This window comes from Mycolicibacterium iranicum (assembly GCF_002101705.1).
Lineage (GTDB): Bacteria > Actinomycetota > Actinomycetes > Mycobacteriales > Mycobacteriaceae > Mycobacterium > Mycobacterium iranicum.
The window spans coordinates 1-56,717 of the sequence record NZ_LQPC01000073.1; the positions used below are offsets into that span (position 1 = coordinate 1).

At 66.9% G+C, this 56,717-nt stretch carries 56 protein-coding genes, 1 tRNA gene and 1 pseudogene (1 of these 58 running past the window's edge); 25 read left to right on the forward strand and 33 right to left on the reverse strand.

Annotation, left to right across the window (positions count from 1 at the left end):
- Positions 1-140 precede the first annotated feature (140 nt).
- Positions 141-398, forward strand: a complete 258-nt coding sequence (locus AWC12_RS28610; RefSeq protein WP_024448077.1) for a DUF3297 family protein — start codon at positions 141-143, stop codon at positions 396-398.
- 12 nt (positions 399-410) lie between these two features.
- Here AWC12_RS28610 and AWC12_RS28615 read toward each other — a convergent pair whose 3' ends face one another.
- The 6 genes from AWC12_RS28615 to AWC12_RS28640 form a co-directional block, all read right to left on the reverse strand.
- Positions 411-746 (reverse strand): DUF732 domain-containing protein, encoded by a 336-nt coding sequence (locus AWC12_RS28615; protein WP_051226831.1) that lies wholly within the window; start codon positions 744-746, stop codon positions 411-413.
- A 224-nt stretch (positions 747-970) separates the two neighbouring features.
- Complete coding sequence (locus AWC12_RS28620) at positions 971-2,221, reverse strand: cytochrome P450 (protein ID WP_085178260.1); 1,251 nt, start codon at positions 2,219-2,221, stop codon at positions 971-973.
- A 46-nt stretch (positions 2,222-2,267) separates the two neighbouring features.
- Entirely contained in the window at positions 2,268-2,702 is a 435-nt protein-coding gene (locus AWC12_RS28625) for a DUF5313 domain-containing protein (RefSeq protein ID WP_024448075.1), read from the reverse strand.
- Between the two features lie 19 nt (positions 2,703-2,721).
- Positions 2,722-3,210, reverse strand: a complete 489-nt coding sequence (locus tag AWC12_RS28630; protein ID WP_085178261.1) for a MarR family winged helix-turn-helix transcriptional regulator — start codon at positions 3,208-3,210, stop codon at positions 2,722-2,724.
- Between the two features lie 47 nt (positions 3,211-3,257).
- A complete protein-coding gene (locus AWC12_RS28635) occupies positions 3,258-3,686 on the reverse strand; it encodes a cupin domain-containing protein (RefSeq protein WP_085178262.1) in 429 nt (142 codons plus the stop codon).
- Positions 3,687-3,713: 27 nt separating this feature from the next.
- Complete coding sequence (locus AWC12_RS28640) at positions 3,714-4,799, reverse strand: GGDEF domain-containing protein (protein ID WP_024448072.1); 1,086 nt, start codon at positions 4,797-4,799, stop codon at positions 3,714-3,716.
- 160 nt (positions 4,800-4,959) lie between these two features.
- On the opposite strand from AWC12_RS28640, the gene AWC12_RS28645 reads away from it, so the two are divergent.
- A complete protein-coding gene (locus AWC12_RS28645) occupies positions 4,960-5,958 on the forward strand; it encodes an acetyltransferase Pat (RefSeq protein ID WP_024448071.1) in 999 nt (332 codons plus the stop codon).
- The gene (locus AWC12_RS28650) at positions 5,958-6,776 is read left to right on the forward strand and encodes a shikimate 5-dehydrogenase (RefSeq protein ID WP_207576502.1); all 819 of its coding nucleotides are present in this window, start codon (positions 5,958-5,960) and stop codon (positions 6,774-6,776) included. Before AWC12_RS28645 ends, AWC12_RS28650 begins: the two co-directional genes overlap by 1 nt.
- 3 nt (positions 6,777-6,779) lie before the next feature.
- On the opposite strand, the gene AWC12_RS28655 is transcribed toward AWC12_RS28650, so the two are convergent.
- Positions 6,780-7,493, reverse strand: a complete 714-nt coding sequence (locus AWC12_RS28655) for an LpqN/LpqT family lipoprotein (RefSeq protein ID WP_085178264.1) — start codon at positions 7,491-7,493, stop codon at positions 6,780-6,782.
- Positions 7,494-7,681: 188 nt separating this feature from the next.
- Here AWC12_RS28655 and AWC12_RS28660 point away from each other — a divergent pair, with 188 nt between their 5' ends.
- The 3 genes from AWC12_RS28660 to AWC12_RS28670 are packed head-to-tail and all read left to right on the forward strand — an operon-like array spanning position 7,682 to position 10,487.
- Positions 7,682-9,085: a PE-PPE domain-containing protein gene (locus AWC12_RS28660; protein ID WP_234814200.1), complete on the forward strand. Its 1,404-nt coding sequence runs from the start codon at positions 7,682-7,684 to the stop codon at positions 9,083-9,085.
- Positions 9,086-9,121: 36 nt separating this feature from the next.
- Positions 9,122-9,781, forward strand: coding sequence for a DUF5642 family protein (locus AWC12_RS28665; protein WP_085178266.1), 660 nt, complete (start codon positions 9,122-9,124; stop codon positions 9,779-9,781).
- 28 nt (positions 9,782-9,809) lie between these two features.
- Positions 9,810-10,487 carry a DUF5642 family protein gene (locus tag AWC12_RS28670; protein ID WP_085178267.1) on the forward strand — a complete coding sequence of 226 codons (678 nt, stop codon included), beginning with the start codon at positions 9,810-9,812 and terminating at the stop codon, positions 10,485-10,487.
- A 65-nt stretch (positions 10,488-10,552) separates the two neighbouring features.
- Here AWC12_RS28670 and AWC12_RS28675 read toward each other — a convergent pair whose 3' ends face one another.
- Entirely contained in the window at positions 10,553-11,161 is a 609-nt protein-coding gene (locus tag AWC12_RS28675; RefSeq protein WP_024448065.1) for an alpha-ketoglutarate-dependent dioxygenase AlkB, read from the reverse strand.
- A 34-nt stretch (positions 11,162-11,195) separates the two neighbouring features.
- Complete coding sequence (gene soxR / locus AWC12_RS28680; protein WP_085178268.1) at positions 11,196-11,630, reverse strand: redox-sensitive transcriptional activator SoxR; 435 nt, start codon at positions 11,628-11,630, stop codon at positions 11,196-11,198.
- Between the two features lie 46 nt (positions 11,631-11,676).
- Here soxR and arcA point away from each other — a divergent pair, with 46 nt between their 5' ends.
- Positions 11,677-12,885 (forward strand): arginine deiminase, encoded by a 1,209-nt coding sequence (gene arcA / locus AWC12_RS28685; protein ID WP_085178269.1) that lies wholly within the window; start codon positions 11,677-11,679, stop codon positions 12,883-12,885.
- A 90-nt stretch (positions 12,886-12,975) separates the two neighbouring features.
- Here arcA and AWC12_RS28690 read toward each other — a convergent pair whose 3' ends face one another.
- On the reverse strand, positions 12,976-14,526 hold the full coding sequence (locus AWC12_RS28690; RefSeq protein ID WP_085178270.1) for a dolichyl-phosphate-mannose--protein mannosyltransferase: 1,551 nt from the start codon (positions 14,524-14,526) through the stop codon (positions 12,976-12,978).
- 59 nt (positions 14,527-14,585) lie between these two features.
- On the opposite strand from AWC12_RS28690, the gene rsmI reads away from it, so the two are divergent.
- Positions 14,586-15,425, forward strand: coding sequence for a 16S rRNA (cytidine(1402)-2'-O)-methyltransferase (gene rsmI / locus AWC12_RS28695; RefSeq protein WP_085178271.1), 840 nt, complete (start codon positions 14,586-14,588; stop codon positions 15,423-15,425).
- On the opposite strand, the gene AWC12_RS28700 is transcribed toward rsmI, so the two are convergent.
- From AWC12_RS28700 to metG, 4 genes are all read right to left on the reverse strand, one after another.
- The gene (locus tag AWC12_RS28700) at positions 15,395-16,642 is read right to left on the reverse strand and encodes an aminodeoxychorismate synthase component I (RefSeq protein WP_085178272.1); all 1,248 of its coding nucleotides are present in this window, start codon (positions 16,640-16,642) and stop codon (positions 15,395-15,397) included. The genes rsmI and AWC12_RS28700 overlap by 31 nt on opposite strands.
- Positions 16,643-16,649: 7 nt before the next feature.
- Entirely contained in the window at positions 16,650-17,546 is an 897-nt protein-coding gene (locus tag AWC12_RS28705) for an RNA polymerase sigma-70 factor (protein ID WP_085178273.1), read from the reverse strand.
- Positions 17,543-18,736 carry an NAD(P)/FAD-dependent oxidoreductase gene (locus AWC12_RS28710; protein WP_085178304.1) on the reverse strand — a complete coding sequence of 398 codons (1,194 nt, stop codon included), beginning with the start codon at positions 18,734-18,736 and terminating at the stop codon, positions 17,543-17,545. The genes AWC12_RS28705 and AWC12_RS28710 overlap by 4 nt, the downstream gene beginning before the upstream one ends.
- Positions 18,737-18,842: 106 nt before the next feature.
- A complete protein-coding gene (gene metG, locus AWC12_RS28715; RefSeq protein ID WP_024448057.1) occupies positions 18,843-20,378 on the reverse strand; it encodes a methionine--tRNA ligase in 1,536 nt (511 codons plus the stop codon).
- Positions 20,379-20,416: 38 nt separating this feature from the next.
- On the opposite strand from metG, the gene AWC12_RS28720 reads away from it, so the two are divergent.
- From AWC12_RS28720 to AWC12_RS28750, 7 genes are all read left to right on the forward strand, one after another.
- Entirely contained in the window at positions 20,417-21,265 is an 849-nt protein-coding gene (locus AWC12_RS28720; protein ID WP_024448056.1) for a TatD family hydrolase, read from the forward strand.
- A 91-nt stretch (positions 21,266-21,356) separates the two neighbouring features.
- Entirely contained in the window at positions 21,357-22,484 is a 1,128-nt protein-coding gene (locus AWC12_RS28725) for a resuscitation-promoting factor (RefSeq protein ID WP_085178274.1), read from the forward strand.
- Positions 22,481-23,422 (forward strand): 16S rRNA (adenine(1518)-N(6)/adenine(1519)-N(6))-dimethyltransferase RsmA, encoded by a 942-nt coding sequence (rsmA, locus tag AWC12_RS28730; RefSeq protein ID WP_024448054.1) that lies wholly within the window; start codon positions 22,481-22,483, stop codon positions 23,420-23,422. The genes AWC12_RS28725 and rsmA overlap by 4 nt, the downstream gene beginning before the upstream one ends.
- A gap of 138 nt (positions 23,423-23,560) precedes the next feature.
- On the forward strand, positions 23,561-24,529 hold the full coding sequence (locus tag AWC12_RS28735; protein ID WP_024448053.1) for a 4-(cytidine 5'-diphospho)-2-C-methyl-D-erythritol kinase: 969 nt from the start codon (positions 23,561-23,563) through the stop codon (positions 24,527-24,529).
- 320 nt (positions 24,530-24,849) lie between these two features.
- A complete protein-coding gene (locus AWC12_RS28740) occupies positions 24,850-26,484 on the forward strand; it encodes a fatty acyl-AMP ligase (RefSeq protein ID WP_024448052.1) in 1,635 nt (544 codons plus the stop codon).
- 160 nt (positions 26,485-26,644) lie between these two features.
- Positions 26,645-27,607 (forward strand): efflux ABC transporter ATPase subunit, DrrA-related, encoded by a 963-nt coding sequence (locus AWC12_RS28745; RefSeq protein WP_085178305.1) that lies wholly within the window; start codon positions 26,645-26,647, stop codon positions 27,605-27,607.
- The gene (locus AWC12_RS28750; protein WP_024448050.1) at positions 27,604-28,458 is read left to right on the forward strand and encodes an ABC transporter permease; all 855 of its coding nucleotides are present in this window, start codon (positions 27,604-27,606) and stop codon (positions 28,456-28,458) included. Before AWC12_RS28745 ends, AWC12_RS28750 begins: the two co-directional genes overlap by 4 nt.
- Here AWC12_RS28750 and AWC12_RS28755 read toward each other — a convergent pair.
- Positions 28,455-28,988 carry a DUF6611 family protein gene (locus tag AWC12_RS28755; protein ID WP_081660084.1) on the reverse strand — a complete coding sequence of 178 codons (534 nt, stop codon included), beginning with the start codon at positions 28,986-28,988 and terminating at the stop codon, positions 28,455-28,457. The genes AWC12_RS28750 and AWC12_RS28755 overlap by 4 nt on opposite strands.
- A gap of 91 nt (positions 28,989-29,079) precedes the next feature.
- Between AWC12_RS28755 and AWC12_RS28760 the strand changes: the two genes are divergently transcribed.
- Entirely contained in the window at positions 29,080-30,108 is a 1,029-nt protein-coding gene (locus AWC12_RS28760) for an epoxyqueuosine reductase (protein ID WP_085178275.1), read from the forward strand.
- A gap of 88 nt (positions 30,109-30,196) precedes the next feature.
- The gene (locus AWC12_RS28765) at positions 30,197-30,643 is read left to right on the forward strand and encodes a hypothetical protein (RefSeq protein ID WP_024448047.1); all 447 of its coding nucleotides are present in this window, start codon (positions 30,197-30,199) and stop codon (positions 30,641-30,643) included.
- A gap of 257 nt (positions 30,644-30,900) precedes the next feature.
- On the opposite strand, the gene pth is transcribed toward AWC12_RS28765, so the two are convergent.
- The 11 genes and pseudogenes from pth to AWC12_RS28825 form a co-directional block, all read right to left on the reverse strand.
- Complete coding sequence (pth, locus tag AWC12_RS28775; RefSeq protein ID WP_085178276.1) at positions 30,901-31,479, reverse strand: aminoacyl-tRNA hydrolase; 579 nt, start codon at positions 31,477-31,479, stop codon at positions 30,901-30,903.
- Positions 31,480-31,491: 12 nt separating this feature from the next.
- Complete coding sequence (locus AWC12_RS28780; RefSeq protein WP_085178277.1) at positions 31,492-32,157, reverse strand: 50S ribosomal protein L25/general stress protein Ctc; 666 nt, start codon at positions 32,155-32,157, stop codon at positions 31,492-31,494.
- A 162-nt stretch (positions 32,158-32,319) separates the two neighbouring features.
- On the reverse strand, positions 32,320-33,201 hold the full coding sequence (locus tag AWC12_RS28785) for an oxidoreductase (protein ID WP_085178278.1): 882 nt from the start codon (positions 33,199-33,201) through the stop codon (positions 32,320-32,322).
- A 74-nt stretch (positions 33,202-33,275) separates the two neighbouring features.
- Positions 33,276-33,929 carry an LpqN/LpqT family lipoprotein gene (locus AWC12_RS28790; RefSeq protein ID WP_234814201.1) on the reverse strand — a complete coding sequence of 218 codons (654 nt, stop codon included), beginning with the start codon at positions 33,927-33,929 and terminating at the stop codon, positions 33,276-33,278.
- The gene (gene arsC, locus AWC12_RS28795; RefSeq protein WP_207576503.1) at positions 33,926-34,270 is read right to left on the reverse strand and encodes an arsenate reductase (glutaredoxin); all 345 of its coding nucleotides are present in this window, start codon (positions 34,268-34,270) and stop codon (positions 33,926-33,928) included. Before arsC ends, AWC12_RS28790 begins: the two co-directional genes overlap by 4 nt.
- A gap of 27 nt (positions 34,271-34,297) precedes the next feature.
- Positions 34,298-35,278, reverse strand: a complete 981-nt coding sequence (locus AWC12_RS28800; RefSeq protein WP_024448042.1) for a ribose-phosphate diphosphokinase — start codon at positions 35,276-35,278, stop codon at positions 34,298-34,300.
- 104 nt (positions 35,279-35,382) lie between these two features.
- Positions 35,383-36,849 carry a bifunctional UDP-N-acetylglucosamine diphosphorylase/glucosamine-1-phosphate N-acetyltransferase GlmU gene (gene glmU, locus AWC12_RS28805; RefSeq protein WP_085178279.1) on the reverse strand — a complete coding sequence of 489 codons (1,467 nt, stop codon included), beginning with the start codon at positions 36,847-36,849 and terminating at the stop codon, positions 35,383-35,385.
- A gap of 126 nt (positions 36,850-36,975) precedes the next feature.
- Positions 36,976-37,047: transfer RNA gene (locus AWC12_RS28810), tRNA-Gln, on the reverse strand.
- A 46-nt stretch (positions 37,048-37,093) separates the two neighbouring features.
- Positions 37,094-37,537 (reverse strand): GreA/GreB family elongation factor, encoded by a 444-nt coding sequence (locus tag AWC12_RS28815; protein ID WP_085178280.1) that lies wholly within the window; start codon positions 37,535-37,537, stop codon positions 37,094-37,096.
- A 100-nt stretch (positions 37,538-37,637) separates the two neighbouring features.
- Positions 37,638-37,811 (reverse strand): annotated as a pseudogene (locus AWC12_RS28820) (amino acid dehydrogenase); the annotation flags it as partial.
- A 204-nt stretch (positions 37,812-38,015) separates the two neighbouring features.
- Positions 38,016-39,527, reverse strand: coding sequence for a PucR family transcriptional regulator (locus tag AWC12_RS28825; RefSeq protein ID WP_085178281.1), 1,512 nt, complete (start codon positions 39,525-39,527; stop codon positions 38,016-38,018).
- A gap of 101 nt (positions 39,528-39,628) precedes the next feature.
- Between AWC12_RS28825 and AWC12_RS28830 the strand changes: the two genes are divergently transcribed.
- Positions 39,629-40,222 carry a TetR/AcrR family transcriptional regulator gene (locus AWC12_RS28830; protein ID WP_024448038.1) on the forward strand — a complete coding sequence of 198 codons (594 nt, stop codon included), beginning with the start codon at positions 39,629-39,631 and terminating at the stop codon, positions 40,220-40,222.
- A gap of 3 nt (positions 40,223-40,225) precedes the next feature.
- Here AWC12_RS28830 and AWC12_RS28835 read toward each other — a convergent pair whose 3' ends face one another.
- Both AWC12_RS28835 and AWC12_RS28840 read right to left on the reverse strand, forming a co-directional pair.
- The gene (locus tag AWC12_RS28835; RefSeq protein WP_085178282.1) at positions 40,226-40,744 is read right to left on the reverse strand and encodes a hypothetical protein; all 519 of its coding nucleotides are present in this window, start codon (positions 40,742-40,744) and stop codon (positions 40,226-40,228) included.
- On the reverse strand, positions 40,745-41,983 hold the full coding sequence (locus AWC12_RS28840) for a C2 family cysteine protease (protein WP_085178283.1): 1,239 nt from the start codon (positions 41,981-41,983) through the stop codon (positions 40,745-40,747). It lies immediately after the preceding gene.
- 136 nt (positions 41,984-42,119) lie between these two features.
- Between AWC12_RS28840 and mfd the strand changes: the two genes are divergently transcribed.
- Both mfd and AWC12_RS28850 read left to right on the forward strand, forming a co-directional pair.
- Positions 42,120-45,719, forward strand: a complete 3,600-nt coding sequence (gene mfd, locus AWC12_RS28845; protein ID WP_085178309.1) for a transcription-repair coupling factor — start codon at positions 42,120-42,122, stop codon at positions 45,717-45,719.
- Positions 45,720-45,777: 58 nt separating this feature from the next.
- Positions 45,778-46,866 carry a nucleoside triphosphate pyrophosphohydrolase gene (locus AWC12_RS28850; RefSeq protein WP_085178284.1) on the forward strand — a complete coding sequence of 363 codons (1,089 nt, stop codon included), beginning with the start codon at positions 45,778-45,780 and terminating at the stop codon, positions 46,864-46,866.
- 83 nt (positions 46,867-46,949) lie between these two features.
- On the opposite strand, the gene efeB is transcribed toward AWC12_RS28850, so the two are convergent.
- The 3 genes from efeB to efeU are packed head-to-tail and all read right to left on the reverse strand — an operon-like array spanning position 46,950 to position 50,327.
- Complete coding sequence (gene efeB / locus AWC12_RS28855; RefSeq protein WP_085178285.1) at positions 46,950-48,266, reverse strand: iron uptake transporter deferrochelatase/peroxidase subunit; 1,317 nt, start codon at positions 48,264-48,266, stop codon at positions 46,950-46,952.
- A complete protein-coding gene (gene efeO / locus AWC12_RS28860; RefSeq protein WP_024448032.1) occupies positions 48,247-49,410 on the reverse strand; it encodes an iron uptake system protein EfeO in 1,164 nt (387 codons plus the stop codon). The genes efeB and efeO overlap by 20 nt, the downstream gene beginning before the upstream one ends.
- A complete protein-coding gene (gene efeU, locus AWC12_RS28865) occupies positions 49,407-50,327 on the reverse strand; it encodes an iron uptake transporter permease EfeU (protein ID WP_085178286.1) in 921 nt (306 codons plus the stop codon). The genes efeO and efeU overlap by 4 nt, the downstream gene beginning before the upstream one ends.
- A 177-nt stretch (positions 50,328-50,504) precedes the next feature.
- Here efeU and AWC12_RS28870 point away from each other — a divergent pair, with 177 nt between their 5' ends.
- The 5 genes from AWC12_RS28870 to AWC12_RS28890 all read left to right on the forward strand — a co-directional run bounded on the left by AWC12_RS28870 (position 50,505) and on the right by AWC12_RS28890 (position 54,737).
- A complete protein-coding gene (locus AWC12_RS28870; RefSeq protein ID WP_085178287.1) occupies positions 50,505-51,236 on the forward strand; it encodes a lytic transglycosylase domain-containing protein in 732 nt (243 codons plus the stop codon).
- A gap of 72 nt (positions 51,237-51,308) precedes the next feature.
- Positions 51,309-52,598 carry a phosphopyruvate hydratase gene (gene eno / locus AWC12_RS28875; protein WP_024448029.1) on the forward strand — a complete coding sequence of 430 codons (1,290 nt, stop codon included), beginning with the start codon at positions 51,309-51,311 and terminating at the stop codon, positions 52,596-52,598.
- A gap of 3 nt (positions 52,599-52,601) precedes the next feature.
- Positions 52,602-53,321 carry an FtsB family cell division protein gene (locus AWC12_RS28880; protein ID WP_085178288.1) on the forward strand — a complete coding sequence of 240 codons (720 nt, stop codon included), beginning with the start codon at positions 52,602-52,604 and terminating at the stop codon, positions 53,319-53,321.
- Positions 53,314-53,805 (forward strand): DUF501 domain-containing protein, encoded by a 492-nt coding sequence (locus AWC12_RS28885; RefSeq protein ID WP_024448027.1) that lies wholly within the window; start codon positions 53,314-53,316, stop codon positions 53,803-53,805. Before AWC12_RS28880 ends, AWC12_RS28885 begins: the two co-directional genes overlap by 8 nt.
- A complete protein-coding gene (locus AWC12_RS28890; protein WP_085178310.1) occupies positions 53,802-54,737 on the forward strand; it encodes a Ppx/GppA phosphatase family protein in 936 nt (311 codons plus the stop codon). Before AWC12_RS28885 ends, AWC12_RS28890 begins: the two co-directional genes overlap by 4 nt.
- Positions 54,738-54,805: 68 nt before the next feature.
- On the opposite strand, the gene AWC12_RS28895 is transcribed toward AWC12_RS28890, so the two are convergent.
- Positions 54,806-55,273 (reverse strand): DUF4383 domain-containing protein, encoded by a 468-nt coding sequence (locus AWC12_RS28895; RefSeq protein WP_085178289.1) that lies wholly within the window; start codon positions 55,271-55,273, stop codon positions 54,806-54,808.
- A gap of 80 nt (positions 55,274-55,353) precedes the next feature.
- Positions 55,354-56,717, reverse strand: partial view of a propionyl-CoA synthetase gene (locus AWC12_RS28900; protein WP_085178290.1) — the 3' portion only. It continues 508 nt past the right edge of the window; the window shows 1,364 of its 1,872 coding nt (coding positions 509-1,872); its start codon lies off the right edge, out of view; its stop codon occupies positions 55,354-55,356.

The following is a 56,717-nucleotide window of genomic DNA, read 5'->3' on the forward strand; positions in this document are numbered from 1 at the left end:
GACCAGTGTTCCAGATGTCACGCATGACGCGACTCATCTGTCACCTATGTCATGAACTCAGACACCCTTAGCTCCACTCAGTACGTCGGCAGTTCTGCGAATTGGTTGCGCCGGTCGGGGTCGCGTAGGTTTTAGCCACTATGTCCGAGGACCAGATCGCCGACGTTCCGCCGAATGCCCTTTCGATTGATCCGCGCAGCCCTCTCTATGACGAAGAGGTGCTCAGCCGAGGTGTCGGGATTCGCTTCAACGGCGCCGAGAAAACCAACGTTCTCGAATACAACGTGGACGAGGGCTGGGTGCGGGTGGAAGTGCCCACCGCCAAGGACCGTCGCGGCAACCCGATGGTCATGAAGCTCAACGGCACGGTCGAACCGTACTTCCGCGCGGCGGAGTAGCTGACACCCCGGTCAGATGGGGTCGATTTTCCCGTTGTGCTGAGGGCACAGCTCATACGCGGAGTATTGCGCGAACAGGGTCGCGTAGTACTCCGGATGCGTCTGCCCGGGACCGTTGTAGGACTTCAGCACTTCGGCGATCGCCGCGCTCTCCCCGCCGGAGTCGAACGCCGCACACACCCGGTAACCCACACCGAGGGCATCCTCGGCACACCCCGGGCAGTTGATCGCGTAGTACTCGAGCGAGTCGATTGCTGCGAGGAACGCATCCTCACTGGCGGCGGCAACCGGCGCGCACACCAACGACGCCCCCGCGACGGCCAACGCCATCATCGTCATGTTCTTCATGCCCGTTCCCCCTTACCGCCACGACCAGAGGATGCGACCGCGAATTCGCCCACCGCGTGCTCTTCTTTGATCGCTCGCCAAGGGTTTCAGGTTACGACTTTCGGGCAATCAGCGCGTCTTCCCCGCCGAAACTGCATTCCATGCGGTCGTTTTCGCGGCAATACCGCACGGAATGCAGTTTCGGCGGCATGGGGGTCGTGACCGGCTCGGGGGTCGCGCAGCCGTCACGAACGCCGCTCGGCGCGGGGCTCGACGGTGACCGGCATGTGCCGAACACCGCTGTGCTTGTTGCTGCGGACATACTCGACAGGCCCCGTCGGCGTGATCCTGCCGACCTTGTCAAGCAGCACGTCGAACATCACCGCCATCTCCATCCGGGCCAAGGACGCCCCGAGGCAGAAGTGGATTCCGCGGCCGAACGCCAGGTGTGGGTTCGGGTTCCGGGCCACATCGAACACGTAGGGCGCGGTAAAGACCTCCTCGTCGCGGTTCGCAGACGCCCACCACAGACTCACCTTGTCGCCCGCCTTGATGTGCTGCCCGTGCAGCTCGACATCCCTGGTCGCGGTCCGCCGGTTGTACGGGGTGGAGGAGGCCCACCGAAGCATCTCCTCCACCGCGGCCGGAAGGAGAGTTCTGTTGTCTCGCAGGCGGTCCCACACTTCGTGTCGCTCGCTCAGCGCCGACATCCCGATCGCGATCGAGTTGCGGGTCGTCTCACTGCCCGCGGCGATGATCAGGCTCAGAAACAGGCGCTGCTCGTTCTCGCTCAGCGGTGCACCGTCGATCGTCGAATGGGTGACGATCGACAGCAGGTCCGCTGTCGGTGGTTCACTGCGCTTGCGCTCGAACAGTTTCGTGCCGTAGGTGAACATCTGAGCCTGCGCCTGGGCGACGCGGTCACTGACCTGGCCGATCTCGCGCTCCTCGTAGTCGAGGGTGACGTTGGCCCAATTCATCAACTCGTGCCGATCTTCCTGGGGCACCCCGGCGAGTTCGGCCACAGCCTGAAGCGGCAACTCGGCGGCCACGTCGATGAGGAAGTCGCACTCACCCTTGGTCAGTGCCGCGTCGACGATGCCGACCGCGCGCCGACGCAGGTCGTCGGTGATGGCTTGTAGCGCGCGGGGTGTCGTGCTGGGTGCCAGCAGCCGGCGGAACTGCGCGTGCCGCGGGTCGTCCATCATGTTGAGCAGCGCGCCGACCGCGAAGCCCATCGGCATGTCCTCGAGCGTGGTGCCCCCGCCCTGGCGGTCGCCTCCGGTCTCGGACGAGAACGTCTCGCTGTCGGCGGCCGCCGCGACGATGTCCCCATGTCGACTCAGCACCCAGAAGCCTTCGCCGCCAGGGGAGTGCGGTGTCGGTGGGTGCCACCAGACCGGGGCGTCGCGCCGCAGCACGTCGAAAACTTCGAACGGGAAACCGGTGGTGAACCGGTCCAGGTCGGTCAGGTCGACATCGACCGAGTTCGGCATGCACCGACCTTACGCATGACCATACGTATCGCGTCAAGATGTGTTGTCAGAACGGACTGCTGTTCGACTGCGACTTTGCGTCGTCGGGGCGAGGACCGTACTTGCGGATGTAGTCGTCGTGCATCTTCGCGTCCTTCTTGCGCTTGATGACGTCGACAAGGTTGGGGTCCAGCCCGTGGCGCGCCAGTCGGTGCCTGCGCCACACCTTGTTCAGTGCCAACGCCATGAGCAGCGCCCAGATGTAGATGGGCGCGGTCATCTCGAGCCGCATGTAGATCGGCGCGGGAAGCAACCACAGCGGAGCGAGGATGATCAGCGGCGGAATCGCATACCGGATCATGTGCCGCCGCACCGCGCCCTGGCCCGCGAGATCCTCTGCGACCCAACGGTTCATCGTCGCGGGAAGTCGTTTGCCGTAGCTGTAGAGCAGGTATTGCCAGAGGCTGGGCTTGTCGGTGCCCGCTGGCTCTTGGGGGGTCATCGGCGCTCCTTTGCGCGATTCAGGACTGCAGCGCCCCGGCCGCCAACGCGGCCGAGTTGATGCGGGTCAGGACTGTGTGAAGGTGTTCGAGTTCGGCGAGGTCGACACCGAGGCGCGCGACGACGGCCGGCGGGATGCTCAGCGCCTGTTCGCGCAGGGCTGCTCCTTTGTCCGTGAGCTGGACATCTGTGGACCGCTCGTCGGCGGCGTTGCGGGCTCTGGTGATCAGACCGAGGGTCTCGAGTCGCTTGAGCATCGGCGAGAGCGTGGCCGAATCCAACTGCAGCGCAGTCGCGATCGCCTTCACCGACAACGCGGACCTCGTCGGTGACTTCTTATGGTGGTCCCACAGCGCCAGCATGACGAGGTACTGCGGATGGGTGAGGCCGAGCGGTTCCAGGAGTGGACGGTAGACCGCCAGCACGGCCCTGTTGGTGGTCGCCAGCGCGAAGCAGACCTGACGTTCGAGCGCGAGCGGATCCACTTCGGCGGCGGCGGAGGCAACCATAGTTAGATAGTTCCCTAATAGTTAGGGTGCTAGCAATATCGCGTGCGTCACTCGGTCGGCGGCGGGGTGCCGATCAGCACGGCGCTGAGCCGGCAGCCGTCGGGACCGCCGCGCCAGGCGTGGTCCACGCCCGTCAACACCACGAGGTCACCCTGCTCGAGGTGGTGGGCACCGTCGTCCAGGACGAGGTCGACGCTGCCGGAAAGCACCGTCTGCAGATCGAGGGTGTCGGTGTGGTGCATCGGCGTCTCGAAATGTGGGCCGAGTTCGACGAACATCCACCGCACCAACCCGGGTGCGATTCCCTGGTCGATCAGCGGCGCGCTGCCGGCAGGACGGGCGGGCGGAGGGCTCTGCGACGTCGCGAACGGAATGCCCATGGCAAAGCCCGGCGCCAGCCGGTCCAGTGTCAGCTCGTCCTGACTCACGACGCAGGACCGGCCGTCCGCGTCGACTCCCGTGATCAACGTCCGCACGTTCTTTCACTCCCTTTCGTCACGGCATCATGACGTCGACCCAGGCGAGGGCCAGACTCCGTGATGGTGACATTGATTGCCCCCGTTACGTTTTGCACGGTACATCGCAGTGTCGGCGGCTGCGATCAGGTGGTCGACGGCGGCTTCGAGGGCCTGTGCGGATGTACCGGTCAGTTCGGTGAACGCCGTCCCGACACTGGCCCGCACGCGCACCGGGAGCGCAGCGATCGCGTCGCACACGTCCTCGAAGCGGATGGCAGCCCGGGGTGACGACGAGACGTCGGCGATCAGGAATTCCTCCCCGCCGCTGCGAGTGATGACCGCCGTTGGCGTCGCGGTCGCCCGCAGCGCGTCCGCCACCGCGACCAGCGCCCGGTCTCCCGCGAGGTGTCCGTGCTCGTCATTGAGTGCTTTGAAGTTGTCGAGATCGAGCAGCGCCACCACCAGGTAACGGTCCGATTCGTAGCGGCGCGAGAGAAGGCTCACCATCTGTCTGCCGAACGCCCGCCGGTTCAGAAGTCCGGTCAACGGATCCAGATCGGCGTGGAAAAGATCGCCTTCCAGCGCATGCAGCAGGAGGCGGATGGCCAGTGGCACGCCAATGTTGATCTGCATGATGAGGAAGAAGTCGACCGCGGCAAGTGCTGTGCGTCCTTGCGCGGCGAGCTGGATGGCCTCGTACGCACCCACCCCGGCGGCGATCGCGACGTTGGCGAGCACCGGTCGCAGGGTGTGGAAGAACGCGCTGATGGCGCCATTGGTGGTGAAGGCGACACATCCCAGCAGCGCGGCCAGCGGGTCCGGATAGGCCAGACAGGCGAGCGCGATCGAAATGCTCGTCACCACTACGAAGCCGGCCGACTGAGTCTTGGTCGGCCACCCTCGCAGCCACAGTGCCGCACCCGCCACACCACCGGCAGCGGCAGCCCACATCATCGTGCGCTGAGGTGGTTCCGTCGGCCCTCCCGCACTGTTGAGCAGGACGAGAACGGCGGCCGCCATCGACAGCGTGAGGGCGGTGACGAAGAGGCGCACAGGCAGCGTGACACCACGCGCTTCAAGAAAGCCGCTGAACCACTCGTAGTGATCCGCGCGTCCGTCATCCCGCTGCATGCCACATCATCCCGTCGCCGGTGAGTTATCTGTCATCCAACATGCCGGTGTACGCCGAGTAGATGGGCCGCCCCCCTGGAACCCAACTCACACCAACCGTTTGCTGGCGGTCTCACCGCTTCCTTGCCGGTGGTTCCCGACCGCCCGTAGCCTCGTTACTGTGTCCGGGCTGGCTGTCGTTCGCGCCGATGACCTCGCCGCGCTGGCCGTCTTCGACGGCATCAGAACCGAAGCTCTCGTGCCGCTGGCCGCACGGCTGCGCCCGCTGACTGCGGCCCCGGGCCAGGTGCTCATGCAACAGGGCGAGCTTGCGGTCTCGTTCCTGTTGATCGGATCCGGCCGCGCGGAAGTCACCCACATCGGCGTCGACGGACACGACACCGTCATCGCGCTCGAGCCCGGCTTGATCGTCGGCGAGATAGCGCTGTTGCGCGACGCGCCCCGCACGGCGACGGTCGTCGCCACCGAGGCGCTGACCGGCTGGGTCGGCGGCCGCGAGGCGTTCTCGACGATGCTCGAGGTGCCGGGCTTGATGGACAGGCTGGTGCGCACCGCTCGGCAACGCCTGGCTGCGTTCATCACGCCCATCCCTGTACCGATGCGGGACGGCACCGTCCTGCATCTGCGGCCGGTCCTGCCGGGCGACAACGAGCGCACCACCAACGGGCCGGTGGAGTTTTCCGGCGAGACCCTCTACCGGCGCTTCCAGTCTGTGCAGTCGCCGTCGAAGACGTTGATGGCCTACCTTTTCGAGGTCGACTATCAGGACCACTTCGTGTTCGTCCTGACTGATGGGCCCGACGGTCCCGTGGTGGCCGACGTGCGGTTCGTCCGCGACGAGAACGATCCCGCCGAAGCCGAGATCGCGTTCATCGTGGGGGATGCCTACCAGGGCAAGGGCATCGGCACGTTCCTGATGGCGGCGATCTCCGTCGCGGCGGGCTACGACGGGGTGCGCCGGTTTACCGCTCGGGTGCTCACCGACAACGTCCCGATGCGGGCGATTCTGGACCGCTTCGGCGCGGTCTGGCACCGCGACGATCTCGGTGTGGTCGTGACAGCGATCCCGGTGCCCTCGGCCGACGACTTGGGGCTGACCCCAGAGTTGGTGCAGCAGATCCGCGATGTCGCGCGGCAGGCGATCCGGGCGGTGGGCTGATGAGACCGCCGCTTTCCAAAGACACGCGGCTCTGCATTTCGTTGTCGGGCAGGCCGAGCAACATCGGCACCCGATTCCACAATCATCTCTATGACGTGCTCGGGCTGGACTTCATCTACAAGGCGTTCACCACTACCGACATCGCGGCAGCCATCGGCGGTGTGCGCGCTCTGGGCATCCGAGGCTGCTCGGTGTCGATGCCGTTCAAGGAAGACGTGTTGGCCCTCGTCGACGAGATCGAGCCGTCGGCGCGGGCCATCGAGTCGGTCAACACGATCGTCAACGACGGCGGCAGGCTCACGGCGTCCAACACCGATTACCTTGCCGTGCAACGCCTCATCGCGCAGTACGGCCTCGACACCGATGATCCGGTGCTGATCCGCGGCAGCGGCGGCATGGCCAAGGCCGTCGCCTCCGCGTTCTCCGGCGCCGGTTTCACCACCGGCTTCATCGTCGCCCGCAACGCCGAAACCGGTGCGGCACTGGCTGATCGACTCGGATACGAGTACCGGCCGGAGGTCGGATCGCTGACCGTCCCCATCATCGTGAACGTCACGCCGATCGGCATGTCCGGTGGGCCCGAAGAAAACGACGTCGCGTTCGATGAGCGGACGATCGCGGCTGCCCGCACGGTATTCGACGTGGTCGCGCTTCCGTCGGAAACGCCGTTGATCAAGGCGGCCAGGGCGGCCGGTGCACAGGTCGTCACCGGCGCCGAAGTGATCGCGCTGCAGGCCGCCGAGCAGTTCGAGCGCTACACCGGGGTGCGTCCCAGCCCCGACCAGGTAGCCGAAGCGTCAGCGTTGTCGCGGGCCTGAACGCTAGGCCGTGATCGTGGTCTGCTCGTCGATCGCTGCCGTGGCGTCCATCAGCGGCATCGCATAATCCTCGGCACCCTCGGCAGTGATCTTGAGAACGAACAAGCCGTCCTGGGCGGGAATCACCACGGTTTTTTGAGCGATCAGCAGTTCCACGCCGTCTTTGGTGTAGAAGCCACCGATCTGCGATGCCTCGTAGTTGGCGAGGGTGCTGGGCTTGCCTTCGTTGGCGCCCTGGAAGCCCGGAAGGACCCGCGTCTCGTTGGCGGCGTACTCGAGGACCTTTGCCGGGTCCACGTTGCCGGTCAGCTTGACGACGTACGCCACGATCGTCGGCGGGCTCTGGGACGGCGGCGGCCCGGTGTAGACCAGAGCGTCGTACGCGCCGCGCGGAGCGCGAGGTCCGGCAGCCTCCCAGCCCGGCGGAATGGGCAGCGTGATCGTCGGCGCGCCGTCCTCGCCCTTGAGGACCCCTGACGAGTCGATGTTGTTGTCCAGGATGTACTGGTCAAGCGTCATCCCGGGAGCGGCCGCAGGTGGCGTCTGCGACGCCGGTGGCGCCGCCGGCGAGCTGGTGGCCGACTGCTGCGTCGTGGACGACGCCGAGGTGTCCGTTGCTTTCTGGGCCTCGCCCGAGGTGTCGGACGCGCAGGCCGACAGCCCGATTCCGAGTATCGCGGCAACGATCGTGGTGCTGGCGCGCTTGCCGAAGGTCATGGGATCTCCTGTTCGTCAGGGGTCAAGGCTAGTCAATTAGCTGGACTGTCGATTACGTCGTTTGCCGAAACCTCCCGCCGATGCAGTCCGAGTGGTACAGGTGAGCTGTACGGATGGGATGGGTTGGGGGTTGGGGCATGGCAATTCTTGTTCGCTCGCTCGTGGCGGTGTGCTGTGCAGTCGCTTGCGTGGTTGCCACCGCGCTGTCATGGGCGGTGCCCAGAGCCATCATCCTCTCGGCGAATACGACAGCGCTGATCATGGGCGGGTCGTTCCATCCGCTGATCGGCCCGAAGGACCCCCCGGATTTCGTCAAGGACTACCTCGACAATGCTGTGACCGGTCTCCTCGACCCGGCGTTCGGCGGATCGGGCCCGGTGACCAACGCGGTCGCGGTCTACACGCCGGAGGATTTCTTCCCGCTCGGGCGGCTCACCTTCGAGAAGTCGCTCGCCGAAGGCCTGGCAAACTTGCGGCTCTGCGTGGCGGCGGCGTCCGACTGCGTGTTCAACCAGGATCCAATGGTCGGCTCGGTCGCGCCGGAAGTCGACGACGCGAAGGTGGTGTTCGGCTATTCGCAGAGCGCCGTGATCGCGTCCCTGTTGAAGCGTGAGTTGATCGAGAAGTACGGGCCCGATGCCCCGCCGGTGTCGTTCCTGCTCGATGCCAACTCGATGCGGCCCAACGGCGGGATCCTGATGCGCTTCGACGACTGGCCGACCATCCCGATTCTCGGGATCCCGTTCCCCGGTGCGTCACCGACCGACAGCGTCGACGACGTCTACCGAACGATCGACATCGCCCGGCAGTACGACGGCTTGGGCGGCGACTTCCCGGTGCGGCCACTCAACCTGATCGCCACGCTCAATGCCCTTCTGGGCTACGGCATGCTCCACGGTGAGACCGTGAACGTCCCGCTGTCCGAGGCTCAGTACCAGGGGCGTGAGGGCGACACCAGGTACTACCTCATCGAGACCGACACCGTGCCGCTGCTGCAGCCGTTCCAGCTGTTCGTTCCCAAGCCGATCCTGAAGGCGCTCGATGCGCCGCTGCGGGTCATCATCGAGGACGCCTACGACCGTGACATCGGACCGGGTGTTCCGACGCCGGCGAGCTGGCGTCCGTTCAGGGACTTCGTCGGGATGGTCGTCCACCTCGTCGCATCAATTCCGGTCGCGGTGGACAACCTGACCGAGGGATTCGGGCTCGGGCGTGTTCTCGGCACCACCGATCCAGGCCCGTTCGGGGTGGGCGGGCCAGAGCTGCTCTCCGAGCCGGAGGAAGCGGAGGACGCTGAACCTGTTGCGTCCGAGTCGGATTCGGCTTCGCCTGACCCGGAGCGCGCAGAGGTCGCCACCGTCGTCGCTGACGAGGCCGAAGGCGCCGCACGGCGCGAGGACACTGACGACGAGATCGCGCCCGCCGACGACGAGCCGCCGGCCGCCGACGATGAGCCGCCGGCCGCCGACGATGAGCTTCCGGCCGAGCCCGAGAGCAACGCCGACGTCGAGGAGGAAAAGGCTCCCCCGGTGGAGGACCCTGCCGCCGACGACGAGAGTGAGCCGGAAAGCGACGCGGCCGAAGCTGCTTGAGGCCTCCGCGCCGCGCACGCGTGGTATCAACAGCGCGTGAGGCTCACCGCCGCATGTGTGTCGGTTCTGCTGTGTGCTGCCTGCGCGCAGCCATCTCAACCTCCGCCGCCTCCGGTGCCGGAGGTACCTGCGAACCTGACGGTCAACCCGGCCCGGATCGACCGAGCCCGCGATGATCTGCCTGCCGGTTACGAGGTAACCGGCTATACCGGCGCGCCAGCACCGTTCGCGGCGTGGGGTTTCCGGGATTCCGCGGTGTCCGATCCGGTGCAGTGTGCGACGTTGGGAGCGCCGTCAGTCGATGCGGCGACGACGGTGGGGTGGACGGCATCGGGACCCGGTGGCATCGTCTACGCCGTCGTCGCGAGCGCAAGTCCCGGCGCGGTGCCCGATCCGGCGGTGGTGGCCGACTGCGGGCGGTGGACGGTGACTTCGGGCCCCTCGACGGGCACGGTCACGGGGCTGCCGGGTCCCGACATCGCGGCTGCGGACACGATCGGGATGAACACCGCGGCGACGACCGTCGTCGAAGGTGGCACCCAAACCCGGTTGCATGCCGAGACATTCGTCGCCTACCTCGGCGAATACGTGTGCTTTGTCGCGGTCGTGACCGATCCGGGTTCTCCTCAGCCCGCCCTCGGGACGGGATTCGCATCGGATCTGCTCGTCAAAACGGTGTCCACGCTGCGCGGCTGAACTCGGCAGCGCAGGTACATTGGCGGCGATGTCGAACCCCCGGAAGCGTCTGACGATCACGATGACGGCGGTCGTCGGACTGTGTTTGTCGGCGTGCAACGCAAGCCAACCCGACGACTTGTCGAACGCCGATATCGCGCGGGTCGCCGAGGTGAAGGCGGGTTTCCCGCCGCCGTTCACGGTGAAAACCGTCGGCCCCGCGGCAATCGACCCGCAGTTCCTGAAAGCGCAGAAGCTGCCGCCCGGACTGACTTTCGACCCCGCAGATTGCGGGACGTCCGCGGGCGAGCAGACGATTCCCGAGGGCGTCAAAGGCAACATGGCTGCCACGACCGCCGAGGGAGACGGCATGCGCTACATCGCCCTTGCCGTGGAGACCTCCGAGCCCGTTCCGGCGAATAACCCGAGCGAGCAGTGTCAGAAGGTGACGTTCAGAGGCCAGGGGATCGGCGGGCTCGTCGAGGTGGTGGAGGCGCCGCAGATCGAGGGCGTGGACGTCGTCGGGACGCACCGCGTGCTGCAGACCATGACCGGGGAAGGACCACGAACCGGCGAGCTCTACAACTACGTCGCCCGCTTCGGGAACTTCATCGTGATCGTCACGGCGAATCCCCTCGTGGTGGCGGACAGGCCTCTTGCGAACGTGGATACTCAGCGGGCCCGCGATCTCGTCACGCAGACAGTCGAGCTTGTCAAGGGCGGATGACGATCAAGCGGCGAGGGACGAGCCGCGCTGAGGAATCCGACGGATGTGCCACAGGCGGAAGACGATCAGCGCACGTCGTGTGGACGGAATTGAATGCTGATCCGCGGCCCGGTCGGCCTGGTGGTCTTCGGGATCGAGTGCTCCCAGGTCCGCTGACACGACCCCCCCATCACCAGAAGGTCACCGTGGCAGTGCCGCAATCGCAGAGACGGTCCGCCGCCGCGCGGTCGCAACGCGAAGACCCTTGTCGCACCGAGGCCGACGATGGCAACCATGGTGTCCTCGGTACTGCTGCGGCCGATGTTGTCGCCGTGCCAGGCGACGCTGTCGTTGCCGTCGCGGTATAGGCACAGACCCGCCGTCACAAAGGGCTCGCCGAGCTCACCGGCATAGGCGTCGTTGAGCCTTCTGCGGAGTTGCTTGAGCCGCGGGTGGGGGACTGTGCCGTCCACCAGATTGTGAAAGCTGACCAGACGCGGGACGTCGAGCACCCGGTCATACATCTGGCGACGTTCGGCCCGCCACGGAATCTGGTCGCGCAGCTCGCCGAAGAGGGTGTCATCGGGCGAATCGTCTTGCGACAACCACCCGGAACGCACTTCGAGCCACGCGCCGTTGCCGAGGTCTCGCCGATCGGACTGGTCGAAAAGCGAGCTTTGCAGAGCCTGCTCCATGCCGCGCAGTCTATCGCACAGGCGTTCGAAATGGTCAGAGGCGAACCGCGCCCGGACCCTCGTCGGCGAGGACGTCACCGGGGTTGGCAAGAGCGCACACTTTGAGGCTGAGGCAGCCGCAGCCGATACATCCGGTGAGGTTGTCGCGCAGCCGCTGCAGGTGAAGGATCCGCTCCTCGAGGTCTTCACGCCATCCGGCAGACAGTCGCGCCCAGTCCTTGCTGGTCGGCACGCGATCGTCGGGCAGGGTGGCCAGGGCTTCGCGAATGCGCGCCAAGGGGATCCCGAGACGCTGCGACATCCGGATGAATGCCACCCGGCGAAGCGTCTCTCGTGAATAGCGTCGCTGGTTGCCGCCGGTGCGTCTGCTGGTGATGAGCCCTTCGCGCTCGTAGAAATGCAGCGCGGAAACGGCGACCCCGCTTCGCGCCGACATCTCGCTCGGCGTCAACTCGTGCGGCCACTCCATGACCTAAACCATAGTTGAGGTGGTCCGTGGGGTTACGGTGCTAGATGTGACGGATGCGGTGCTCGGGTGCAATTCGGAGGTTGGCACGCTTCGGGTGGTCATCCTGCACCGACCAGGGCCGGAGCTGCAGCGGTTGACGCCGCGCAACAACGACACCCTGCTTTTCGACGGGCTGCCGTGGGTGGCCAGGGCGCAGCAGGAACACGATGCGTTCGCCGAGTTGTTGCGGTCGCGGGGTGTCGAGGTGCTCGTGCTCGGCGATCTGCTGACCGAGGCGCTTGCCAAGAGCGGAGCGGCCCGCATGCACGGCATCTCTGCCGCGGTCGATTCTCGTCGCCTCGGCGCGCCGCTGGCTCAAGAGCTCTCGGCCTACCTGCGCACCCTCGACGCTCCGGCGTTGGCCCGGATCCTGATGGCCGGAATGACTTTCGACGAACTGCCGTTCGGGGAGAACGAGCTCTCGCTGGTGCGGCGCATGCACCATGGCGGAGATTTCGTGATCGACCCGCTGCCGAACCTGCTGTTCACGCGGGACTCGTCGTTCTGGATCGGGCCGCGCGTTGCCATCACGTCGCTGGCGATGCGCGCTAGGGTGCGCGAGACGTCGCTGACGGATCTGATCTATGCGCATCACCCACGGTTCCTCGGGGTGCGGCGGGCCTATGAGTCGCGGTCGGCTCCGATCGAGGGCGGCGACGTGCTGCTGCTGGCGCCCGGCGTTGTGGCCGTCGGGGTTGGGGAGAGAACCACGCCGGCAGGGGCAGAAGCGTTGGCGCGCAGCCTGTTCGACGATGATCTTGCGCATACCGTACTGGCGGTGCCGATAGCGCAGGAGCGCGCCCAGATGCACCTCGACACAGTGTGCACGATGGTCGACAAGGACGCCGTCGTGATGTACCCGAACATTCAGGACTCGTTGACGGCGTTCACGATTCGTCGCCGGGCCGAAGGCGTGACGATCGACAGGGCTGCGCCATTCGTCGACGCCGCCGCCGACGCGATGGGAATCGGCAAGCTGCGGGTCATCGACACCGGTCTCGATCCCGTCACCGCCGAGCGGGAACAGTGGGATGACGGCAATAACACGCTCGCACTCGCGCCCGGTGTGGTGGTGGCATACGAGCGCAACACGGAAACCAATGCGCGGCTGATGGATTCGGGCATCGAGGTGCTGCCGATCTCGGCCTCCGAACTCGGCACCGGCCGTGGCGGTCCGCGCTGCATGTCCTGCCCGGCAGGCCGCGATCCGCTCTGACACCTCGCGAGACGGCCACCACGGTAGTGAAATGCGCTCGCGAGCTACCGTCATGGCGGTTTCGCGAAATGCAGTTCGGCGGCAGCGACCCTAGCGCCAGGACGGCAACCAGATCTGCATGTCCCACGTCTGCTGCGAGATCGGCAGACCGGTGAGCACCGGGTAGAGCCACGCGAAATTCGTGATGACCACTGCGACGTAGATGCACACCACAAGCAGGCCGAGCGTTCGGCGCTCGGCATTCTGGCCGGGTTTGTACAGAATGTCGCCCAGAATCATCGCGAGAATCACCACCAGGAACGGCGCCATCGTGGCGGCATAGAAGAAGTACATCTGCCGGTCGATGTCGGCAAACCACGGCAGGAAGCCCGCGCTGTAGCCGACCAGCAACACGGCGTAGCGCCAGTCCTGCTTCACGAATGTCTGCCACACCGCCCAGGCGAGCACCGGCACCGCGATGAACCACATCGCGGGCGTGCCGACCAGCATCACCGCCTTGACGCACGATTGCGCCCCGCAGCCCGACACGTTCTCGGAGTCGATCGCATAGAGCACCGGCCTCAGCGACATCGGCCACGCCCACGGTTTCGACTCCCACGGGTGGTGGTTGCCGTCAGCGTTCGTCAGCCCGGAGTGGAATCGGTACGCCGCGTAGGTGTAGTGCCACAGCGACCGCAACGCATCGGGGATGGGGAGCACGCTGTCCGGGCCGATCGAGCGGCCCACCTCATGGCGGTTGACTCCGGTCTCGGATGCGAACCACGGCGTGTACGACGCGAGGTAGACGCCGAACGGGATCAGCACCAGCGCGTACAGCGACGGCCCCACGTCTCGCCGGAACGTCCCCAGCCACGGCCGCGGCACTCGGTACTGCCTCCGCGCGGCGATGTCGAACGCCACCGTCATGACGCCGAAGAACATCACGAAGTAGAGCCCCGACCACTTGGTGGCGCAGGCCAGCCCGAGCAGCACCCCCGCGCCGAACCTCCACCAACGCACCCCGAGCCGCGGTCCCCACGGGGTTTCGGCGATGCGGCCTTCCAGGAAGGCGAGGTGCATCCGTTCGCGTATCTGATCGCGGTCCACGATCAGGCAGCCGAACGCCGCGACCACGAACACCGTCAGAAATCCGTCGAGAAGTGCCGTCCGCGCGGTCACGAAGCTGACACCGTCGGCGATGAGCAGCAGCCCTGCAATACCGCCGACCAGCGTCGACCGGCTGATGCGCCGGGCAATCCGGACTACCAGCAGGACCAGCACCACCCCGCACACGGCGCCGGAGAACCGCCACCCCAGCCCGTTGTAGCCGAAGATCGCCTCACCGATGGCGATCAGTTGCTTGCCGACGGGCGGATGCACGACCAGCCCATAGCCGGGGTTGTCTTCGAGCCCCTTGTTGTGGACCATCTGCCATGCCTGCGGCGCGTAATGCTTCTCGTCGAAGATCGGGGTGCCCGCGTCGGTGGGTGAGCCGAGGTTCAGGAATCGCGTGACGGCCGCAAGTGCGGTGATCACCGCCGTCATCGCCCAGCCCTGCAGACGGTCGAGAGGCCCGAAGTCGGCGACGGGCACGACGGGGCCAGGGCTGATGACTGGGACTGTGCGCCCGCTCCTGGAGAGCTCGTCGGTCGGGGCGGTCACGCATGCGATCGTAGGCTGTCTGCTGTGTTGATCCCCTGTCGCTCTGCTCCTGCCCTCCGATGACGGCCGGCAGACTGCTCGTGGGCGCCACGCCGCTGGGACAGCCGTCGGATGCATCCGTCCGTTTGATCCGGGCGCTGGGAAGCGCCGACGTCATCGCTGCCGAGGACACTCGCCGGATCCGGACGCTGGCCACCGCGCTCGAGGTGAAGCCGGTGGGCCGCATCGTCAGCCTCTACGACCAGAACGAGGCCTCCCGGGTGCCTGCCCTGCTCGACGACATTCGCAGCGGAGCGACGGTGCTACTGGTCAGCGACGCCGGAATGCCGCTGATCAGCGACCCCGGCTATCGCTTGGTCGCAGCCTGCGCGGAAAACGCGCTACCGGTGCAGTGCCTGCCCGGACCGTCCGCGGTCATTACAGCCCTGGCTGTCGCCGGGCTGCCATCGGAGCGGTTCTGCTTCGAGGGTTTCGCACCGCGCAAGCAGGCAGCGCGGACGTCATGGCTCCAGTCGCTGGCCGGCGAGCCGCGCACCTGTGTGTTCTTCGAATCGCCACGCCGGCTGCCCGACACGCTGTCCGACGCCGTCGACGTGCTGGGCCCGGACCGGCGGGCCGCGGTGTGTCGGGAGTTGACCAAGACGCACGAGGAGATCGCGCGAGGGACTCTCGGTGAACTCGCCGAGTGGGCGGCCGACGGCGTGCTGGGGGAGATCACCGTGGTGCTCGCTGGCGCGACGCCGACGGCGGACCCGGACGCGCTCATCGCGGAGGTGATCCGCCTTGTCGACGACGACGGCATGCGGGTCAAGGACGCGTGCGCGCAGGTGGTCGCGGCCCATCCGGGCTCCCCGTCGCGGCGTGAGCTCTACGATGCGGTTCTGCGCGCGCGGGAGTAGGCGGCCGCACCGACGATCGGCGCGGCCTTGTGCAGGCACTCGTCCCATTCGCGGCCGGGATCGGAATCGGCGGTGATGCCGCCGCCGACGCCGAGCACCGCGGCGCCGTCGGCGGAGAATTCCACCGTGCGGATCGCGACGTTCAGTTCGCAGCCTGCCACTGGTGAGGCCAATCCAACTGTCCCGCAGTAGATTCCGCGTCTTCGCGGCTCCCACCCCATGAGCAGCTCACGGGCGCGGAGTTTGGGGGTGCCCGTGACCGACGCGGGCGGGAACGTCGCCTCCAGCATTCTCGCCATCGGCAGCTCCGCGGGCACCTGTGCCGACACCGTCGACACCAGATGCCAGACTCCCGGTGCCGGACGGATGGCCAGCAACTCGGGCACCGACACCGAACCCGTGCGCGCGACCCGACCGAGATCGTTGCGGACGAGGTCGACGATCATGATGTTCTCCGCGACGTCCTTGACCGACGCGCGCAGTGCGGCGGGGTCCGCATCGCGCGGCAGAGTGCCTTTGATGGGACTCGACGTGACGTGCTCGCCGTACCGGCGCAGAAACAGTTCCGGCGACAACGATGCGATCGCACCCCAATCGCCGGCAAGGTAGGCCGCGCGCGACGGCGCTGTCCTCTCCACCGCCTCGGCGAAGAAGTCGACGGGATCGCCGTGGAGCGTGCCGGTGAACTGTGTGCAGACGCACGCCTGGTACACCTCGCCCGCCGCGATGGCGTCCAGGCAGGCGATGACGCCACGTTGGTGGGCGTCGCGGTCGGCGTCGCCCCACTCGACGGCGGCGGTGCGGCGGGGTGCAGCTGTGCGCAGCGAATCGGCGACCCAGGCAGAAATCGGTGCGCCACTGAGGCTTTCGTGCCACCAGCAGCCTTCCCTGTCGCATCGGAGGACCGAGTCCGACCAGCCGCCCGCCGCTTCGGGAACTCGGTATCCGCGCCCGTCGGCACCGGCGTCGGGATAGGAGAGATACCCGAACCATCCTCCACCGACCGCCCCGTCACTTCGATGACCGGGCGCTACGTCGAACACCTCCGACGGGGCGACAGGCGCTGCCGTCACCGACGGCGCGATCACCGCACGCGCGCCGAACCAGTCTCCGATCAACGCGGCGGGCGGTGCCAGCCCCAGTGGGGCGGTGGCCGCGGTCAGCGCCCGCAGGACCTGCGGGGCAGGGCCCAGGTCGCCGAGCCGCTCGATGCGCACCGACCCATTATCGGCTGATGCGTCGCGGCTCCATCACGCCAGCCAGCTTCTCCGGATTGCGCATCGCGTAGAAGTTGGTGATCTTGCCGTCGATCACCTCGACCGAGACGACGCCTTCGAGTTTGTCCCCGGTGTAGAGCACCAGGGCGGGGGCGTTGTTGTAGATCCCTGGTTCTGCGCGGCCGTCCGGTCCGCCCAGACGGATGAGGCCCAGAATCAGCTTCGCCACCCGCTCGGCCCCGGCGACGGGTCTGCGCGCGGCGCTGACCTTACCGTCGCTGTCTGCGGTCCACACCACATCAGGCGCAAGCATTCCCATCAACCCGTCGAGGTCCCCGGTCGCCGCCGCGGTGAAGAACTGCGTCGTGATCTCGTTCGAGACCTTGGGGTCGACCGGCTCGAAGCGTTTGCGGCGCGACTGCACATGCTCGCGCGCGCGATGCGCCATCTGGCGCACCGCGGTCACCGACTTCCCGAGCGTCGCAGCGATCTCGTCGTGGCCGAATCCGAACACCTCCCGCAGCACGAATACCGCGCGCTCGTCGGGGCTGAGGGTTTCGAGCACCACGAGCATCGCCATCGACACCGATTCGGCCAGCACCACATCGGCGGACGGATCGGCTTCGGTGAGAAGGGGTTCCGGCAGCCAGGGGCCGACGTAGTCCTCGCGGCGTCGCGACTGGGCGCGCAGCGCGTTGAGTGCCTGCCGGGTGACGAGCTGGGCCAGGTAGGCCTTGGTGTCGGTGACCGCACCAAGGTCGACCTCGGCCCAGCGCAGGTAGCTCTCCTGCAACACGTCGTCGGATTCTGTTGCACTGCCCAGGATCTCGTAGGCAATTGTGAACAGCAGCGGCCGCAGGTGCGTGAACCGCTCGGCGTGTTCGTCTCCGGCAGTCGCGGTCATCGGACCGGCACCGTCTGTGCAGCGGCGATCAGATCGGTACGGTCGGGCCCGCGGAAGTACCTGTAGGAACCCGGTTTTGCGGCCTCGCCGGCCAGCCACTTCACCGTGTACCGGCACACCTGTTCCTTGACGAGCGCGCCAGTGCGTCCGCCAATGTAAAGGCTGATCGGAGTGTCATCCTTGCGTGCCAACTGCACCGTTCCCGCACCGCGGCCGACGCTGATGCACTGACCCGTCATCATGACGGTGGCATCCGCGGGCGGGGTGCCCGCGATCCTGGCCAGCACCGTGTTGGCGGCCTGGGCGCCGAGCGGCAACCCGGCCTGGCAGCTCATCCGGTAGGGCAGGCCCGACGGTGACGCCGCGTCGCCGGTGGCGACGATGCGTTCGTCGTCAACGCTGGTCAGCGTCTCATCGGTGAGGAGCCGGCCCAGCCCGTCGGTCGTCAACCCGCTCTCGGCGGCCAGCGCGGGAACTCCGAAACCGGCTGTCCAGACGGTCACCGCGCTCGGTAGGGTGCTGCCGCCGGGCAGGGCGACCTGGTCGGGGCCGACGGCGGTGACGGTGGCCTGCGGTCCGTCGACGATCGTGACGTTCAGCTTGGCGAGCCGCTTGGTCACCGAACGGCGTCCCGCTTTGCTCAGCGACGGGCCGACGACGGGGCTGACCAGGGTGACTTTCCGGCCCGCTTCGGCGAACTCCGCTGCCGCCTCGATGCCGGTCAGGCCGCCTCCCACGACGACGATCGGCGCCCGCGCCGGAAGGTCCGACAGGCGTGACCTCAGACGCGTCGCCTGCTCCAATTCACCGAGAGGGTAAGCGAATTCGCGCGCTCCCGGCACCGATGCCGGGACGGCGCCGGTACTGCCGACCGCGTAGACGAGGTAGTCGTAAGCGAGCGTCGCACCGGATGCGAGCGTGACCTGACGGGAGTCGGCATCGATGCGTGCGACGCTGTCGACGACCAGCTGCACACCGGCGTTGAGCACGGTGTCGTAGTCGGTCACCGCAACCGTGCTGTGCGGGTCGCCGGCGGCCGCCAGCTGGTGCAGCCGGATGCGTTCGACGAACTCGGACCGGGGGTTGATCAGCTTCACCATCACATCGTCACGTGACATCAGCCGGTTGGCCGCCATTACGCCGGCGTATCCGCCGCCGATCACCAGCACAGTCGTAGCTTTCGCGCCCATGAGCATCTCCTTCGAGGTTGTCGACTCCGTAACGGGTCGGGCTGACCTCAAGACACCGGTGAGCGACGATGTGTGACATGCTGTGATGCACGTCACACCTTGGGCGTCACTCCGGTTGGTAGCGCGGGAAGACGCCCGTCGGCGCGGGCAGCGCCGTGCCGGCTGCCAGCCGCGTCCGGATCGCGGTGAACGCGCGGTCATTCGCGGGCTGGCCGAGCAGGTCCAGCAGTTTGGCCATCGCGTCCGGCATCACCGGCTGGCTGAGCAGCGCGGCGATCCGCACCACCTCCAGCGTCGTGTAGAGCACGGTCGCGAATCTAGCGGGATCGCTTTTGCGCAGCACCCACGGCTCCTGCGCTGAGAAGTAACGGTTCGCGGCGCCGAGCACCGACCAGATGGACTCCAGGGCCAGATGCATCGCTGTCGCGTCGAAGTGGCCTCGCACCTTCTCCAGCAGCGCATCGGCAGCGTCGAGCAGCTCCGAGTCCTCGGGCGTGAACTCGCCGGGGGTGGGCACCACGCCGTCGAGGTTCTTGGCGACCATCGACAGCGAGCGCTGCGCCAGATTCCCGAACTCGTTGGCGAGGTCGGCGTTGATGCGGCCGATGATGCCGTCCTCGCTGTAGCTACCGTCCTGCCCGAACGGCACCTCGCGTAGCAGGAAATAGCGCAGCTGATCGAGCCCGAACGTGTCGACGAGGTCGTTCGGGTCGACGACGTTGCCGACCGACTTGCTCATCTTCTCGCCGCGGTTGAACAGAAAGCCGTGCGCGAACACCTTTTTCGGCAGCTCGATGCCGGCCGACATCAGGAAGGCGGGCCAGTACACGGTGTGGAACCGGATGATGTCCTTGCCGATCATGTGCAGGTCGGCCGGCCAGTACCGCTGAAACGCCTCGGATTCGGTATCCGGGAATCCAACCCCGGTCAGGTAGTTGGTCAGCGCGTCCACCCATACGTACATGACGTGATCGGGGTGGTCGGGCACCGGGACACCCCAGTCGAACGTCGTTCGCGAGATCGACAGGTCGCGCAGGCCGCTAGAGACGAAGCTGACGATCTCGTTGCGCCGGACCTCGGGCTCGATGAAGTCGGGGTGCTCGGAGTAGAGGGCCAGCAGCCGGTCGGTGTAGGCCGAGAGTCTGAAGAAGTAGGTCTCCTCCTCGGTCCACGTCACCGGGGTGCCAGTTTCGGAGGCCACCCGAATTCCGTCACCGTCGACAGTCGTCTCGCCCTCGGTGAAGAAGCGTTCGTCGCGCACCGAGTACCAGCCCGAGTACTTGTCGAGGTACACGTCGCCCGCGTCGACCATCCGCGTCCAGATCGCCTTCGACGCCTCGTAGTGGTCGGCGTCGCTGGTCCGGATGAAGCGGTCGAACGAGATGTTCAGCTTCTCCTGCAGACGCTGGAAGACGTCGGAGTTGGCGCGGGCCAGTTCCGCGGTCGGCATGCCCAGCTTGGCGGCGGTCTCGGCCATCTTGAGGCCGTGCACGTCGGTGCCGGTCAAATAGCGGACATCGAAACCATCCAACCGCTTGAACCGCGCGATCGCATCGGTGGCGATGTATTCGTAGGCGTGACCGACGTGGGGATCACCATTGGGGTACGCGATCGCCGTGGTGATGTAGTAAGGCTCGCTCATTTCTCGCTCATTTCGACGTCAACCCTAAGGTGTCTTGGGTGAGTCCCTCACAGAAGCGCGAGCCGCCGCCCATTCCCGAACCTGTCGGCCCGTTGATCGACGCGCACACCCACCTCGACGCCTGCGGCGCCCGCGATGCGGACGACGTCCATGCGATCCTCGACCGCGCCGAACAGGCGGGCGTCAAGGCCGTCGTCACGATCGCCGACGACCTCGAATCTGCGAGGTGGGTCACCGAGGCTGCCGACTGGGATGCGCGCGTCTACGCGGCGGTGGCACTGCACCCCACCAGGTCCAATGCACTGACGCAAGAAGCGCGCACGGTGGTCGAAAGGCTCGCCGAGCATCCCCGGGTGGTCGCGATCGGTGAGACCGGGATGGACCTCTACTGGCCGGGTCGCCTCGACGGTTGCGCCGAGCCGAAGGAGCAGCGCGAGGCGTTCGCGTGGCATATCGACCTGGCCAAGCGCACCGGTAAGCCGTTGATGATTCACAACCGCGACGCCGACGCGGCCGTTCTCGAAGTGCTGCGCGCCGAAGGCGCCCCCGAGACTGTGATCTTCCACTGCTTTTCGTCGGATGCCGCGATGGCGCGGACCTGTATCGACGAGGGTTGGCTGCTGAGTCTGTCCGGCACGGTTAGTTTCAAAAATGCTCGTGACCTGCGGGAAGCGGCAGCTCTGATCCCGGCCGGACAGCTCCTGGTGGAGACCGACGCGCCGTTTTTGACCCCGCACCCGTTTCGCGGCGCGCCGAACGAGCCCTACTGCCTCCCATACACTGTCCGGGCGCTGGCCGACCTCGTCGGCCGGCCTGCCGAGGCTCTCGCCGAGGAGAGTTCTGAGACGGCGATGCGGGTTTACGGGCTGGCGGGTTGCTGGACCTAGACCTGTTCGTTACCGTCTTGTGATAAATCGCGCGGTGGCCACCCCCACCTTTACGCTGCCCGCGCCAGGCTAAGTCGGGATAGACGACATTTTGAATGCATTGACCAAACTTCATCAGACGCGCTCGCCCCTGCTGCGACTTCTCGTCGCGGCGACTTTGCTGGCATTGGCTTTCGCCGGCGTCACAGCTGTCGCTGCGCACAAGACGGTGACCCTGACGATCGACGGCTCGTCGATGACGGTGTCGACCATGAAGTCGCGCGTCATCGATGTCGTGACCGAAAACGGCTTCGACGTCGACGAGCGCGACGACCTGTTTCCTGCTGCCGACGCGCCCGTGAACCAGGCCGACACGATCGTCCTGCGCCGCAGCAGGCCACTGGAAATCTCGACTGACGGTGGCGGCGCCGAGCAGGTGTGGACGACGGCGTCGACCGTCGACGAAGCGCTCGCGCAATTGCAGATGACCGACAAAGCGCCCGTCGCGGCGTCTCGCGGGAGCCGTCTGCCGCTGGACGGCATGGCGCTTCCGGTGGTCAGCGCGCAAAACGTGCAAATCGAGGATGCCGGCGTGACGCGCACGGTGCGGCTTGCTGCCCCGAATGTGGCGGCGCTGCTAGATGCCGCCGGGGTGCCGCTACAGCAAAGAGACACAGTTACCCCCTCGCCGTCAAGCCCAATTGTGAACGGTATGCACATAAAAGTGACACGTGTGCGCATCGCGAAAGTCACCGAACGATTGCCGCTGAATCCGAACAATCAGCGCATCGAGGACATGACCCTCAACATGAGCCGCCAAATTGTGGAGGATCCCGGAAATCCCGGTGTCCAGGACGTGACTTTCGCGGTGTCGACGGTGAATGGCGTGGAAACCGGAAGGCTGCCAGTAGCCAATGTCGTCATCGCACCGGCCCGTGACGGTGTGCTGAGAGTGGGTGCCAAGCCGGGCACTGAGGTGCCCGCGGTGACCAACGGAGGCACCTGGGACGCCCTCGCGCGGTGCGAAGCCGGAGGTAATTGGGCCATCAATACCGGCAATGGCTATTTTGGTGGCGTCCAATTTGATCAAAACACCTGGGAGCGCAACGGTGGTCTGAGGTATGCTCAGCGAGCAGATCTGGCAACAAGAGAAGAGCAGATCGCGATTGCTGAGGTAACTCGGGCGCGCCAAGGTTGGGGAGCGTGGCCGACCTGTAGTGGGAGGATCGGTGCGTCGTGACAATACGGCTGCTGGGGAGAACTGAAATTCGGCATCTGGCTAAGTCAATTGACTTCAGGCCAAGAAAGTCTTTCGGTCAGAACTTCGTTCACGACGCGAACACGGTGCGTCGCATCGTCTCCGCGTCCAGCATCAACCGCTCCGATCATGTGCTTGAGGTCGGTCCCGGGCTGGGCTCGTTGACGCTGGCGCTGCTGGATCGGGGCGCGCGGGTCACCGCGGTGGAGATCGATCCGGTTCTGGCCAACCAGTTGCCGACGACCATTGCTGACCACTCGCACAGCGAGGCCAATCGGCTTACCGTCCTGAACAGGGACATCCTGACCTTCAAGCAGTCGGACCTCACCGACATGCCCACCGCGCTGGTGGCCAACCTGCCGTACAACGTCGCGGTGCCGGCCCTGCTGCACCTGCTGGCCGAGTTCCCGTCGATCCGGACCGTCATGGTGATGGTGCAGGCCGAGGTCGCCGAGCGCCTCGCCGCCGAGCCGGGCGGCAAGGACTACGGCGTGCCCAGCGCCAAGATTCGGTTCTTCGGGAACGTGCGCCGCTACGGCATGGTGTCCCCGACAGTGTTCTGGCCTATCCCTCGGGTGTATTCGGGCCTGGTGCGTATCGACCGCTACGAGACCTCTCCGTGGCCGACGGACGCCCAGTTCCGCGAGCAGGTCTTCGAGCTCATCGACATCGCCTTCTCGCAGCGCCGAAAGACCGTGCGCAATGCGTTCGCCGAATGGGCGGGTTCGGGCAACGAGTCGGCCAGCCGACTCCTCGCCGCCAGCATCAATCCGGCCCTTCGTGGTGAGACGCTGAGCATCAACGACTTCGTCCGGCTGCTGCAGCGCAGCGCCGACTGGCACGTCGTCCCCAAGACCGAGAATCCTGAGGAGCTCGAGCCGGTCGATGTCGGCGATGATTCGCAGGGCTTGACGGTCTGATCCGCCGCTGATTTCACTAAACCGGCCCCGGCTGCTCGCCGGGGCCGGTTTTGTGTCGGCACCCGCTGCCGTCGCGGGGCGACACCCCGACTACGCCTGGAATGCACGAGGTGTCGCTGCGGGATTAGTGTCGTTCGAGTGTCCGCGCGAGACGGTAATACTGCACCAGACTGGGTTCCTTCCGGCTCGGTCACGGTCCGCGTGCCCGGCAAGGTCAACCTCTATCTGGACGTCGGCGACGTTCGCGACGACGGCTACCACGAGCTGACGACCGTCTTTCATGCAGTGTCGCTGCTCGACGAGGTGACCGTGCGAACCGCCGATGTGCTGTCGCTGGACATCTCCGGAGAGGGCGCCGAATCCCTGCCGACAGACCACCGCAACCTGGCATGGCGCGCCGCCGAGCTGCTGGCCGACCACGTCGGCCGCGCCCCCGACGTCGCGATATCGATCGAGAAGACGATCCCGGTGGCCGGGGGTATGGCCGGCGGCAGCGCCGACGCGGCCGCGGTGCTGGTGGCGATGAACCACCTGTGGGAGCTCGGCGTGCCGCGGCGTGATCTGCACGCGCTGGCCGCTCAGCTCGGCAGCGATGTGCCGTTCGCTCTCCACGGGGGCACCGCGCTCGGTACCGGCCGGGGGGAGGAGCTGGCGACGGTGTTGGCGCGCAACACCTTTCATTGGGTGCTGGCGTTCTCGCCGGGCGAACTGTCCACCCCCGCGGTGTTCGCCGAGATCGACCGGCTGCGCGCCGAAGGGGACCGCACGCTTCCCCCGCGCCTGGAATCGCCAGAGCCGGTGCTGGCGGCGCTGGCGTCGGGGGACCCGGCTCAGCTGGCACCGCTGCTCGGCAACGACCTACAGCCCGCGGCGCTGAGCCTGGATTCGGCGCTGCGTCGCACACTGCGGGCCGGTGTCGAGGCGGGCGCCCTCGCGGGCGTGGTGTCCGGATCGGGTCCCACCTGTGCTTTCCTGTGCACCTCGGCGGGAGCCGCGGTCGACGTCGGCACCGAATTGGCAGGCGCGGGCGTGTGCCGCACCGTCAGGGTGGCAAGCGGTCCGGTGCAGGGGGCACGCGTGGTGCCGAGCCCGTCAGCCACCGGCTGACAGGTCAAGGCGCGATCACGAACAGGTGTGACGCACGCCTCAAAACTCGCGCGAGTTTGGCAGCTACTTAAGAGTTGCTTAAGATGAGCGACGGTGAGAGCTAGCGGTCGAGTAGTTCACGCAACAAGTTGCCCCACCGGCGGAGCCGGCGGGGTGGCGAACGGGATCCGCATCGCGTCCGGCCGAGTTTGCGAAACATCACCGATTCGAGACACAACCGCTCCCCAAAAGTGTGCGCGCCTCCATGAAAAGGCCGCTGATCAGGCGGAGCATGGCAAACGGGCATGTGCACCGGGGCAGATGTCGGCGAGGAGGTCGTCGTGAGCAGATTCACCGAAAAGATGTACCTGAATGCCCGCACCACCGATCGGGGCATGGTGACAGGCGAGCCGTATGAGCCCGTCCGTCACACCTGGGCCGAGGTGCACGAGCGGGCGCGGCGCATCGCCGGTGGCCTGGCCGCGGCCGGAGTGGGCCACGGCGACGCCGTCGGCGTACTGGCCGGGTTCCCCGTCGAGATCGCACCAACCGCTCAAGGTCTGTGGATGCGCGGCGCCAGCCTGACGATGCTGCACCAGCCGACCCCGCGCACCGACCTCGTGGTCTGGGCCGAGGACACCATGAACGTCATCGGCATGATTGAGGCCAAGGCCGTCATCGTGTCCGAGCCTTTCCTCGTCGCGATCCCCGTGCTGGAGGAGAAGGGCATCAAGGTCCTGACCGTCACCGACCTGCTGGCCTGCGAGCCCATCGACCCGATCGAGGTCGGTGAAGACGACCTGGCGTTGATGCAATTAACGTCCGGATCTACTGGTTCTCCTAAAGCCGTGCAGATCACGCACCGCAACATCCACTCGAACGCCGAGGCGATGTTCATCGGCGCCCAGTACGACGTCGACAAGGACGTCATGGTGAGCTGGCTGCCGTGCTTCCACGACATGGGCATGGTCGGCTTCCTGACCATCCCGATGTATTTCGGCGCCGAGCTCGTCAAGGTCACCCCGATGGACTTCCTGCGCGACACGCTGCTGTGGGCCAAGCTGATCGACAAGTACAAGGGCACGATGACCGCGGCCCCGAACTTTGCGTACGCACTGTTCGCGAAGCGGTTGCGCCGCCAGGCCAAGCCGGGCGAGTTCGATCTGTCCACCCTGCGGTTCGCGCTGTCCGGCGCCGAGCCGGTGGAGCCGGCCGATGTCGAGGACCTGCTCGATGCAGGTAAGCCGTTCGGGCTGGACCCCGGTGCGATCCTGCCGGCCTACGGCATGGCCGAGACCACGCTGGCGGTGTCTTTCTCCCCGTGCGGGCAGGGCCTGACCGTCGATGAAGTCGACGCCGACCTGCTGGCTGCGCTGCGCCGCGCGGTTCCCGCGACCAAGGGCCACACCAAGCGGCTGGCTGAGCTGGGCCCGCTGCTGACCGATCTGGAGGCGCGCGTCATCGACGACCACGGCAACGTGATGCCACCCCGCGGGGTCGGCGTCATCGAGCTGCGCGGCGAATGCGTGACGCCCGGCTACATGACGATGGGCGGGTTCATCCCGGCTCAGGACGAGCACGGTTGGTACGACACCGGCGACCTCGGCTACATCACCGAGGAAGGCAACGTCGTCGTCTGCGGTCGCGTGAAGGACGTCATCATCATGGCCGGCCGCAACATCTACCCGACCGACATCGAGCGCGCCGCGGGCCGTGTCGAGGGTGTGCGCCCCGGCTGTGCCGTCGCGGTGCGCCTGGACGCCGGACACTCGCGCGAGACGTTCGCCGTCGCGGTGGAGTCCAACAACTGGCAGGACCCGGTCGAGGTGCGCCGCATCGAGCATCAGGTCGCGCATGAGGTCGTCGCCGAGGTCGACGTGCGTCCCCGCAACGTCGTGGTGCTCGGCCCCGGCAGCATCCCGAAGACCTCGTCGGGCAAGTTGCGCCGCTCCACCTCGGTCTCACTGGTCACCTAACCCGGGCCGCACGGGCAGCACTCGCACCGCGAGCGCGCGGGTCTGCACGCAGACACGCCGCGATCATTGGCATTTCGCGCACGCTCGTGACTGTCGAGCGCAACGGTGACGGCCGATAATCGATTGGCTCATGTCAGGGGTGGCCCGTAGCGTCGAAGCCATGCCAACCCCTCCCGCGATCGAAGCGATCGATCTGGTGAAGAGGTTCGGAGACGAGACCGCTGTCGGCGGTGTCAGCTTCGCCGTTCCTCCGGGGACCGTGCTCGGCTTGCTCGGCCCGAACGGTGCAGGCAAGACGACGACCGTGCGGATGATGACGACCTTGACGGAGCCCACCAGCGGAACAGCGCGGGTCGCTGGGTTCGACGTTGTCACCCAGCCCGACGAGGTGCGCCGCCACATGGGGCTGACGGGTCAGGTCGCGACCGTCGACGAGCTGCTGACCGGCCGCGAGAACATCCGGATGATCGGCGGGCTTCTCGGTGTCCGGCGCAAAGACCTAAAGGGCATCTGCGATCGGCTGCTGCACCAGTTCTCCCTCGCCGATGCGGGCGACCGCGTGGTGCGGTCCTACTCCGGGGGGATGCGTCGCCGACTCGACCTCGCAGTGAGTCTGCTCGCCTCGCCGCCGGTGCTCTTCCTCGACGAGCCGACGACGGGGCTGGATCCCCGCAGCCGCAGCGAACTGTGGGACGTGCTGCGCGACCTGGTGGCCCAAGGCACCACACTGCTGCTGACCACCCAGTACTTGGAGGAAGCCGATCAGCTTGCCGACAACATCGTGGTGATCGACCGCGGCCGCATCATCGCCGAGGGCTCTCCGCTGGAACTCAAACAGCAGGCCGGACGGGCCAGTCTGGTCGTGACCGTGGCCGACGCAGCCGACCTCGAGTCCGCCCGCGCCCTGTTGGCGAGGACGGGGGCCGACGTGTTCGTCGACGTGGGAGCCCGCAGGCTGACGGCGTCCGCGGACGGTCTGGACGACATGATCCAGGTGGCGGGCTGGCTGCGCGACGCCGGAATCACCGTCGACGACATCGGTTTGAGCAGACCCAGCCTCGACGATGTGTTCCTGACCCTCACCGGGCACCGCACCGAAGACAACGAGGAGCTCAGCGCATGACGGCGCTCGAAACGCACGCCACCACGTCGGTGCGGCCCGAACCGGTCACCACGCATCGCACCAATCTGGCTCAGCAGTCCTGGATCATGGTGAAACGCAACATGATCCATACCAAGCGCATGCCGGAGATGCTCAGCGACGTCACGGCGCAGCCGATCATGTTCGTGCTGTTGTTCGCGTTCGTATTCGGCGCGTCGATCACCAACACCGGAGGCGCGTCGTACCGGGAGTTCCTGCTACCGGGCATCCAGGCGCAGACCATCGTGTTCTCGGCCTTCGTAGTGGCGGCGGGAATCACCGCCGACGTCGAGAAGGGCATCATCGACCGCTTCCGGTCGCTGCCGATCTCTCGGTCCTCAGTGCTGATCGGCCGCAGCATCGCCAGTGTCATCCACTCGTCGCTGGGGGTGCTCGTGATGGCGGTGACGGGCCTGGCCATCGGCTGGCGGATTCGTAACGGCGTGGGGGAGGCGATCCTGGCGTTCGTCCTTCTGCTGGTGTTCGGCTTCGGGATGATCTGGTTCGGCGTTCTCGTGGGATCGCTGATGCGCACCGTCGAGGCGGTCAACGGCGTGATGTTCACGGTGCTGTTTCCGATCACCTTCCTTGCCAACACGTTTGTGCCCACAGAGCCGATGCCGCGCTGGCTGCGGGTGATCGCCGAGTGGAACCCGGTGTCGTCACTGGCGCAGGCGATGAGGGAACTGTGGGGCAATGGCGGTCCCGCGCCTGAGAGCGCCCAGCTGCCGCTGCACTATCCGGTGCTGTCGACGATCCTGTGGTCGCTGGCGCTGACGGCGCTGTTCGCGCCGTTCGCGCTGTACGCCTACAAGCGCAGAACCGCGGACTAGCCGGTCGACACCGAGCGCGCGGGCAGCCGGTCGTAGACGCTCCACCACACAGCTTCGTGAGCGGCCGGGGTGATATCGCCGCGCTCGAGACGCTGATCGGCCTCGAGTACTTCGGCAGCCAGCGTGACGAGACGCACGCGGGCCGCTGCCGCGTCGTCGTCGCGATAACCCGCCAGCACAGCGACGGTCATCGAGCGCACTCGTGAATATTGCCTTCCTGCGCGGATCCTCGCGATCACTCCAGCAACCAGAACCGCGGCCGTCGACACCGCCAGCGCAGTCCACGGCCCGATCCGGTGGGCGAGCACGATCTCACAACCCAGCCACAACATCAGCCCCCAGACCGGCCAGCCCCGCGCAATCCTCACGTCGCGGCGCTCGGCGTCGGTAATCCCAGGCGGATACATCACGAGCCGGTAGCGGGTGACACCCATGCGGTCGGCGTGGATGGCCAACGAACCCCAGCGGCGGTCCCCGCGGACCGTCCGTTCCCACGCCTGGCGCATGGTTGTCGGCCGTGTGCTGTGCATGTCTCAGGTCTACGCCTCGGATCGGGCAGTGCCGCCGTTCCAAACGGATTCTTAACGGTCCAGCTGAGTCTTGCAAGCTATACTCAGCTATGTGGAGAAGCTGCCGAGCCGATTGGCCGACCATCCGACCGTGCGCGCGGTGCGGTCCCGTCCGACGCCCGCTCCGGGCGCCATCGATGCCGACTGGCTGCGAAAAGTCTGCCTGGAGGCCGGTGTCGACGACGTCGGTTTCGCCCGAGTCGACGACCCCGAGCTGACCTCCGAACTGCCCCACGTCGAGGCGGCGCTGCCCGGGGCGGTGAGCTACATCTCGCTCGTGGTCAAGATGAACCGTGACAATGTCCGCTCGATCGCGCGCAGTGTCGCCAACCAGGAGTTCCACCGCAGCGGCGAACTCATGAACGAGGCCGCCCACCGGATCACCCGGGTGCTCCAGGACGCGGGTCACCGCGTCGTCAATCCGTCGGCGACGTTCCCCATGGAGATGGACCAGTTTCCCGGCCGGATCTGGGTAGTTGCACACAAGCCCGTCGCGGTCGCAGCGGGCATGGGCGCGATGGGCATCCACCGCAACGTGATCCACCCGAAGTTCGGCAACTTCATCCTGCTCGGCACCGTCCTGGTCGCCTCCGAGATCAGCGAATACGATGCGCCGCTGGACTATTCGCCGTGTCTGGAATGCAAGCTGTGTGTGTCGGCATGCCCGGTCGGGGCCATCAAGAAAAACGGCGACTTCGACTTCTTTGCGTGCTCGGTGCACAACTATCGCGAGTTCATGGGCGGCTTCACCGACTGGGTGCAGACCATCGCCGACAGCGCCGACGCCGAGGACTTCCGGTCCCGCGTCACCGATTCGGAAAACCTATCGATGTGGCAGAGCCTGTCGTTCAAGCCCAATTACAAGGCGGCCTACTGCCTGGCGGTATGCCCGGCCGGTGAAGAGGTCATCGAGCCCTACCTCGAAGACCGCAAGGGGTTCATGGACCTGGTGTTGAAACCGCTTCAGGAAAAGCGCGAAACTCTTTACGTACTACCAGGTTCCGATGCCGAAGCGCACGCTACGAAACGCTATCCCCACAAGCCGGTCAAGAGGGTCGACAGCGGAATCCGCCGCCTTTGAGCAGTCCGGGGAAAGCGGCGGATTCCACAGTGGCGTGTCAGCCCGGACCCTATGATGACGGTCGAATCCTTCTCAAGAAAGGGGCAGGATGACCACAATCGCGTGGCGTTTCGGTGTTCGGATGGGAATGGCCTCGGCAACCGGCCTCACCGTGATGGTGGTGACGGCGGCGATCTCGTGGGCAGGCGGGCCCGGTGGGGTCGTCACGGGTGGTGATATCTCGCGGGCCGTGGGGTCCGGAGTCATGGACGGGTTGCTCGTCGGTTTCTCGGCCTCGGGTCCGACCAACGATGCGGCATCGGCTGCGGTGGTGGCAGCCTGCCAGAGCACCGGCGCCGAGCAATGCAGTAGCGACGAAGTGACCAACGACGTCTTCTGCGTGGTCTCAGTCGGAGCCGACGACGGCAGTGGCATCGTCTCGGGCGGTGCCGGGGCAACCATCGAAGCGGCGCGTGACGATGCATTCGCCAATGTTGCGCGTGCGAATCTGGTTCTCGACCCGAGTGCCCGTGTTCTCGCGGGATCGTGCCCGTGAGGAGTGACATGAGCAGTTGTGGGCGTTACGTGAGAATTCTGTTGGCGCCCAGCGTAGTAGCGGCCGCGTTGATGGTCGCTCCGGTGGCCGGCGCGCAGGCCACCTGTAAGGAGGCCGGCAGCTTAACCAGATGCGAGACGAGTGGGAGCGTGTCCATCAAGGCGGTTCCGGGTACCCGGGCGCCGAATGTGGCCGACACGATTCCGCGCGGCTACAACCGCCGGGGACCGGGGATCGTCCTGACCTGGTAGGGCTGTTCAGCTCCAGGCGTGCACGATGTTCTGCGCCGGTTCGACGCCGAGTTCGACCAGGAGCTCGGTGGCGTCGGCGGCCAGCTCGACGATGGTGCCCAGTTCCGGGCGTTCTTTGGAGTTGAAGTTCTCCAGTACGAAACTGGCGCCCGACTTCTGGCCGGGCGGTCGGCCGATGCCGACCCTGACGCGCTGAAAGTCGTTGCCGCCCAAGGCTGAAGCGACAGAACGCAGGCCGTTGTGGCCTGCGACACCGCCGCCGGACTTAAGCCTGATCCGGCCGAAATCGATGTCGAGTTCGTCGTGGATGATCACGACGTCCGCAGGGGCGACGGAGTAGAACTTCGCCAACGGACCGACCTGGCGACCCGACTCGTTCATGTAGACCCGCGGTTTGGCGAGCACCACCGGACGGCCCGCAAGCCGTCCGGTGGCGACGTCTGCGCCAGAGCGCTTGTGCGCCTTGAACTTTTCGCCCATGCGATCGGCGAGCACGTCGGCCACGAGGAACCCCAGGTTGTGCCGGGTTGTGGCGTACTGCGGTCCGGGGTTGCCCAGGCCGACCACCAGCACGGGTTCGGCCATTACGCGATTCGCCTACTCGGAGTCGGACTCGGCGGCGGCTTCCTCGCCGCCCTCGCCCTCGGCCGCTTCGGGCTCCTCGGCCGCTTCGCCTTCCTCGCCGGCGCCCTCGGCCTCGAGGTCTTCCTCAGTGGGCGCGGTGACGACGTTGACGACCAGCAACTCGGGATCGGACACCAGCGTCACGCCGCCGGGCAGCTCCACCTGTCCGGCCAGGATCTGGGTCCCCTCGGTGGCGTCTTCGACGGACACGGTGAGCTGCTCGGGGATGGACTGGACGTCCGCCTCGATCTCGATCGCGTTGGCATCCTGGGTGACCAGAGTGCCCGGTGCGGCGTCACCTTCGACGATGACGGTGACCTCGACGGTCACCTTCTCGCCGCGGCGCACGACGAGCAGGTCGGCGTGCTGGATGTTGCGGCGGATCGGGTGGATCTCGATTGCCTTAGTCAGCGCGAGTTGCTCCGTGCCGTCGATATCGAGCGTCAACACGGCGTTGGTGCCCGCGTTACGCAGCACGGCGGCGAAGTCGTGGCCGTTGAGCTCGAGGTGCTGGGGGTCGGTGCCGTGGCCGTAGAGGACCACGGGAACGCGGCCGTCGCGGCGGGCGCGACGGGAGGCACCCTTACCGGTAGCGCTGCGGACGGCAGCCTTGAGATTGTTGGGGGCGTTCTTCGCCATGTGTGTCGCTCCTGTGCCGGTGGTCGGTTCTCGGGCACGGCCAGGGGTCACACATCAAGTGTCGATTCCCGTCGATAACGGTGTCCTGCTGAAAAGCCGATGCAGGTCACCCTCGCCGTGACGCGTCCGCAAGGGTAGCGCAAACCCCTGCTCAGCTGAAAATCACAGCGGGAAGTCGGCACCCGTGAGCTGCTCGGACAGCGTCCACAGCGCGGTGGCCCGCGCGCGGTCACGTGCCAGCGGGCTGCGCCAGTGCGCCACCGTAGGACCGCGCATGGAGTATTTCGGCCCGACGAAGGTGTCGCCGGGCAGCTCCTGAGACACCGCATACAGCGTCTGCCTGGCTCCGAAGTCGGCGTCGGTGGCGAACAGCCGGTTGCCGGCGTCCCAGATGCGGGTCCCGAACCGGTTGCCCGTTTGTCCCTGCAGGTTGGTCGCGGAGTACCCGGGGTGGGCCGCGAGAGATCTCACAGGGGACCCGGCGAGGCTGAGCCGGCGCTGCAGTTCGCTGGTGAACAGCAGGTTGGCCAGCTTGGATTGACCGTAGGCGGGCCACGCAAGATACGGCCGGGACTTCCAGTTGAGATCTTTGAGGCTGACGTAGCCGATCAGATGCATCATCGACGAGACGGTCACGACACGATCGGTGATCTTGGGCAGCAGCAGGTTGGTCAGTGCGAAGTGCCCGAGGTGGTTGGTGCCGATCTGACTCTCGAAACCGTCGGCTGTCAGCGCGAACGGCACCGCCATGATGCCGGCGTTGTTCACCAGCACGTCCACCCGGTCATCAGGACCGGAAAAGCCCTCGGCGAACGACTGCACCGACCCCAGATCCTGCAGATCGAGGTGGCGTACGTGCACGTCGCCGGTCATGCCGGCCGCGGCGGCGTTGCCCTTGTCGAGGTCGCGCACCGCAAGGATCGTCCGCGCGCCGACCCGGGCGAGCTCGCGGGCGGTCACCAGCCCGAGTCCGCTGTTGGCACCGGTCACGACGACGGTGCGCCCGGCGAACGAAGGCAGGTCCGCGGCGGTCCAGTCGCTCATAGCCCACACAGTAACGGGATCTGCTGGCGTATCCGGTGGACGAACTCAACGCGGGGATGGCCGGTCAGCGAACGTCACGGAAGCTTGACGGTGAACCCTTTGATGATGGTCTCGATGTCGGGTGCTTCCTCGGCGGCTTTGTCCGCGTACCCGGTGACGGTGAACTGGATGAGGTAGCGCTGAGCCTTCGGCGGTGCGCCGGTGGCGATGACGATGCGGTTGTAGCTGTGCATCCTGGAGCCGTTGAGGTCGTAGCTGCCCTCGATCATCGACGACGGAAATCCGTTGAACGGCTCCGCTGAGGTGTTGAGCTCCCGGAAATTCTCCGACATCTGGGCGTCGGCATTGGCGTGGCTCAAGGCTTGCGTGACGTCGAAATCACCGTCGAGCTCGAACACCATCAGCATGGCCATGGGATAGGTGTCGCCTTTGGCGATCGTCCGGGTGCCGGGAGCCAAGTTGGTGTTCATGTAGGGCTGCCAGCCGGCCGGCGTGGGTATCGACACCGTCAAGTCGGTCAGCTTGTCCGGGGCGACGGGTTGCCCGCCGACACCCGATTCCTCCAGGAACGCCGCGATCGATTTCGGCGGCGTCGACGCGTCAGTCGTGGTCGTGGGCGGCGCGGTGGTTGTCGACCAAACCGATTGGTAGTCAGGCGTTTCGGTCGCACACCCGGTCATGACCACTGCCGCCGCCGCGGTCACGGCCAGCCGCAGGCGAACAGTCACAGAATCTCTCGGACGTTGTCGATGGGCCGGGCCAGCCGCGTGCCTTTGTCGGTGATGACGAACGGCCGCTCGATCAGGATCGGATGCTCGGCCATCGCGTCCAGGAGTTCGTCGTCGGAGGCCGACGCGAGATCCAGCTCGCCGTAGAGTGATTCGCGCTTGCGTACCGCCGCCCGAACGTCAATGCCCGCCTCGGAGATCATCGTCGTCAGCTCGGCGCGCGACGGCGGCGTCTTGAGGTACAGCACGATCTCCGGTTCGACTCCGTTGTCGCGCAACAACTCCAGGGTCTTGCGCGACGTCGAGCATTTCGGGTTGTGCAAGATCCGCGCCAAAGTCATATCTCCTCGCGCAAGCGCTCGTCGGTATTAGGCCGATCCGTCGAAAAGTCCTGTCACGGAGCCGTTCTCGAAGACCGCGCGGATGGTGTTGGCCAGCAGTGGCGCGATCGAGAGCACGGTCAGCTGCGGGAACATCTTGTCCTCGCCGATCGGCAGCGTGTTGGTGACGATGACTTCACGCGCGCCGCTGTCGGCAAGCCGTTCGCGCGCCGGGTCGGACAACACGCCGTGGGTGGCGGCGATGACGACGTCGGCCGCCCCGTCCTCCTTGAGCAGCCGCACGGCTCCGGCGATGGTGCCGCCGGTGTCGATCATGTCGTCGGTGAGGATGCACGTCCTGCCCTTGACGTCGCCGACGACGCGGTTGGACTTGACCTGGTTGGGCACCAGGGGATCGCGGGTCTTGTGGATGAAGGCCAGCGGCACACCGCCCAGAGAGTCTGCCCACTTCTCGGCGACGCGCACGCGGCCGGAGTCGGGGGAGACGACCACCATGTCGTGATCGGCGTAGTTCTCGGCGATGTAGCCGGTCAGCAGCTTCTGGGCGCGCATGTGATCCACCGGCCCGTCGAAGAAGCCCTGAATCTGGTCGGTGTGCAGGTCGACGGTGACGATGCGATCCACGCCAGCGGTCTTGAGCAGGTCGGCAACAAGGCGCGCGGAGATCGGCTCACGCCCGCGGTGCTTCTTGTCCTGTCGCGCATAGGGATAGAACGGCAGGATCGCCGTGATCCGCTTCGCGCTGCCGCGCTTGAGCGCGTCGATCATGAGCAGCTGTTCCATCAGCCACTGATTGAGCGGCCAGGGATGGCTCTGCAGCACGAAGGCGTCGCAGCCGCGGACGGACTCGTCGAAGCGGACGAAGATCTCACCGTTGGCGAAGTCCCTGGCGGTCTGTGCAGTGACCGCCACGTCGAGTTCCTTGGCGACCTGCTCGGCGAGTTCAGGGTGCGCCCGACCCGAGAAGAGCATCAGGTTCTTGCGGTTGTCGGTCCAGTCGTGACTCACGGTCTGCCCTCGGCGGTCGGGTGTCGATTCTCGGGTCATCGTACGTAGCGCTGACGTTCATACGCTGGCGGGTTACCAGAATGCCAACAAACGGCGACCGAATGCTACTCGCTGGTAGCTCGAGGCTTTTCCGGCTCGGCCGCCTTCGCTGCTCGCGCCGCGGCCTCTGCTGCAGCACTGCCGGGTCGCTTTCGTTGCACCCAGCCCTCGATGTTGCGCTGCGGACCGGCCGAAACGGCGAGCGCGCCAGGGGGCACATCTTCGCGAACGACGGTGCCCGCGCCGGTGTAGGCGCCGTCGCCGACGGTGACGGGCGCCACGAACATGGTGTCGGACCCGGTGCGCACGTGGGAGCCGATCGTGGTGCGGCTCTTTGTTTCTCCGTCGTAGTTGACGAACACGCTGGAGGCGCCGATGTTGCTGTGCTCGCCGATGTCGGCGTCGCCGACGTAGGTCAGGTGCGGCACTTTGGTGCCGGTTCCGATGGTGGCGTTCTTGGTTTCGACGAACGCGCCGAGCTTGGCGGACACGCCGAGCGCTGTCCCGGGACGCAGATAGGTGAAGGGGCCGACGACGGCGTCCGCGCCGATCGTCGAGGAGCTGCCGTGGGTGCGGATCACCTGGGCACCGTCTCCGACGGCGACGTCGGTCAGCGTGGTGTCGGGCCCGATCTCGCAGCGGTCCCCGACGGTGGTCGCGCCGAGCAGTTGGGTGTTCGGGCGAATGACGGTGTCGCGGCCGATGGTCACGTCGATGTCGATCCAGGTCGTTGCCGGGTCGATCACCGTCACCCCGTTGCGCTGATGCGCCGCGACGATGCGGCGGTTCAGCACGCCGGCCAGTTCGGCCAGCTGAACGCGGTCGTTGACGCCGGCGACCAGTGCCGAATCGTCGATGTGCTTAGCCCGCACGTGGCCGCCGTCGCCGCGGATGAGGGCGATCGCGTCGGTCAGGTAGAGCTCCTGCTGGGCGTTGTCGGAGCGCAGTCTGCTCAGTGCCGAACGCAGCGCGCCGATGTCGAACGCATAAACCGCGGCGTTGACCTCGGTGATCATCTTCTGGGACTCGGTGGCGTCGGCCTGTTCGATGATGGCGAGCACCTCGCCGTCGGTGCTGCGCAGGATTCGTCCATAGCCGGTCGGGTCGGCCAGTGTGGTCGTCAGGAGCGTGGCCGCCGCGGGCTCGGCTTGGTGGGCGGCAACCAGCTCGGCCAGCGTCTCGGAGTTCAGCAGCGGGACGTCGCTGGCGGTGATGACGACGACGCCGTCGAAATCCTCGGGTAGCGCCGTGATCCCGCACGCGACCGCGTGCCCGGTGCCGCGCTGCTCTTCCTGCAGGGCGATGTCGACCGTCCTGCCGAGCTGCTCGCCGATCTGCTGCGCTGCCGGGCCCACGCGTTCGCGATCTTTGCCAACCACCACGACGAGGTGCTTCGGCGCGATCTGCGCCACGGCGTGCAGGCTGTGGCCGAGCATGCTGCGGCCACCCAGCGTGTGCAGCATCTTCGGGGTGGCGGATTTCATCCGGGTGCCCGCTCCGGCCGCCAAAATCAGGACCGCGGTGTCACGCATAGATGTCCTTCCTCGCCGTCGCGAGCGCCCTTGCACCGCGAGCGCCCTTGCACCGCGAGCGCGCGTGTCTGCGCGCCGACACACCGCTTCTGGATGTCTTTTCGCGCACGCTCGCGGCTGCAAAAGCTCCGTCGCCAGGACTCGAACCTGAACTATCTGAACCAAAATCAGAGGTGCTGCCGATTACACCACGACGGACCGGATGACCAGTACGCGTGCGACTCTAACCCACCGAGACGTCGGCTCAACCCCGCGGCGATCCCGCGCCCGCGGCCTGGTGGGCGCCGAACGGTGTGGCGGCGACCAAGGTCACCGATTGGATGCCGCCCCCGGGAAGCGGGTAGCTGCGCTTCTCTCCGGGCGTTGCGCCGTGCAGCGCGCCGCCAAGCGGAGAGTTGACGGTGTAGACCTCCAACTCTGCATCCGCGGTGCCGCGAGTGCCGAGCAAGAAGGTCTCGGTGTCGCCGCTGTCGTCGAAGCGCACGGTCAGCACCATTCCGGGTTCGGCGATCCCGTCATCGGCGGGGTCGATCGCGTGGTCGGCTCGACTCAACAGCTCGTGGATGTGGCGAATGCGTTCCTTGCGCGTCAACCAGGCATCCACGATGTCGTCGGCCCCGGCGTTTCTCGGCAGCGCGAGCAGCGCGCAGAGCTCGCGCTCCAGGCTCTCGCGAGAGCGCGGCGTCATCCATATGGGGCTGGCTGTGTGCACGTCTTGTCCTTTCGATGGCAATGGTCGTCGCCAGGGGCGGGATGAGCGCACCGCCCCTGACGACTGGAATCCCTCGTCAGAGGGGGAGTGTGAGAGTTTCGGCCGAGCTGACAGACCGGCGTCCGCGCAGCGGGTCGAACGGGCGGATGGTCTCGGATTGCTTTCCCGTGACGATGTGTTCGGCGAGCAGGCGGCCGGTGACGGGACCATGGGCCAGCCCCCACCTGCCGTGTCCGCCGGCAACGTAGGTCGACGCCGCGACCTGGCCGATGATGCCGGCGCCCACGACAATCACCGATCGAGGACCGTGGTCTGCCCCTACGCCGCCGAACATCGCCTGTCCTTTTCGTTGTGTCAGTGCCTACGACTTCATGGTCGGTGGCCGACGAGGACAACGTGTTGTCAGAGGACGACAAACGGTGTGGAGTGAAGTGTCGGATCAGAACAATCGCGGTTAGTCGAGGACGTTGAGCTCAATGGTCATCGCGAAGCGTTTGTGTGCGTCATGGAGATGCAGCTCGGCGAGTTCAGCCATTCGCTTCATCCGATAGCGGACGGTGTTCTCGTGTACCCCGAGACGGACGGCGGCGCGGCTCGGGTCGCCCTGTTCCTGCAGCCAGGCGCGCAGGGTTGAAATGTAGGCGGTGCCATTGGCCTCGTCGTGCGCCGCGAGTTCGGCGACCGCGCTGCGGTGCGGCGTACGCCCCGAGCGCGCCGCGGTTTTCAGGCGGCGCAGCAGCAGAGCGTCCCAGGACTCGTCGTAGGCGGGCGGCTCGGCGGCGGCCGTGCTTTCCTGAAGCGCCAGGCACTCGTCGGCCTCGTTGCGTGCGGCGGCGAGTTCGGTCGCTGTGGCGGGCGCACTGATACCGGCCTGCACGCTCAGGTGGCCGGGCAGCGTGGCGATCAGCGCGTCGACCCAGCTCCGCGCGGCAGCGCTGTCCCCAGCGGCCAGAACGGTGTAGACCGTGGCATCGGCGAGGGCGCTGCGCGAGGGGCGAGACCAGCCGAAACCGGCAGTCGAGCGCTCGAACATCTGTAGCAGCGCAGAGTGCCTGCCGGTGTCGTCGCGACCCCGCAACGCGATCACCCGCAGCGAGGACGGCGGCAGGCCCAGCCGGCTGGCGACCATCTCGGCGTCGGCAGGACTTTCCAGCAGCCGCATCACCAGCTCGGATTCCACCTGGCGTTCCAGGTCGGCGCTGGCTCGCGAGCGCAGCAGATGCAGCGCCACGGTGTGCGCACCGTCGGCCAGCGCCCGGCGCCTCTGCTCGCCGAGCGGTTCGAGGGACGCCACCCACACCGAGCCGAGGAGTTCACGTCCCGCCCGCGCGGCCACCACCGTGCGCCCGGTCAGGCCGACACCAGGATCCGCCGGTACGAACACCGGGTCGTCGGATTCCGCGAGGTGCGCGAATACGCCGTGCGCGTCGAAAACGGCCCGCAGCTCCGGCGGGGCTTGGCGAGCGAGGATGGTCGCAGCGCGCGCCGGATCTGCGTCCCGCTGTTCTCGGGAGAACGCCAGCACCTGAGATGCCCGGTCCTCGATGACCACCGCACACCCGACCGCGTCGGCCAGGCTGTCGGCGAGGGCGAACAGGTCTGTGGGGCCGCGGCCGGACTCCGTTTCCCGGCCTTCCATCACGAGGCCGTAGACGATGGCGGCGAAATCGCTCCACGGCATCGCCGAATCGACGACGACCACCGCGACACCCCCGGTGTCGAGTGCCGGATCGGACACTGCGCCCCGGGTCAGTACGACAGCTGCACGCGCGGACCGCGCCCAGCGAAGCGCCTCGTCCAGCGAGGCCGCGCCGACGGCCAGCAGGACGTCGCCTGCCACCGTGCGTCCGTCGACCACCTCCGGCAGCACCACACTGCGCAGCTCGGTCTGACGGTCCGCGACCCCGGTCAGCCAGCGGGCGCCGTAGCCACCGAGGACGTTGATCAAGCGGTCCAGCGTGATCACACGCTTGACGTTACGCGGTTCTCACCTGGGCACGGTTTACGCTGAAACGCGTGGCAGGCCCCGATAAGCCGGACAGTCATCCTCGTGCGCCACGGGCGAGGATGACCGGCAGTGAACGCCGCCAGCAGTTGATCGAGATCGCCAAGTCGCTGTTCGCCGAGCGGGGGTTCGACGGCACCTCCATCGAGGAGATCGCGCTGCGGGCCAACGTATCCAAACCTGTTGTGTACGAACACTTCGGTGGCAAGGAAGGCCTCTATGCCGTCGTCGTCGACCGTGAGATGTCGGCACTGCTGGACGGCATCACGTCCTCGCTGGCCGACAACAGGTCGCGGGTTCGGGTGGAGCGGGTGGCCTTGGCGTTGCTGACCTACGTCGAGGAACGCACCGACGGGTTCCGGATTCTGATCCGGGATTCGCCGGCGAGCATCACGCAGGGCACCTACTCCACGCTGCTCAACGATGCCGTCAGCCAGGTCGCGTCGATCCTCGCCGGGGATTTCTCCCGCCGCGGTCTCGACCCCGACCTCGCTCCGCTCTACGCGCAGGCGCTCGTCGGGTCGGTGTCGATGGCGGCGCAGTGGTGGCTCGACGTGCGGGAGCCCAAAAAGGAGGTCGTCGCCGCGCATCTGGTGAACCTGTGCTGGAACGGGTTGACCCACCTCGAGTCCGACCCTGTGCTGCACGAGGAGTAGCCGCTAGCGCGGCCGCAGCACGAAGTAGCCGAAAACCATTGTCCCGTAATCGGGTTCGAGCAGAGTGCGCAGGGCGACCGCGAGGACGATCCTGTCGTCGACGATGCTGCGCAACCATTCCGGGCGCCACATGAGATAGTCGACGGTCTCACCGCCGAGTTCTTCCTGACCCTCTTCCGCAAGTGTCAGGCCGTACTGGTCGAGATAGGGGCCCGCCATCTTTCGGAGCGCGACCCAGTCGTACCCGGTGCGACGGACGTAGAGCTCTTCGGTCTCGATCCGGTAGTCCGGTGCGATGGCGGTCACCGCGTCGTGCAGGGCGACTGTGAACCGTTCCTGATCGGCCTGCGGCTGGCCGCTCAGCGGGTCCGCGGACAGCCTCTCCAGTTTGCCGGGCAGAACCAGCGGAGCCCCGTTGAGGATCGGGCGGGTCGTCGGCAGGTACAGCCTCGAATAGGCGGTGACACCCAGAATGGCGACGAGCGCGATTGTCACGGCGACGATCAGGATGCGTTTGAACACTCAAGACCCCATCCGGCCGATGTTGATCATCGCGGTCGGGCCCAAGCCGACGCCGCTGAGCGGGTTGGTGCCGATCAGATCCCCGAGCCGGACGTCGAAGACCGGGGGCAGGTCGCTGCCCGGGCCCCACGGATTGCGCAACGTCACCGTGGCGTCGCTTCCCGTGCCGGTGATTCCCTCGATCGAGTAGACGTGCATCGGCGCCAGGGAGTCCTTGGTGAAGACGCTGGTCGACAGCATTACGGGCTGATGGCCGGCCAACGCGTCGGCAATCTGGGTGTCGATGTTCTGGCTCGGGGTCATCCATTCGGTGGCGGGGAAGATCCAGTCGCCGTTGTTGCCGGTGAGCGCTTCCAGGGCCGGTGGAGTCACCCCGTTCTGGATCTTCGACAGATCGGTGCCCGAGGTCTTCATCTTGGCGTACGCGGATTCCAACACCGCGGGCCACAACGGCGCATCGGGCACGTTGTTGTCCACTCCGCTGGCGCCGTGCTGGACGATGTTGGCGTCGATGTCGGCCTGGGTGACGGCGATGTGGCGCCATTCGCGCCCGTCCCACAACGTCACGTCGAACAGGCCGGTGTGCGGGTCGTAGGAGATGCGGTCCTTGATCCACTGCGGGTTGGCGTTCGCGACCGCGCTCATCGTGGCGACGAGGTAGCAGTCGCCGATGCCGTCCTGGTTGACGTCAGAGCCCTTGGGTTCGCCGTCATAAAGGTCGTCTTCACCCCACTTCAGGGTCGGCACCGGAGTGTCGGGCACAGCCTCGCCGGTGCGCAACGCCTCGGCGACGGTCTCGTCAATGCGGGTGAACCACGTCAGCATGGTCTTCAGCGACGACGTGTACGCACCGGCCAGCGTCGGCGACATGAAACCCATGGTGTCGTGACCGGTCACGGTCCCGTCGTCGGCCACCGTGCCACCCAGCACGCGGGCCTGAGAGGCCATCGCAAGGATCTGGCTGCGCAACGGATCGAGGTTGACACCGCCGTACCGCAACGCGGCCGCGAAGTTCGTCAGTTTCGCGTGCATCCCACGTTGGCGTGTGAGTTCGACCTCAGCCTTCGCGAGGGCGGCGTCGGCGGCTCCGCCCTGCCAGGCCGCGCGCAGGGCGTCGAGGCCGCTCTGAAACGCCGCGGTCTGGGTGGCCAGCTCAGCGGCCTTGCCGTCCTGCTGGCCTGCGGAAACCAGCAATTGCGATGGTTGGGTGCCCTCCACGATCGAAAGCGTCGCAACCATCGCCTCTCCCGTTCCCCGCCAACTCGCACCGACGCTAACACCGAGAGTCGGGGGGTCTACGCACGAATTTCACCCGCCCGGGTCGCCCCCGGTGCCGCTCTGCACTGTCGGAGGCAGTGCCTACGATGGACGCATCATGACCGTCTCGGGGCTCAGCCATGTCCAAACCCCGATCGCGGGCCTCGTTGACCTCGCGCTGCGCGACCCCTCTCTGCAGGAGATCGCTCGCCGCGCCGCCGACCGGCCTTCCGATCTCAGCCTCGTCGGGCCGGCCAGCGCACGCCTGTTCGTGGCGTCCGCGCTCGCCCAGTCCGGCGCACTTCTCGTCGTCACAGCCACCGGCCGGGAAGCCGACGACCTGACCGCAGAGCTGCAGGGCGTCTTCGCAGATGCGGTTGCGCTGTTCCCGTCATGGGAAACGCTGCCGCACGAGCGGCTCTCGCCCGGGGTCGACACGGTCGGCGCGCGGATGATGGTGCTGCGCCGCCTGGCCCACCCGGACGACGCCCGCCTCGGCGCGCCCCTTCGGATCGTCGTCACGACGGCGCGTTCGCTGCTGCAGCCGATGGCACCCGACCTGGCACAGGTCGAGCCGGTGACTCTCACCGTCGGCGCCGACGCGGACTTCGACGACACCGTCGCATGTCTGGTCGAACTGGCGTACACCCGTGTCGACATGGTCGGCAAACGCGGCGAATTCGCCGTCCGCGGAGGCATTCTCGACGTGTTTCCGCCGACGGCAGAGCATCCGGTGCGCATCGAGTTCTGGGGTGACGAGGTCTCCGAGATGAGAATGTTCTCGGTCGCCGACCAGCGATCCATCCCCGAGATCGACATCGACACCCTGATCGCCGTGCCCTGCAGGGAACTGCTGCTCACCGCCGAGGTCCGGGACCGGGCGGCGGCGCTGTCGGCCGAGCATCCGGTGGTTGAGAACAGTGTGCCGGGCAGCGTGCCCGACATGCTGGCGCGGTTGTCCGAAGGTATCCCGGTTGAGGGCATGGAAGCGTTGCTTCCGCTGTTGCGCCCCAGCGACTATGCGACGTTGCCGGACCATCTCCCCGACGGCACTCCGTTGCTGGTGTGCGACCCCGAAAAGGTGCGTACCCGCGCCGCCGACCTCATCAAGACGGGCCGCGAGTTCCTGGAGGCGTCGTGGTCGACAGCGGCGGTCGGCGGCGACGTGCCGATCGACATTGAGGCACTGGGCGCCTCGGGCTACGTCAGCTATGGCGATGCCCGTGACGCGGCCCGGGCCGGCGGCCACCCGTGGTGGACGCTGAGTCAGCTCGACAGCGGGTCCGGTGAGTCGACGGCCCTCGACATCCGGCCCGCGCCGTCGGCGCGTGGCCAGCAGCACAATCTCGACGAGATCTTCGCGATGCTGCGCGCCCACGTCAGCACCGGCGGGTTCGGCGCCGTCGTCACCCCAGGCACCGGTACCGCGATGCGCGTCGTCGAGCAACTTTCCGAATCCGACACGCCTGCAGCCATTCTCGAACCCGGAGCGTCGCCCAAGGAGGGCGTGGTCGGCGTTCTGAAGGGGCCGCTGCACGACGGCGTCGTCATTCCGGGTGCGAACCTGGTGGTGATCACCGAGACCGATCTGACCGGAAACCGTGCGGCCGCCACCGAAGGCAAGAAGCTAGCAGCCAAACGCCGCAACGTCGTCGACCCACTCGCGCTGACCGCCGGCGACATGGTCGTCCACGATCAGCACGGCATCGGCCGATTCGTGGAGATGACCGAACGCGTCGTCGGTGGCGCGCGCCGCGAGTATCTGGTGCTGGAGTATGCATCAGCCAAGCGAGGCGGCGGTTCGGACCGCCTGTACGTGCCGATGGATTCGCTCGACCAGCTGTCGCGCTACGTCGGCGGCGAGTCTCCGACATTGAGCAGGCTGGGCGGCAGCGACTGGGCGAACACGAAAACCAAAGCGCGCCGGGCGGTTCGGGAGATCGCGGCCGAGCTCGTCACCCTCTACGCCAAACGTCAGGCCTCACCCGGTCACGCGTTCGGTCCCGACACCCCGTGGCAGACGGAGATGGAGGACGCGTTCGGGTTCACCGAGACCGTCGACCAGTTGACCGCGATCACCGAGGTCAAGTCCGATATGGAGAAGCCCGTGCCGATGGACCGCGTCATCTGCGGCGACGTCGGCTACGGCAAAACCGAGATCGCCGTCCGTGCCGCGTTCAAGGCCGTGCAGGACGGTAAGCAGGTCGCGGTGCTGGTGCCCACGACGCTGCTGGCCGACCAGCACCTGCAGACGTTCACCAACCGCATGACCGGCTTCCCCGTGACGGTGAAAGGCTTGTCGCGCTTCACCGATCCCGCCGAATCGCGCGCCACGATGGAGGGGATGAAGGACGGTTCCGTCGACATCGTCATCGGCACCCACCGGCTCCTGCAGACCGGGGTGACGTGGAAGGACCTGGGGCTGGTCATCGTCGATGAGGAGCAGCGCTTCGGCGTCGAACACAAGGAGCACATCAAGTCGATGCGCACCCACGTCGACGTGTTGACGATGAGCGCCACCCCGATTCCGCGCACGCTCGAGATGAGCCTGGCCGGCATCCGCGAGATGTCGACGATCCTCACCCCACCCGAAGAGCGGTATCCGGTCCTGACATACGTCGGACCGCACGACGACAAACAGGTCGCCGCGGCACTGCGCCGCGAGATGCTCCGCGACGGACAGGCGTTCTACATCCACAACCGGGTCCGCTCGATCGACCAGGCCGCGGCCAAGGTCCGGCAGCTGGTGCCGGAGGCGCGGGTCGTCGTCGCGCACGGGCAGATGCCCGAGGAACAGCTGGAGAAGACGGTCGAGGGCTTCTGGAACCGGGAGTTCGACATCCTGGTCTGCACGACGATCGTCGAGACGGGCCTGGACATTTCGAACGCCAACACGCTGATCGTGGAACGCGCCGACACGTTCGGGCTGTCCCAGCTGCACCAGTTGCGGGGCCGCGTCGGCCGTTCCCGCGAGCGCGGCTATGCGTACTTCCTGTACCCGCCCGAGGTTCCGCTGACCGAGACGGCCTACGACCGGCTGGCGACCATCGCGCAGAACAACGAGTTGGGCGCGGGCATGGCTGTCGCGATGAAGGATCTTGAAATCCGCGGCGCCGGAAATGTGTTGGGAGCCGAGCAGTCCGGCCACGTCGCCGGTGTCGGCTTCGACCTCTACGTGCGCCTGGTCGGCGAGGCCGTGGAAGCATATCGAGCCGCGGCCGACGGGAAAACCGTTGCCACGCCGGAAGAGCCGAAGGATGTGCGGATCGACCTTCCGGTCGACGCACACCTGCCGCCGGACTACATCGGCAGCGACCGGCTGCGGCTGGAGGCCTACCGCAGGCTCGCCGCCGCGCCGGACGACACCGCGGTCGACGCGGTGATCGAGGAGCTCGTCGACCGGTACGGTCCGCTGCCCGAGCCGGCGGAGTTGCTCGTGGCCGTCGCCCGGTTGCGGCTGCTCGCGCGCGCCCACGGTCTCACCGAGATCGGCGCGGTGACATCGGCGGCGTCGACGCTGCGGATCTCGCCGCTGACGCTGCCCGATTCTGCGCAGCTGCGGCTCAAGCGGCTCTACTCCGGCGCGAACTACCGGGCGACGACGTCGACCGTGCAGGTGCCGATCCCGCGCGCAGGCAGCGGTGTCGGCGCGCCGCGGATCCGCGATCTGGAGCTGATCGAGTTCGTCTCGGGTCTCATCAAAGTGCTTCACGATTAGGACTCAACGGCGGGCAACAGATGGCTTGCCGCAGGGCAAAGCTGATATAACCGGTGCGATGACCGTCGTCCTCGTCGATCCACGCCGCCCGTCGCTGGTCCCTGTCGAGGCGATCGAATTGCTGGCCGGTGACGTGCAGTACACCGAGGAGATGCCGATCAAGGTCCCTTGGTCGCTACCGTCGGCGCGGCCCGCCTATACGGGTGAGGCGGCAGAGGTGCTGCTGTCGTCTGATCCTGATCATCCCGACGTCGTGGCCCGCGTCACTGCGGGCGAGCGGGTGATCTCGGCGCCGTCCGCGCAGCGCGGTGAACGTCTGGTCGATGCGGTGTCGATGATGGACAAGCTGCGCACCGCGGGGCCGTGGGAGAGCCAGCAGACGCATGACTCGCTGCGTCGCTATCTCTTGGAAGAGACCTACGAGCTGTTCGATGCTGTCCACGGCGGTGACCTCACCGAGTTGCGCGACGAACTCGGCGACGTCCTGCTGCAGGTGCTGTTCCACGCGCGTATCGCTGAAGAGGCCCCCGAGAAGTCGTTCGACATCGACGACGTCGCCGACGCGCTGGTGCGCAAGCTCGGCAACCGCGTGCCGGCAGTGCTTGCCGGAGAATCGATTTCGCTTGAGGATCAGCTGGCGCAGTGGGAGCACCGCAAAGCGCTGGAACGGTCGACGCGCGAATCCTGCATGGACGACATCCCCACCGCGCAGCCGGCGTTGGCGTTGGCGCAGAAGGTGCTCGCCAGAGCCGACACCGCGGGATTGCCCGACGATCTGATCCCGGCGTCGATCACGTCGGTGACGGTCTCCGCCGACGTCGACGCCGAGAATGCCTTGCGCTCAGCCGTTCTGGAATTCATGGACGACGTCCGCGTTGCCGAGAAGGCCGCTGTCACGGCCGGGCGCAGTGCGGATGTTGCCGAGGAACTCGACGACGCTCCGCGTGGGGTGATCTCGGCCGACCAGTGGCGAGCGCACTGGCCGGTCACGGTCGGGGTCGTGGACGACGCCGATGCTGACCAGGTCGAGGCTGAGGAGCCCGACGAGGCTGAGGATCCTGGAGACGCCGACGAGCCTGAAGGCGCCGACGAGCCTGAAGACGCCGAGGACCGGGACAACCGGGACGACCCACAGTCCGACGTTTAGCAGCTCCGTTCTCGCACTTTCGCTGCACGACGTTCAAGCGTCGCGTCCAGATCCCCGCGCCGCGCCGGACGCGCGTCGTCACCTCAGTCGAAGAGCGTCGAGCCCCAGAACGTCGACGTATCACCCTCGGGAATGCCGGGGGGACAAGCGAACACCGCCGAGCTTGTCGGTGTCACGTACTCGTTCATAGCGTCGTCGCGGGAGATCGCGTTCTGCATCGGCACGAACTGCGTCACCGGGTTGCGAACGAATGCGATGAAGAACAACCCCGCGTCGAGGTGTCCGAAGCCGTCCGAGCCGTCGGTGAAGTTGTATCCGCGGCGCAGGATTTCGATGCCACCAAGGTTCTCGGGCGAGGCCAGCCGGACGTGGGCGAGCGTGTCGATCAGCGGCTCGTCCTTGTCGTTCTTCAGGTCGAAGTTCAATTCGTCGAACTCGTCGGACAGGCCCATCGGGGCGCCGGTGCCCTTCTGCCTGCCGATGACGCGTTCCTGCTCGAGCAGCGTGGTGCGGTCCCACTGTTCGATGCGCATCCGGATCCGGCGCGCCACCAGATAGCTTCCGCCCGTCAGCCAGGACGGGCCGTCGCCATCGGCGACCCACACGAAATTGTTCAGCTTCTCCGTCTCGTCCGAGCGCAGGTTGGCTGTTCCGTCCTTGAATCCGAACAGGTTTCGCGGTGTGGACTGGTTGCGTGTGGTCGACGACGTGCGGCCGAACCCCAGCTGCGAGTAGCGCACCGCGACGGTGCCGAAGCCGATCCGCGCCAGATTGCGGATGGCGTGCACCGCGACTTGCGGGTCGTTGGCGCATGCCTGCACGACGATGTCGCCGCCGCTGCGGGCCGGATCGATCTTCTCGTTCGGGAATTTGGGGAGGTCGACGAGTTCGGCGGGCTTCTTGTCGGCGATGCCGAACCGGTCCACACCGTCTTTGAGGAAGAACGACGGCCCGAACCCGATGGTCAAGGTCAGCTGCGACGGCGGCAGGCCGAGTGCCTCGCCCGTATCCGACGGCGGGGAGTACGGATTCTGACCGGTGGAGCCGTTGGGGAACGCCTCCTTGCCCTGCGTCATCCGCTCGGTCATCTCGGTCCAGTCGGCGAGCATCTTGATGACGTCGTCGCGGCTGTTCGTCGTCACGTCGAACGTGGCGAAGTGCATGCGGTCTTGGGCCTCGGTGATGATGCCCGCCTGATGCTCGCCGCGGAAGGGGACAGCGGTGTCGAGGTGGTTGGGCGTCGAGGCGGCCGACGAGCGGCCGGCCAGCGCTCCCGCGCCGGCCGCGCCGACGACCGCCGCGGTGACACCTGCGGCACCGAAGAGCTTGCGCCGGCTGAGCCCGGACCGCTGGGGTTCGGGCTCAGCCGCCGGATTCACGTCATTGGGGTGCGATGACACCTTGCACCTGGCTTACCTCCTTGCTCAGCGCATCGATCGCGCGCGAGAGCTCCTGTCGTTCAGGCTCGGTCACCGTGTCGTACAGCACGAAACCATCGCCTTCGCGGTACTTCTCCAAGAGGGCTTCGACTTCCTCGAAGCGCTGATCGACGCGCTTGCCGAGGTCGGGGTTGCGCTCGTCGAGGATCGGCCGGACCGACGCCACGGCCGTCTGCGAGCCCTGCAGGTTGGCGTTGAAATCCCACAGGTCGGTGTGGCTGAAGATGTCCTCTTCGCCGGTGATCTTGCTGGTGGCGATCTCGTCGAGCAGGCCCTGGGCGCCGCCGGCGATCTGGGTCGAGTCGACCGTGAAGTCTGGGGCGCTCACGCCGGCCTGCAATTCCTTGACGTCGGCCACCAGTTGGTCGGCGATCGCGTTGGTGTCGGGCTGCAGGCCGCTGACCCACAGGTCCTTCTCCAGGCGGTGGAAGCCGGTCCACTTCTGGCCGGGTTCGAGGTCGGCCTCGCGCAGGTCGATGCGCGGGTCGAGGTCGTTGGGAAACGACTCGGCGACGGGCTCGATGCGTTCGTAGTACACGCGCGAGGTGGGGTACTGGGCCTTGGCCGCCTCGATGTCGCCGGACTTGATCGCCGCGGCGAACGCCTCTACCGCCGGGACGAGGGCCTCGACCTGGCTGTTGACGTAGCGCTTGTAGTTGTCGGCGGCTTCCTTGAACTTGCCTTCGGTGTCGACCTGCACCTCGTCGCCGGTGACGGTGAAGTCGCCGCGCAGGCCGTCGCCGATCATGCCGGGCTTGCAGGCTGTCTGGTAGGTACCGGGCTGGCTGAGCTGCACGATCAGCTTGCGCTGGAGGCCGGGGGAGATGTTCTCCACCTCGCCCATCACCCGCTCGCCCTCGCCGTAGACGTAGAACTCGGTGACCTTGTTGCCGTTGTTGGTGATCACGAAGGTGTTGGCCCCGGTCTTGCCCTCGGTGCCGGAGAGCTCGCACGAGGTGTCGGACGCCTCGACCGTGATCTCCGACGGCGCGGCGGTGCCGCCGTCCTCGGACGCAGCGGGTGCCTCTTCCTTGGCTTGGCAGCTGGTCAGCGCAAGTGCCGCCAGGGCCGCCGCGATCACTGCTGCGGAGGATTGAACCTTCACGTGGTGGACCTTTCAGGTGATGGATTGGTTGTGGGCGTCTCTGGGTTTCGGCGGCGTGCCGCCGGAGTGGTCGGGCGCAGGAAAAGCGCCAGGATGACGACGAGGTAGGTCAGATAGCCGACCAGCTGCAGCACCGTGGGGGTCGGTGTGACGTTGAAGATGCCCTGGATGACCTCTCCGTACCAGGCCGACCAGTTGAACGACGTGCTGATGTCGAATGCTTTGCTGCCCAGGCCTGGCAGCCAGCCGACGGTCTGCAGGGCGCCGATGCCATAGGAGAGGATGCCGGCGGCGACGACGATCAGGAAGACGCCGGTGTAGGAGAAGAACTTGGCGAGGTCGATGCTCAGCGCGCCGCGGTACATCCCATAGGCGATGGCCCCGGCGATCAGCACCCCGACGATGAGGCCGACCAGTGGCCACGCCGTCTGCGCCTCGGCATACCCGACCATGAACAGGGCGGTTTCGACCCCTTCGCGGCCGACGGCGAGGAACGCCAGCGCGGTGATGGCCAGCGGGCCGGTCTCCAGTGCGCGCGACATCTCGCTGCGCAGCTGACCCGACATCGATGCGGACGCCTTCTTCATCCACAGCACCATCGTCGTGACGATGGCGACGGCGATCAGGGACGCCACGCCGGCGATGGCCTCCGCGCCGAGGCCGGTGATGGTGTGGGTACCGAACTGGATGGCTAGGAACACGATCAGGGTCATCGCGATGGCCGCACCGACGCCCAGCCACACCCACTTCAGCGCGTCGCGGCGATCGGATTTCACGAGGAACGCGACCAGGATCGAGACGACGATCGCGGCTTCCAGGCCTTCACGCAAACCTATGAGTCCGCTGCCAAAAAGCTGTGAGGTGATGTTCGGAGCCGCGTAGTAGGAGGTGACCGCCAGATCGATCTCAGCAACCATGAAGTTTCCTCGCTACGCCGCGCGCGTGTTTGCTTTGGCTTGCCAAACGAAGGTGTGGCTCACCTATTACCGAAGCGCACAGTGAATGTACACCCATGCCCCGCCGCCCGAGGTGAGCCTTAAGTCCCTGCCTGCGTGGCAGCATGGCTTACAACGAAAGTGGTTCGAGGGAGTCCGGTGACGCGGGTGCGTTGGCTACAAGCGGTGGCCGTGATCGGCGCGACAGCGCTGCTTCTGGCCTCGAGCTGCTCGTGGCAGCTCGGCACGCTGGTGCCCGACGGTGTCCCGCCCCCGCCCGGCGATCCCGTCCCGCAAATAGACACCTACGCCAAGGGGCGGCCCGCCGACCAGTTGCGCGAGTGGGCCGCCGAGCGGGCGCCCGCCCTCGGCATTCCGGTGACCGCGCTGGAGGCCTATGCCTACGCCGCCAGGGTCGCCGAGGTCGAGAATCCCGACTGCCACCTGCCGTGGACGACGCTGGCCGGCATCGGCCAGGTGGAAAGCCATCACGGCACCTACCGCGGTTCGACCGTCGCGCCGGATGGCGAGGTGACGCCGCCGATCCGCGGTGTCCTGCTCGACGGGTCGAACGGAAACCTGGAGATCCTCGACCACGATTCCGTCAGTCACGATGGCGAAGAACCCTATGCCCGCGCGATGGGGCCGATGCAGTTCATCCCGGAGACGTGGCGGCTCTACGGTGTCGACGCCAACAACGACGGCGACATCAGCGCCGACAACATCGACGATGCGGCCCTGTCGGCGGCGGGCTATCTGTGTTGGCGCGGCAAGGATCTATCGAAGCCGCGGGGGTGGATGGAGGCGTTGCGCGCCTACAACCATTCCGACGCGTACGCCCGCAATGTGCGCGACTGGGCGACGGCCTACGCCCAGGGACATCCGCTCTGACATCACCCGCTGAACACGCACGCTCTAGGCTCAACACCGAAAACGTCCGAGCGAAAGACCCAGGAGGCGAAAGTGCCCATCATCGAGCAGGTCGGAGCCCGCGAGATCCTCGATTCCCGGGGAAACCCGACGGTCGAGGTGGAGGTGGGCCTGCTGGACGGAACCGTGGCCCGGGCGGCCGTGCCGTCGGGCGCGTCGACGGGCGAGCATGAGGCCGTCGAGCTGCGCGACGGCGGTTCCCGCTACCTCGGTAAGGGCGTCGAGAAGGCCGTCGAGGCGGTGCTCGACGAGATCGCGCCTGCGGTGATCGGGTTGGGCGCCGACGAACAGCGGCTCGTGGATCAGGCGTTGTTGGATCTCGACGGCACCCCCGACAAGTCGCGGTTGGGCGCGAACGCGATCCTCGGTGTCTCTCTGGCGGTGGCCAAGGCCGCCGCGCAGGCGGCCGAGCTGCCCCTGTTCCGCTACATCGGTGGACCGAACGCCCACATCCTTCCCGTGCCGATGATGAACATCATCAACGGCGGCGCCCATGCCGACACCGGCGTCGACGTCCAGGAATTCATGATCGCCCCGATCGGCGCCCCGAGCTTCAAGGAGGCGCTGCGCTGGGGTGCCGAGGTGTATCACTCGCTGAAGTCGGTGCTCAAGAAGCAGGGGCTGGCCACCGGCCTCGGCGATGAGGGCGGTTTCGCACCCGACCTGCCCGGCACCAAGGCGGCGCTGGATCTGATCGGTACGGCCATCGAGGCGGCCGGGTTGAAGGTCGGCAGCGATGTCGCGCTGGCCCTCGACGTCGCCGCGACGGAGTTCTACACCGACGGCACCGGCTACGCGTTCGAGAAGGAGACGCGCACCGCTGATCAGATGGCCGCGTTCTACGCCGACCTGTTGGGCGCCTACCCGCTGGTGTCGATCGAGGATCCGCTGTCGGAGGACGACTGGGACGGCTGGGTCGCGCTGACCACCGCGATCGGTGACAGGGTGCAGCTCGTCGGCGACGACCTGTTCGTCACCAACCCCGAGCGGTTGGAGGACGGCATCGAAAAGGGCGCCGCCAACGCCCTTTTGGTGAAGGTGAACCAGATCGGCACGCTGACCGAGACGCTCGACGCGGTGTCGTTGGCCCACAACGCCGGCTACAAGACCATGATGAGCCACCGCAGCGGCGAGACCGAGGACACCACGATCGCCGACCTGGCGGTGGCGGTCGGCAGCGGTCAGATCAAGACCGGTGCACCGGCCCGCAGCGAGCGGGTGGCGAAGTACAACCAACTGCTGCGCATCGAGGAGGAACTCGGCGATGCGGCTCGCTACGCCGGCGACCTCGCCTTCCCGCGCTTCAGTGTGGAGACCAAATAGCCCGTGCCCGAAGCGAAGCGGCCCGATCCGAAGCGGCGTACCGGCGGGGACGCGAGGAGCAAGAAGGCTCCCGCGTCCCGTCCGGCCAGGCCCGGTGACGGCGGGCGCGCAAAGCCGCGAGGAACGTCGGCACGCCGGGAGGCGCCCCGCGCGGCGCCGACCGCGCCGACACAGGAGGATGCGGAGTTCGTCGATCTCGCAGACACTCCCGAGGGTGGCTCGATCCGGGAGTCGATCATCGCGTCGGCGGAGGCGGCTGCAGAGCAGCGGTTCGGTTCGGCCGCGCGGCGGGCGGCGATCCTCGCAGCGGTCATCTGTGTGCTGACGTTGACGATCGCCGGGCCGGTGCGGACCTACTTCGCTCAGCGCACCGAGATGAAGCAGCTCGAGGCCAGCGAAGCTCAACTGCGAGAACAGATCGCGGACCTGGAGGAGCAGAAGGCCAAGCTCGCCGACCCGGTGTTCATCGCCGCGCAGGCGCGCGAGCGGCTCGGCTTCGTGATGCCTGGCGAGACGCCGTATCAGGTGCAGCTTCCTCCGGGTGCCGCGGCGCCCGGCGCGCCGACCACCGACCTGGCCGAGACGAAGAGCAACGACCCGTGGTACACCGCGCTGTGGCACACGATCGCCGAAGCGCCCCACGGTGTTCCGCCGACACCGCCTCCTGGTGCACCGTCGGCGCCAGAGCCCATCCCGCCTAGTGCGCCCCCGCCCGGTGGTTGAGCAGTCTGATCTCGACGCGGTGGCGCGGCAGCTGGGTCGGGAGCCTCGCGGTGTGCTCGAGATCGCCTATCGCTGTCCCAACGGTGAGCCCGGCGTCGTCAAGACCGCACCCAAACTGCCTGACGGAACGCCGTTTCCGACGCTGTACTACCTGACCCACCCGGTGCTGACGGCCGCAGCCAGTCGCCTGGAGTCTTCGGGCATGATGCGTGAGATGACCGAACGGCTGGCCGAGGATGCGGACCTGGCCGCCGCCTACCGGCAGGCGCACGAATCGTTCCTGGAGGAGCGCGATGCCATCGAGCCGTTGGGGACGACATTCTCCGGGGGCGGAATGCCCGACCGGGTCAAATGCCTGCACGTGGTGATTGCTCATTCCCTGGCGAAAGGGCCCGGGGTCAACCCGTTCGGTGACGAGGCGTTGGCGGTGCTGGCCGCCGAGCCCGAGATGGCGGGAATTCTGGACAGGAAGGTGTGGACGTGAGGGTCGCGGCGGTCGACTGTGGGACGAATTCGATCAGGTTGCTGATCGCCGACGTCATCGACGGCCGCCTGCGCGACGTCCACCGCGAGATGCGCATCGTGCGTCTGGGGCAGGGTGTCGACGCGACCGGCGAGTTCGCGCCGGAAGCGTTGGCGCGCACCAGAATTGCATTGAGCGCCTATGCCGAGCTGATGCGTCGTCACGACGTCGGCGCGGTCCGGATGGTCGCGACGTCGGCGGCGCGTGACGTGTCCAACCGTGAAGAGTTCTTCGCGATGACGTCGGAGGTGCTCGGGTCCGTCGTCCCCGGCGCGGTGGCCGAGGTGATCACCGGCACCGAGGAAGCGGGCTTGTCGTTCTACGGCGCGGTCGGCGATCTCGATTCCGCCGCAGCGCCTTTCGTGGTGGTCGACCTCGGTGGCGGGTCCACGGAGGTGGTGCTCGGCTCCGAGGACGCGGAGGCGGGGTACTCCGCGGACATCGGTTGTGTGCGGCTCACCGAGCGGTGCCTGCGGTCCGATCCGCCCACGGGAGACGAGATCGACGCGGCGCGGGCAGTCGTGCGTGACGCCCTGGCCGAGGTGTTGCGGCAGGTGCCCGTCCAGAAGGCCCGGACGTGGGTGGGCGTCGCGGGAACGATGACAACGCTCGCCGCTCTCGCGCAGAAGATGGCGACCTACGACTCCGATGCGATCCATCTGTCGCGTGTCAGCTTCGACGAGCTGCTTCCCGTTTGTGCCGAACTGTTGGCCATGACGCGCGAGCAGCGTGCGGCGCTGGGGCCGATGCACGAGGGCCGGGTCGACGTCATCGGCGGCGGCGCGCTGATCGTGCAGGAGCTGGCCGGGGTGCTGGGTGAGAAGGCCGGCATCACCGACCTGGTGGTCAGCGAGCACGACATCCTCGACGGCATCGCACTGTCCATCGCCTGAGCCTTCGCCGAAACTGCATTCCACGCGCAAAAAGTCGCGGAGAGGCCGCGTGGAATGCAGTTTCGGCGCTAGTGGGAGGGTGCTCGGCGCAGCCGCGGCCGGCGCTTGGTCGGGTCGTGCTGGCCGCCCAGCGTCACGCCGAGCAGCACCATGACCGCGCCCAAGCCCAGGTGCAGCCAGTTGGTGGCGGTGTTGAGCGGGATGACGTGGGCGTCGCTGCCGAATTCGACGAGCACGCCGTAGAGCCATAGCCCCAGGTAGAGCAGCCCGCCGCCCAATAGGTACGCACGCGCACCGGCGTAGGTGCGCGCGAAGTAGAAGCCGGCGGCGCCGACGGCCAGGTGCACGATATTGAGCCCGGCCGACACCACGAACGTGCCGAAAAGCCTTGCGCCGGAATGCTGTCCGATCCAGCCGAGCTCGCCGAGGTTTGACGTGACGCCGGGGATGAAGCTCAGCACGCCGATGAGCAAGAGCGCACCCGCCATGATCAGAGCCGCGCCCTGGACCGCCATGTATTTGGGGTGTTCGGACATTCGCGCCTCCCGTCACGACGAGCCATATTGACGTCTGTGATGGGGAGATACCCAACTTGCGACGGGCATAACATCCGGTCTCAGGAGCGCAGGATCGGTCCCAGTGCGTCGAGCACCGACGGGTCTTCGATCGTCGACGGCACCGGCTCGTCACGGCCCGCCGCGAGCCCGCGCATGGTCTTGCGCAGGATCTTCCCCGAGCGGGTCTTCGGCAGCGCGGGAACCACGTCGACGAGCTTGAACGCGGCGACCGCACCGATCTCGTCGCGGACCAGTTTGACGAGCTCTTCGGCAAGCCCCTCGGCGGAGGCGCCGGACTTGACGACGACCAGGCCGCGCGGGGCCTGGCCCTTGATCTCGTCGGCCACGCCGATGACCGCGCACTCGGCCACGGCCGGGTGGGTGGCCAGCACCTCTTCGATCGCGCCGGTCGACAGGCGGTGCCCGGCGACGTTGATGACGTCGTCGATGCGTCCCATCACGAACAGGTAGCCGTCGTCGTCGTAGCGGCCGCCGTCGCCGGTGAGGTAGTAGCCGGGGTACTCGGTGAGGTAGGACGCCCGGTAGCGGTCTTGCGCGTTCCACAGCGTCGGCAGTGTCCCCGGCGGCAGGGGAAGCCGGATGCAGATCGCGCCCTCTTTGCCGGCGGGGCAGTCGTGCCCGTGCTCGTCGAGGATCCGGACGTCGTAGCCGGGCATCGGGACGGTGGGGGAGCCGGCCTTGATCGGAAGTTGTTCGGCGCCCATCGGATTGGCGGCGATCGGCCAGCCGGTCTCGGTCTGCCACCAGTGGTCGATCACAGGGATGCCGAGCTTCTCCGATGCCCAGTGATAGGTGTCGGGGTCAAGGCGCTCGCCGGCCAGGAACAGATACTTCAACCTCGACAGGTCGTACTCGGAGACGTACTTGCCTTCCGGGTCCTCTTTGCGGATCGCGCGGATCGCCGTCGGCGCGGTGAACAGCGCCTTGACACCGTGCTCGGAGGCCACCCGCCAGAACGCCCCGGGGTCCGGGGTGCCGACCGGTTTACCCTCGTAGAGCACCGTCGTCGCACCCAGAAGCAAAGGGGCATAGACGATGTAGGAGTGGCCGACCACCCAGCCGACATCGGAGGCGGCCCAGAAGACGTCGCCGGGGGCGATGTCGTAGATGTGGCGCATGCTCCACAGCAGCGCGACCGCATGGCCGCCGTTGTCGCGGACGATGCCCTTCGGTTTGCCCGTCGTGCCGGACGTGTACAGCACGTACAGCGGGTCGGTCGCGGCGACGGGTACGGCGTCGACGGGTTCGGCGCCCTTCATCACCTCGGCCCACTCCAGGTCGCGGCCCTCCACCAGGTCACAGCGCAGCCGATCCCGTTGCACCACAACGCAATGTGCAGGCGGATGCTCCGTCATCGCGATCGCGGCATCAAGCATCGGCTTGTACTCCACGGCGCGCGTCG

What these genes read in the sequence shown, in the direction of transcription:
- AWC12_RS28610 (WP_024448077.1), top strand. Translation starts at nt 141, where the DNA reads ATGTCCGAGGACCAGATCGCCGACGTTCCGCCGAATGCCCTTTCGATT.
- AWC12_RS28615 (WP_051226831.1), bottom strand. Translation starts at nt 746, where the DNA reads ATGAAGAACATGACGATGATGGCGTTGGCCGTCGCGGGGGCGTCGTTG.
- AWC12_RS28620 (WP_085178260.1), bottom strand. Translation starts at nt 2,221, where the DNA reads ATGCCGAACTCGGTCGATGTCGACCTGACCGACCTGGACCGGTTCACC.
- AWC12_RS28625 (WP_024448075.1), bottom strand. Translation starts at nt 2,702, where the DNA reads ATGACCCCCCAAGAGCCAGCGGGCACCGACAAGCCCAGCCTCTGGCAA.
- AWC12_RS28630 (WP_085178261.1), bottom strand. Translation starts at nt 3,210, where the DNA reads ATGGTTGCCTCCGCCGCCGCCGAAGTGGATCCGCTCGCGCTCGAACGT.
- AWC12_RS28640 (WP_024448072.1), bottom strand. Translation starts at nt 4,799, where the DNA reads ATGCAGCGGGATGACGGACGCGCGGATCACTACGAGTGGTTCAGCGGC.
- AWC12_RS28650 (WP_207576502.1), top strand. Translation starts at nt 5,958, where the DNA reads ATGAGACCGCCGCTTTCCAAAGACACGCGGCTCTGCATTTCGTTGTCG.
- AWC12_RS28655 (WP_085178264.1), bottom strand. Translation starts at nt 7,493, where the DNA reads ATGACCTTCGGCAAGCGCGCCAGCACCACGATCGTTGCCGCGATACTC.
- AWC12_RS28670 (WP_085178267.1), top strand. Translation starts at nt 9,810, where the DNA reads ATGTCGAACCCCCGGAAGCGTCTGACGATCACGATGACGGCGGTCGTC.
- AWC12_RS28675 (WP_024448065.1), bottom strand. Translation starts at nt 11,161, where the DNA reads ATGGAGCAGGCTCTGCAAAGCTCGCTTTTCGACCAGTCCGATCGGCGA.
- soxR (WP_085178268.1), bottom strand. Translation starts at nt 11,630, where the DNA reads ATGGAGTGGCCGCACGAGTTGACGCCGAGCGAGATGTCGGCGCGAAGC.
- rsmI (WP_085178271.1), top strand. Translation starts at nt 14,586, where the DNA reads ATGACGGCCGGCAGACTGCTCGTGGGCGCCACGCCGCTGGGACAGCCG.
- AWC12_RS28705 (WP_085178273.1), bottom strand. Translation starts at nt 17,546, where the DNA reads ATGACCGCGACTGCCGGAGACGAACACGCCGAGCGGTTCACGCACCTG.
- AWC12_RS28710 (WP_085178304.1), bottom strand. Translation starts at nt 18,736, where the DNA reads ATGGGCGCGAAAGCTACGACTGTGCTGGTGATCGGCGGCGGATACGCC.
- metG (WP_024448057.1), bottom strand. Translation starts at nt 20,378, where the DNA reads ATGAGCGAGCCTTACTACATCACCACGGCGATCGCGTACCCCAATGGT.
- AWC12_RS28745 (WP_085178305.1), top strand. Translation starts at nt 26,645, where the DNA reads ATGCCAACCCCTCCCGCGATCGAAGCGATCGATCTGGTGAAGAGGTTC.
- AWC12_RS28750 (WP_024448050.1), top strand. Translation starts at nt 27,604, where the DNA reads ATGACGGCGCTCGAAACGCACGCCACCACGTCGGTGCGGCCCGAACCG.
- AWC12_RS28755 (WP_081660084.1), bottom strand. Translation starts at nt 28,988, where the DNA reads ATGCACAGCACACGGCCGACAACCATGCGCCAGGCGTGGGAACGGACG.
- AWC12_RS28765 (WP_024448047.1), top strand. Translation starts at nt 30,197, where the DNA reads ATGACCACAATCGCGTGGCGTTTCGGTGTTCGGATGGGAATGGCCTCG.
- pth (WP_085178276.1), bottom strand. Translation starts at nt 31,479, where the DNA reads ATGGCCGAACCCGTGCTGGTGGTCGGCCTGGGCAACCCCGGACCGCAG.
- AWC12_RS28780 (WP_085178277.1), bottom strand. Translation starts at nt 32,157, where the DNA reads ATGGCGAAGAACGCCCCCAACAATCTCAAGGCTGCCGTCCGCAGCGCT.
- AWC12_RS28785 (WP_085178278.1), bottom strand. Translation starts at nt 33,201, where the DNA reads ATGAGCGACTGGACCGCCGCGGACCTGCCTTCGTTCGCCGGGCGCACC.
- arsC (WP_207576503.1), bottom strand. Translation starts at nt 34,270, where the DNA reads ATGACTTTGGCGCGGATCTTGCACAACCCGAAATGCTCGACGTCGCGC.
- glmU (WP_085178279.1), bottom strand. Translation starts at nt 36,849, where the DNA reads ATGCGTGACACCGCGGTCCTGATTTTGGCGGCCGGAGCGGGCACCCGG.
- AWC12_RS28815 (WP_085178280.1), bottom strand. Translation starts at nt 37,537, where the DNA reads ATGACGCCGCGCTCTCGCGAGAGCCTGGAGCGCGAGCTCTGCGCGCTG.
- AWC12_RS28830 (WP_024448038.1), top strand. Translation starts at nt 39,629, where the DNA reads ATGACCGGCAGTGAACGCCGCCAGCAGTTGATCGAGATCGCCAAGTCG.
- AWC12_RS28840 (WP_085178283.1), bottom strand. Translation starts at nt 41,983, where the DNA reads ATGGTTGCGACGCTTTCGATCGTGGAGGGCACCCAACCATCGCAATTG.
- mfd (WP_085178309.1), top strand. Translation starts at nt 42,120, where the DNA reads ATGACCGTCTCGGGGCTCAGCCATGTCCAAACCCCGATCGCGGGCCTC.
- AWC12_RS28850 (WP_085178284.1), top strand. Translation starts at nt 45,778, where the DNA reads ATGACCGTCGTCCTCGTCGATCCACGCCGCCCGTCGCTGGTCCCTGTC.
- efeU (WP_085178286.1), bottom strand. Translation starts at nt 50,327, where the DNA reads ATGGTTGCTGAGATCGATCTGGCGGTCACCTCCTACTACGCGGCTCCG.
- AWC12_RS28895 (WP_085178289.1), bottom strand. Translation starts at nt 55,273, where the DNA reads ATGTCCGAACACCCCAAATACATGGCGGTCCAGGGCGCGGCTCTGATC.